The sequence below is a fragment of the Streptomyces sp. NPDC001027 genome, from assembly GCF_040299045.1.
In the GTDB taxonomy this organism is placed as follows: Bacteria; Actinomycetota; Actinomycetes; order Streptomycetales; family Streptomycetaceae; genus Streptomyces.
Genome location: NZ_JBEPBI010000062.1, coordinates 1 through 42,902, shown reverse-complemented (window position 1 = coordinate 42,902; position 42,902 = coordinate 1). Strand labels below are relative to the sequence as shown.

Sequence of the window (42,902 nt, the reverse complement as noted above, 5' to 3'; positions counted from 1 at the left end):
GCCTTCCGCCGAGCCCGCCACGCCGGCTCCCCGTCGGAGCCGGACTCGCGTCACACCGTCAGCGCTGCAGTGTCAGCAGCCCCGGACGATAGGGCAAAAGGCCGTAGTCGCCACCGGAGTTGGGGTTGCGGCCCTGGTAGAGCAACTGGAGGTGGCAGGGGTCGACGGTCATGGTCTGATCGGGGCCGGTGCGGATCAGTTCGCCATGGCTGATGTCGTTGGTCCACGTGGCGCCGCTGTTGGCCTTGCCGGCGAAGGGGCCGCCCTCGGTCGCGGCCTGGGGCGTCCATGAGCCGTTCAGGCTGGTGGCCGTGAACGAGCGGAAGTAACGGCCCTGCGAGCCGATCGCCTCGACGATCATGAGGTAGCGGTTCTGGCCCTGCAGCTTGTAGACCTGCGGGGCTTCGAACAGGTTGTTCGTCGTGTCGCTCATGATCACTGTCGAGTTCGAGCCGAAGCTGCCCGGGAAGTTCCCGATCGGCATGCTGGCCCGGTAGATCTTGCCGTTGTCACCGGCGAAGAACAGGTACATGTTCGTCCCGTCGCCGATGAGCGTCTGGTCGATGGGGCCCGTTCCGGAACCGGGGATGCTTCCGGAGAAGAGCACCTGCTGGGCGGACCAGCCATTCGGATTGGTGGGGTCGCTCGACGTCCGGTAGGAGAAGGCGGTCCCGCCCCACTGGTAGGTGAGCACCCAGATGTTCTTCGGCGCGAAGTAGAAGAGCGTGGGTGCGACCGTGGAGTTCGACATCGCGTTCTGGCCGGCCGAGCCCATCTCCGACCAGTTGGTGAACAGGCCGAAGTTCATCGAGCCCCATTTCGTCCCCGTGTCGTGCGTGGTCGCGTAGACGAGCTGCTTGCCGTTGTAGGGGACGACGGTGAAGTCCTTGAGCGAGACCCAGCCCGACCTGGGCTGCGCCAGGGCGCCCGTGGACGACCAGCGGTATCCCGACGGAAGATCGCACGAGCCGGGGTTCTCGGCGCCGACCTTCACGAGCTGCCACTGCTGGTTGGCGCCGCCCCAGTCGTCGTACTGGACGACGTTCGCGTTGTCGGCGGTGGAGGCGCCCTGCACTTCGAGGGCCTTGTCGCTGTGGCGGGCGATCAACCGCACGTAGCCGTCCGGGCTGTCGGCCAGCCGCCACTGCTGGTTGGCGGCGTTCTGGTCGGCCCACTGGACGATCGCGCCGCCGTTCGCGGTGGACCGGTTCTGGACGTCCAGGACCTTGCCCGAGTGGCGGGACACGATGCGGTAGTAGCCGCCCCCGGACTCGACGAACCGCCACTGCTGCTGGTTCTGATCGTTCCTGGTCCACTGGGTGATGCGGGCGCCGTCGCCGGTCGCCATGTTGTAGACGTCCAGGGCCTTGCCGCTGTTGCGGTTGACCAGCACGTACGAGGCGTTGGGATCCACGGTCGCCGCGCCGGCGGGCTGGGCGCCGAGGAAGGTGACCACGAGCAGCAGGGGTGCGAGGACGGCGAGCAACCGTCTCAGGTGGGCCGGGGACGGGTGGGGGAACCGCACAGGAAGGCCTCCTTCGGGGGGCGGGGGTGAGGTGCCCCCGATGAACCACGGAGCGGGCGTGCCGGGTGAGGGGGTTCCGAAACATTTCGAAGAATTCCCGGAAGCTTCGACGCCACAAGTTAGGAATCCTCGGCTCATTGGTCAAGGTCTATGGCCGACCTGTCCACAAACAGCGCCTCCCTCCGGGCCCGGGAGGTCTCCTCTCTGGTTCCGGGAGGCTGTTGCTCCCGGCTCGAGGGGCCGTCGCTCCGGGCTCGGGAGGCTGTCGCTCCGCCCGAGGCCTGCCGTCGCCCGCGAGGCGGCCCGGCCGTCTGCCGGGATTCCGGAAGTTTCGGACGAGAAACGGAAACTTTCTGCGGGAGGTATTGACGAGTCATCGTCAATACCTCAATCATCCGAGCCTGAGGAGCCGGTCACTGTTCGAGATGTCGAACCAAGTCTGTGCTGCACGGCAGATCCCAGATCCCTGCATGGCCGCACGCCAGATCCGCGCACCAGAACCGCGCACCAGATCCGCGCACCAGATCCGCGCCACCCGTCACGTGCCGCTACCGTCCGTCCGCCGACGACCGGCCGGGCGCCGTACGTGCCGGTCGAGATCGTCCCCGTCGACATCGCCCCGGTCGACGGTCGACATCGTCCCGGTCCCACGACCGCGGTGTCCGGTGACTCCGTGCTGCCCGGGCTTCGGCCCTTCGTCGGCCGAGGGGGAGCGGACGACGCGTCCCCCTGCGTCTCAGTCCTTTTGCGATTCCTACCTTGGAGGCACCGTCATGGGCCCGTACGCCCTTCCCAGACCCGCTGTCCGCCGGAAGATCCGCGGTCTGTTGCCGGCGCTGGTCGCCGGCGTCCTCGCAATGGTCGCCGCACTGGCCGTGCCGCCGACCGCACACGCCGCCGAGACAACGCTCGGCGCCGCCGCGGCCCAGAGCGGCCGCTACTTCGGCACCGCCATCGCCTCGGGCCGGCTGGGCGACTCGGCGTACACGTCGATCGCGGGCCGTGAGTTCAACTCGGTGACGGCCGAGAACGAGATGAAGATCGACGCCACCGAGCCGCAGCGGGGCCAGTTCAACTTCGCCGCCGGTGACCGCGTCTACAACTGGGCGGTGCAGAACGGCAAGAAGGTGCGCGGTCACACCCTGGCCTGGCACTCCCAGCAGCCCGGCTGGATGCAGAGCCTCAGCGGCAGCGCGCTGCGCCAGGCGATGATCGGCCACATCAACGGCGTGCTGGCCCACTACAAGGGCAAGATGGCTCAGTGGGACGTCGTGAACGAGGCCTTCGCCGACGGCAGTTCGGGAGCCCGGCGCGACTCCAACCTGCAGCGCACCGGCAACGACTGGATCGAGGTCGCCTTCCGCACCGCGCGCGCCGCCGACCCGGCCGCCAAGCTCTGCTACAACGACTACAACGTCGAGAACTGGACCTGGGCCAAGACCCAGGCCATGTACTCCATGGTCCGCGACTTCAAGCAGCGCGGCGTGCCGATCGACTGCGTCGGCTTCCAGTCGCACTTCAACAGCGGCAGCCCGTACAACAGCAACTTCCGCACCACCCTGCAGAACTTCGCCGCCCTCGGCGTCGACGTGGCCATCACCGAACTCGACATCCAGGGCGCATCGAGCACGACCTACGCCAACGTGACCAAGGACTGCCTGGCCGTCTCGCGCTGCCTCGGCATCACCGTGTGGGGTGTGCGCGACAGCGACTCCTGGCGATCGCAGGACACCCCGCTGCTGTTCAACGGCAACGGCAGCAAGAAGCCCGCCTACACCGCCGTCCTGGACGCGCTCAACGGCGGTACCTCCACGCCCCCTTCGCAATCCGGAACGATCAAGGGCGTCGGCTCGGGCCGCTGCCTGGACGTGCCCGGCAGCAGCACCGCCGACGGCACCCAGATCGCCCTCTGGGACTGCCACGGCGGCGCCAACCAGCAGTGGGCGTACACCGCCGCCGGTGAGCTCAGGGGCTACGGCGACAAGTGCCTCGACGCCGCCGGCGCCGGCAGCGGCGTCAAGGTGCAGATCTACAGCTGCTGGGGCGGCGACAACCAGAAGTGGCGTCTCAACTCCGACGGAACCATCGTCGGCGTCCAGTCCGGCCTCTGCCTCGACACCGTCGCGGGCGGCACCGCCAACGGCGCCCTGATCCAGCTCTCCTCCTGCTCGAACAGCGGCAACCAACGCTGGACCCGCACCTGATGGGATCCGTCACGGCCGAAAGGGTGAATCGATGAAGACCGACGGCGCGGACACTTCCGCCCCTCCACACAGGCGACGCTGGTGGTCCCGGGTCGCCGGCGGGGTCGCCGCGGCCCTCGCGATCGGCATGCTCACCACGGTGAATCCGACGCCCGCCGAGGCGGCGACGGTGGACACCAACGCCTGGTACGTCCTGGTCAACCGCAACAGCGGCAAGGCGCTGGACGTCACCGGCGCGCCCACCGCCGACGGCGCGCGGGTCAGCCAGTGGACGCGCAACGACGCAGCCGACCAGCAGTGGCAGTTCGTGGACTCCGGCGGCGGCTTCTACCGCCTCAAGGCCCGGCACTCGGGCAAGGTTCTCGACGTGGCCGGGGCCTCCAGCGCCGACGGCGCCGCGATCCAGCAGTGGACCGACCACAACGGGACCAACCAGCAGTTCCGCCTGGCCGACTCCGACGCGGGCCACATACGGCTGATCAGCCGCGCCGGCAGCAAGGCGGTGGAGGTCCAGGGCGCCTCCACCGCCGACGGGGGCAGCGTCGTCCAGTACGCCGACTGGGGCGGCGCCAACCAGCAGTGGCAGATGATCAAGCTGTCGTCCGACGGCGGCGGCGGTGGCGGTGGCAGCGGCGCGTGCGGCAGCGCCCCGACCCTGACGAGCGGCACGTACACCATCCAGAGCGGCGGCAAGGCCCGCAGCTTCATCCTCAGGGTTCCCGCCAACTACGACAACAGCCGCCGCTACCGACTGATCTTCGCGTTCCACTGGCGGGGCGGAACCGCAGGCGACGTCGCCTCGGGCGGCACGAGCGGGAGCGCCTGGTCCTACTACGGCCAGCAGGAGCAGTCGAACAACTCCGCCATCCTCGTCGCCCCGCAGGGCCTCGGCAACGGCTGGGCCAACACGGGCAACGAGGACGTCACCTTCGTCGACGACATGATCCGGCGCATCGAGGGCGGCCTCTGCGTCAACCCGGCACAGCGTTTCGCCACGGGATTCAGCTGGGGCGGCGGCATGAGCTACTCCCTCGCCTGCAGCCGGGCGAACGTCTTCAGGGCCGTCGCGGTCTTCTCCGGCGCCGAGATCAGCGGGTGCGGCGGCGGGACCCAGCCCATCGCCTACTTCGGAATCCACGGCGTGAGCGACTCCGTCCTCAACATCGCGCAAGGACGGTCCCTGCGCGACAGGTTCGTCCGCAACAACGGCTGCACCGCCCAGAGCCCGCGCGAGCCCGCTCCGGGCAGCCGGACGCACATCACCACCGCCTACTCGGGCTGCCGTGCCGGCTACCCGGTCCAGTGGGCCGCGTTCGACGGAGGCCACCTGCCGGGTCCGGTCGACGGCTCATCCGGCGAAAGCGGTGTCACCACCTGGACCAAGGCGGAGATCTGGAGGTTCTTCACCCAGTTCCAGTGACATGTCCGCGTCATGGAGTGGGGTCGGGGTGCACCTCGGCCCCACTCCGGCGACGTCTGCCTCGGCTCGGCCCCTGTCCGGATCCGGAATCCGGATATGAACAGGGGCCGGACAGGGGCCGGACAGGGGCCGGATCGACGGCCCGCCGAAGCTACGGCGAGGCGGGCAGATGAGGGGAACGGAGCACGAGCAGGGTGATCTCGCTGGGGGCGAAGACACGGAACGGCGGGCCCCAGAAGCCGGTGCCGCGGCTGGTGTAGAGGAGGGTGCGGGCGCCGTGGCGGCTGAGACCGGCGAGGGCGGGCTGGTCGAGGCGGACCAGGTGGTGGAAGGGCCAGATCTGGCCGCCGTGGGTGTGGCCGGAGAGCTGGAGGTCGACACCGGCCGCCGCCGCTCGGTCGACGAACGCGGGCTGGTGCGCCAGGAGCAGGACGGGCAGTTCGGGGTCCGTTCCGTGCAGGGCTCCGGCAAGGTGGGCGCGATGGCCTGCCAGGCCGGAGGACTCGGCGGTGACGTCGTCCACGCCGGCGACCACGAGGGTGTCGCCGCCGCGCTCGAGCAGCAGATGGCGGTTGCGCAGCGGCTCCCAGCCCAGCTCGCCCATCAGGTCGACCCAGCCCTGGGCCTCGCTGTAGTACTCGTGGTTGCCGGTGACGTAGACGCGCGCCCGGGTGGCCCGCACGGTACCGAGGGGCAGGGCCTGGGCGCGGCGGCGCTCGGCCGTGCCGTCCGCGATGTCGCCGGTATGACAGACCAGGTCGGCCTCCAGGGAGTTCACCGTCTCGCATACCCGCGCCGACCAGTGGGCGCGATCGAGCGGGCCGTAGTGCGTGTCGGTGACAAGGACGACGCGGAGGCCGTCCAACCCGGCGCCCAGCCGCGGAAGTCGTACGTCGATCCGGCGCACCCGCGGCACGCGGCGGGCCTCCGCGTACCCCCAGGCGAGCAGGGCCGAGGCCACGCCGAGGACGGCCCACGTGACGATCCGGGCCCGGTCCTGGCTCTCGCCGACGCCGGCCACGGTCAGGGCGAGCCGCAGGAAGACGCCGAGCAGAACGGACCAGGTGAACAGGACCCAGCTCGCTCCCAGCAGGGTGTCCCCGAGGATCGCCGCCCGGTCCTGCTGGCGCCGGCCGTGGCCGCGCACCATCGCGAGCGGCATGCCGACGAGGCCGAGGACGAACAGCGCGGTGCCGGCCAGCGTGACGGTAAGCGGCCAGTGCTGGCCGGCGTGGAGGAGGACCCAGCAGGGCACGGCCCACAGCAGGACGGGGGCGATCAGGGGGAGGAGGCGCATCAGGCGGTGCAGCCGGCTTCGCCGGGCAGCCTGCGCGTCGCCGTCGGCGGGTCGGATGTCGCTGGTGTCCGTCACGCTTCCCCCACTTGACCGGGCTGCTGTCTCGCGCAGGGTATCCGGTCGTCCTCGGGCCCGCGGCGTCACTCCCCGGCGCGCTGCTTCCGAGCGAGGGCCACGAGATCGGCGTGGCGGACGATCGAGCCTCCCGCGCCCCACGTTCCGTCGGGCTGCTCGTGCACGAGCACCCAGACCCGTGGCGCGTCGGACTCGACGAGTCCGGCGGCGGACAACACGATCCCGGTGGCCTCGGCCACGAGGCGTTCCCTGCCCTCCTCGGAGAGCACGGCCTGCGGGACCGTGACGTCGATCAGGAAGCGCGCGGCGTCGTCCTCGGCGGTGGTCTGCGCCCCCTCGGGGAGTTCGACGAGGTAGCTCCACAACTGCGCCCTGAAGAACGCCGCGTCGGGCGCCCCCTCGCAGCGCAGCAGCGCATCGGCCAGGTCGCGCTGAACCGTCTTGCGGCCCTCCGGGGTGAGGGAGCCCGACGGCACTGTGAGCCGGATCATCGACATGAGGAGATCTCCTTGTCCGCCGTACGCGTCATCGTGGCGAGCACATGAGGCACGTGAGGCACGTGAGGCAGGGCCTGCCACGGTCATTCTGACCCGGTCGGCGCGGTCCGCAGAGCCGGCCGACTCATTCCGGCGCCCGTGAACCGCCCGACCGGCAGGGCCGATTACCCGCTGTCACGGCTGCCACAGCGCTCGCCCACCGCGCCGGGTGCCGCGATCGGTTGGTCAGGTGTGGTCGAGGGCCCAGGCGAGGGCGTGGTCGGCGATCTCCTCCCAACCCTTCTGGGCGGGCATCAGATGGCATCGTCCCGGGTACTCGACGATGTCGGTGACGGTGTCCGACTTGTAGTGCCTGGCGTTGGACCGCTGGATCTTCGGAGGCATCAGGTGGTCGTTCTCGCCCGAGACGAACAGCAGCGGAGCCCGGTCGTCGTTGCGGTAGTTCACATACGAGTCGGCGTGGCCGGGGTGGATGTTGGCCAGCGCGCTGCCCCAGAACACATGGCCGGAGGCGGGGATGTGATAGCGCTCGTACAGGGCGCGGGACTCGTCCTCGGGGAAGGTGTTGGTGAAGGCGTAGCGCCACTGGTCGTAGGTGAATCCGACGGACTTGTGCCGGTTGGCGGGGTTCTTCAGCACCGGGAACGTCGCTTTCAGCTGCGACAGCGGAACGGTCGCGACCCCTTCGGTGGGCGCGGAGTTGATGGCCACTCCGGCGCTGCCGTATCCGTGGTCCAGCAGGATCTGGGTGAACACCCCGCCGGCGGAGTGGCCCATGATGATCGGCTGTGTGCCGAGGCCGTCGATCAGCTTCTCCAGCGACGCGATGATCGAGGCGACGGTGAGTTCCTCGATCGGGGTGGGGTCGGCCCTGAGCGCCTCCACCTCCACCTCGAAACCGGGGTAGGCCGGGGCCAGTACCCGAAAGCCCTGGGACCGGTAGCGGGTGATCCAGTGTTCCCAGCTGCGGGGCGTCACCCAGAAGCCGTGGACGAGGACGATGGTGTCCGGTTTCATGAGCGCTCGCTCCTTCAACGGGTCGCGACGTAGGCGGCATTGATGATCTTGGCGGCGGCTTCCGGATGGGAGATCATGACCACGTGCGAGGACCGGATCTCGGTCACCTTGCTGCCTGCGCGTTCGGCCATGAACCGCTGGGCGGCGGGCGGGATGACCTTGTCCTGGGTCGGGATCAGGTACCACGACGGGATGGTCTTCCAGGCGGGCGCGCCGCTGGCGCTGCTGAGGCCCTGGACGCTGCCGGGGCGCTGGGTGGCCGCCATCAGCCGGGTCTGGGAGGCGGGCAGATCGGCGGCGAACACGGCCCGGAACTTCGCGGCGTCGATGTAGCCGTCGGTGCCCGGTTCGCCGCCGGGCACCGGGTAGCTGCGGGGTATCAGGGCGGCGCCCAGTTCACTGCCGGGGAACTGGCCCGCCAGTTGCAGCGCGCTCTCGCCCTCGTCGGGTGCGAAGGCCCCCATGTACACCAGGGCCTTGACGTTGGCGTGGCCGCGGGCGGCGTTGGTGATGACGACGCCGCCGTAGGAGTGGGCCGCCAGGATGACCGGGCCGGGGACGGTGTCCACCACGCTGGAGACGTAGGCCGCGTCGCCCACCGTGTCCCGCAGCGGGTTGGCGGGCGCGATGACCGGGAAGCCGGCCTTCTGCAACAGAGCGATGGCGTCGTTGAAGCCGGAGGCGTCGGCGAACGCCCCGTGTACGAGCACAACGGTCGGCTTGGGCCCCTTCTCGGACTGCACGGCTTTGGGTGAGGTCGCCTGGGCGGAGACTGCGCCGGTGGCGACGAGAACGGCGGCGGCCAGCGCCGTCAACAGACGGCGTACTGCGGGAACACGCATGACGAACCCTTTCGGACAGGAGGGTTGGACCGTGCGGAGGTGCTGGCGGGCGGCGCTGCCGGGACCCATGCCCGGGCGCCGGCGACGACGAGGACTGGTGGGGATCAGGAGGCGAGGAACGCGAGCAGATCAGCGTTGAACTCCTTCTTGAACGCGCCCACGAGACCGTGCGGAGCACCCGGATAGACCTTCAGCGTCGCGTCCTTGACGAGCTTGGCCGACTCCAGAGCGGCGGCCGTGATCGGTACGATCTGGTCGTCGTCGCCGTGGGCGATGAAGGTCGGGACGTCGAAGCGCCCCAGGTCCTCGGTGAAGTCGGTCTCGGAGAACGCGCGGATGCAGTCCAGCGCGCCCTTGAGCCCGACCTGCATGCTCTGCAGCCAGAACGCGTCCGACACACCCTGCGAGACCTTCGCGCCGGGCCGGTTGAAGCCGTAGAAGGGCAGGCTCAGCTCGGCGTAGAACTGCGACCGGTCGGCCGACACACCTGAACGGATGGCGTCGAACGCCTCGATCGGCAGGCCCTGCGGATTGGTGTCGGTCTTGAGCATGAGGGGCGGCACTGCGCCCAGCAGGACGGCCTTGGCGATCCGGGACGTACCGTGTCGGCCGATGTAGCGGGTCACCTCACCGCCGCCCGTCGAGTGCCCGACCAGTACGACGTCGTGCAGGTCGAGGGCTTCGATCAGCTGGGCGAGGTCGTCGGCGTAGGTGTCCATCTCGTTGCCGTTCCACGGCTGGCCGGAGCGGCCGTGCCCGCGCCGGTCGTGCGCGATGGCACGGTAGCCGTGCGAGGCGACCAGGTGCAGTTGGTCGTCCCAGGCGTCGGCGTTCAACGGCCAGCCGTGGCTGAACACCACCGGTCGGCCGCTGCCCCAGTCCTTGTAGAAGATCTCCGTGCCGTCGTGCGTCGTGATGAAGTTGCCCATGGGAGCGCTCCCGTCAGCTGCCGGTGTCGATTGCGAAGCCCGAGTCACGTCACGGGATCGTGTCAGTGCCGTCGGCGAGGTTCTTTACCGTGCGCGCCAAGAACTGTTCCCTGGGCGTCAAGGCGCCGTCCCACCGGATGACTGCTGGGACGCGGGATGAAGGATCACGCGAAGGCGGCCAGGGAGTAAGCGAACTCAACTGTCCCTGAAGCCAACGGTGTTGAAGAATCCGGAGAGCGGTGCGACGACGGACGGCCCGTTGTCGCCGCCCTGGGGGGAACGTGCTCGTTTTGGACACGCAGGACCTACCTGCCGCCGACCGGATCGAGGCATTTCACGCCGTGGCTGTCGGAGAGAGCGGCAGCTGCTCGGTCGAGCAGGAACAACCCGAGGCCGGCATCCGGAAGAAACTGGAGGTCTGGAACTTCGGCCCGCTGACCCTGTTCGCCACGGGCGGCACGGGCATGCGCATCTGGCGCACCCCGCGGCACGCCCGGTTCGACTCGATGAACACCGTCTCGATCATCACCCAGAGCCAGGGGACGGGCGCATTCACCTGGAATGGCCATCAGCAGCGCGTGGGGCCCGACGCCCTGGCTCTGGCACACAAGACCGCCGGCTACGAGTACGCGTGGTCCGGGGCCGGTCTGTCCGTGGCGTTCATGGTGGACACCGAACGTCTCGGTCTGCCAGAACACCTGGTCAGGACCGCGATACCGCTCCTGAAGCAGAGCAATGTCGCGCCGTTGTTACTGGATCACTTACGCAGCCTGCACCGCCGCGCCGACCAGCTCAGCGCCGACCCGGGCGCCGAGGCGCTCGGCTCCGCCACCCTGGAACTCACCCGCGCCCTCATACTCTCCGTGGCCGCCGACGAACGCACCCGGCGGTCGGTCGCCGAAGACACCCTCCTCACCCGGGTCCTCGCCTACGTCCGCGCCCATCTGACCGACCCCAGACTCACCCCTCACAGCATTGCCGCGGCCCACAACATCTCCGTACGAACCCTTTACCGGCTGTGTGAGCAAGGCGGCCTGAGCCTGGAGAAATGGATCGTTCGCCGACGCCTGGAAGGCGCCCGCCGCGACCTGACCACGCCCGAGAACACCCACCGCACGATCGAGGCCATCGCCCGATCCTGGGGCTTTGCCAACCCGGCCCACTTCTCCCGCCGCTTCCACCAGACCTACGGCGTCACGCCCCGCCAGTGGCGCCGTCTCCACTACGACGCGGCGGCCTTCTCGCCCCCGGACCACCATTGACGATCACGGCGAAGCCCGGATCTGTCGCCTGCGAGATCAGGTGATCCACCATGCTCCACTGGTCGATCGGAGTCCTCGACGGCCTACGAGAGCAGGCGCGAACCGCCTCATCGAGCAGTCCATGAACGAGTGCAAGCCGGGCGCGGCCGAGAGCGTGTTGAGCGAAGGGCGCCTGACCGGAGAAATCCCAGGTCAGGCACCTTTGCGTACGCGTCTAGAAGGAGTTCACCGCCTTCGTGCTGCGCGAACCGCACACCGCGCTGCGGCAACCCGGCGTTGGATGAGGGCGTGGGCTTCCATCAGTTCGACGAAGGTGTTCTTCGCCGACCCGCACTCTCCCTAGCAGCGGCCGACGAACGAGAACACCAACGGGCTGCTGCGCCAGTACTTCCCCAAGGGAACCGATCTGTCGCGATGGTCCGCCGAGGACCTCGAAGCCGTCGCGCTGGCGGTCAACAACCGGCCCCGCAAAATCCTCGGCTGGAAGACCCCCGCCGAAGTCTTCGAGGAGCAGCTACGCTCGCTCCAACAGCCCGGTGTTGCAACGACTGATTGAACTCACCCAATACGTATCCATTCGGTATACCGACCGGCTCGCCGAGATCGGCGCCGCGGCGTCGGTCGGCTCCGTCGCGGACAGCTATGACAACGCGATGGCAGAGGCGCTGAACGGCACCTTCAAGGCCGAGCTGATCGAGATGCAAGGGCCGTGGCGGGACTTCGACCAGGTCGAGCGGGCGATCTTCCAGTGGGTCACGTGGTACAACGAGGAACGGCTCCACTCCGCCCTCGACTACGTACCGCCCGCCGAGTACGAACGCGATTGGTGGCGACAACAGGAAGCCACCCCGCAGTCCGCCTGAAACAAGATCACCGGACTCTACGAAACTCGGGGCAGCTCATCCCCCCATACCGCACGGTACTCAGGGTCGGTCCCGGCGCACGTCCTTTCGCCGTCGTTCGAGTTGAGGGAGCCAGTGCTCGGGTGGCTGGGGATCCGTGGCTGCTACTGCCCAGCCGTCCTCTTCTTGAGGGTTCCGGGGAGCCCAGGTGCGCGGTGGGCGCAGTGCGAGGACATCCTTGACGAGTGCCCCCATAGCATCAGGAAGGTCCCGGTCAGGATCGTTCAGCAGGAGAGGTATACCCAGCGGGCCCCGTCGGGGGGCTGATGTCCGGTAGGTGACCTGGCAGGAGGCGTTCGCTTCAAAGACGACGCCGCGGGCGTCGGTCGGCCCCTCCTCGTCCGAGAACCAGATCAGCCGGTCGCCAGCTACCAGGCGCTCCCTGCCATAGAGCATGCCGTTCCGCACGGTTCCGTCTCTGTCGAGGAAGGGAACGGGGTCCTCGTAAGCGCCGGGATCGTTGTCGCTGATTCCGGCCACGTGCCCGGGGTCATGCGTGGAGTGGATCTCCAGGAGGTCGCCGTCCGCGTGGGCCGTCCAGATGTCGAGAACCTCAGCGGACGAGCTGAGCAGATGGGGGTACGCGGTGAGCGCGAACAACTGCCCTGCCCTCAGGGGGAGGACGACTCGGTCATTCGCGGGCAGGCGATGAAGCGCAGGGATCGGCTCCCAGCTGTTGATACCGGTTACCTCCCTCTGGCACCGGCGGATCGCCTCGATGGCCGTGTCCAGGGAGACGCGGAAAAACTCCTTGCTTGCGTTAACGCGTTGGGCGGTGAGGAGGCGGTGGACAGCCTGTTCGACGTCCTTGGGCCGGGACGTGTGGGCCCTGAAGAGCACGTCGAAGGGGAAGGGGACCGATGTGCCCGACAGGTCCTTAGCTCGGTCCTCCGCGAGCAGGTCTGTGTAGCCGATCTTGAGCATGTCCGGGAAGGCAGGGTTCCGCTGGACGTACACGAACCCAGTGGTCCGAGGAGGAGGCAGAGGAGTCCCGATGCCCGTCTTCCGTGAGCTGCCGGATTTCTGATGCCTCTTGGTGCCCCTGGAGAATCCGGAGAGCGTGACTGGCGGGCCGGACGACAGTACTTCGATCCCACCTTCGAGGTTGTGATGGGATGAGACGGCGATGCGGCGTCCCGAGGAGAAGTGCTCCACCTCAGCGCGGGACAGACAGCGCAACGCTTCTTCGAGCGGTTCGATCCCCTCATGTTCGTCGTAGTCGCGGTCACGGAAGTCTGGCAGGGATCGGGCCAGTGCATTGGTGGCGGCTTCCGTGATCAGACTGGCGAGCTCCGGGCCGATGTGTGCGTACACAGTGCCTAGGTGGGTGGACTCGATTTCGTCGTACTCGTTGTGTGCTTGGCCGTAGAGGTCGATAGGGACGCCGGCACGCTTCGCGATGAGGAGCAGCTCGCAGGCGTGACCTGGGTTGTCCAGGTCGAAGACGAAGTGGGCGTGCATGCCCGGGGACTCCGTCCTGGGCTTACGGCAGATGAGTAGAAGGCGGTTCCGATGTTCGGGATCCCGCTCGAAACCGAGGGGCAATACCCCCTCTGCGACTGCGGCGAGGGCAGCCTCCGCCTCTGCTGCGGTTCGGACGATGATGTTCCACCAGGGCAGAGGGCCGAAGGTGCCGTGTACCGCTTCAGCATCGGGAACACAGGAACTGCCGGGGTACGACTGCCGGAAGTCGAGGGAGTGGTTCAGGAAGGTCTGAATGCAGGCGTCCTGGAAGCGCTCCTGATGGGTGCGCGCCCGCAGCATGTCGCGCTCTGTGTCGCTCAGGCAGCCGATCGCCTCGCCGAGCATCTCTAGCTGCTCGTTGACCAGTTTCAAGGCTCGGGCGATCACTGGCCGCAGAGCGTGATTCTTCCGGAGCTGTCGGCTTACCTCTCGAAGGTGCTCCTTGGCCGCGGTGCAGTAGGCCACATCTGCGCCCAACTTCCATAGGTGCCTGGCCTCGTCGGCGGGAAACTGCGCCAGCCACAGGCGATGAGCGTCGTTGCCCTTCCTGATCAAGGCAACTGAGGCGGCATGCCGCACATGAGCGTCGCGTTCCGCTTCCAGCCTGGACCAGATGGTGTCGGAGTACGCATCAAGAGATATGACTGAGAGAGGCACCAGAGCCTCTCCGGTGCGAACCTCCACGCCCCAGTGCCGGGCCAGTTCCCTGGCCACCTGGGCGGCGGTCGCCGCGCGGGACGACCGACGTGACCAGTGGTCCAGGAGGAGGGCATACGTGCTCTCTGGATCCGCAGCGCGCAGTCCGAGGCCGAACAGCAGGACGGAACCGACAAGGCCGTCGCGCTCCACGTGCCGGCGGACATGCTCGACCAGGCTGGTGAGTTGATCCGTGTCAGGCTTGGGATCGGCGAAGACCGGGTGCTTTGCCAGCAGTCCCGTGATGTGCGCGGTGGACCGGCCACGCGCGTCCAAGACGGCGATCCGCAGAATCAGGAGGGCACGCAATAGATCCAGATCACTCGGGTTACCGACGATCCGCGCCGGATCCAGCAACGGGTGGTGGCGACCGACAGAGGTGGCAATCCCCGCGCAGATCTTCTGGATCCACTGCTCGCGCAGGTCGGTCAAGCCAGTAGCGGAAGGCACAGCTCTAATCCCCCTGTTAGACAAGGACGGTAATGGAACCCTCTCCGACATCCGCACTGGAGACCGTCCTCGTGAAAGCTCTGCCGGCGCGTGCTGTCGGCGACCTGTGGGACATGCAGGCGCCTGGCAGACGCCATGCCCATCAGCCCTGAGGGCCTGGAGGGCCACGGCCAGGCAGCTCATCATCCTGGCCTGTCACATCTGCGGAGTGTAGGAGGTGCCGCTGACAAGAGACCCGCATCGCGACGTTCCCGCTGACTTCCTCGGGCCCGTGGCGGTGTGGGAAGCCCCCACGACTCGGTTCGCTGTCAAGCGCCTGGATCAGATGCCAGGGCGACTGGCTTCACTGGTCTAGGTTCTCAACTTCAGTGTCAGGCGCCGACCCTGTGACCCGGATGTTTTCCTTGAGTCTCACGATGTGTCGGCAGGCGGCTGTCTCAGATCGGTGTCATTTCCCCAGGCTGTCCAGCAGGCTGCAACGCGGCCCGGGGCGTCACGAACCTGCATCGGCAACCATCAGCTCCTGGTGACGTGCAGCGCAGGTTGCGCGGACACTCCGTTGCACTTTGCGTGATTTTGGCTGTGTCGCTGCGGTCGCGAAAAGCAGGTTGCACACGAACGCCCCGAGCGTCGTCGCCGACAAGCGTCTGCGGGACTACGGACGGGTTGATCAGCCCATAATTGGAGTCAGTGCCGAGCGACCCGGCGCATCGCACCCGCCCCGGGTGCACTCACCGCGATCGGAGAGCATCGTGAAGAACAGCCCGTTGCGGCGAGTGGTTGACAACGAGAGTGGTAGCCAGTCCATCGTCAGCACGCCCTCCGAGGCGGTCGCGTTCGTCAACAGCCGGTTCGACACCGATGACGACGACGAGCCGTTCAGCATCACCGAGGTCGGCCCTCTCCTTCCGAAGCCGCTCGGGGTCATCACCGCATGGGCCGCCGAGAAGGACGGCGAGCGAACCGACGGGCGTACTGCCCCGATCACCATCAGGCCGGTTGTGACGGACAACGCCGGCGAGTGCGATGACGTAGTGCTCTGGCGCGACGTGTACGTCTCCTGGGACCACGACATGTACACCGTCGAGGGGCCGGACAGCTCCGAGTACAGCGAGGCCTACAGCGCTGCCGAGTTGAGCGCGATCCTCGACGAGTACGCCGACGACTACGAGTACGCGCCTGAAGGGCCCGACAGCCACAGGTGGCCGAAACCGGAAGAGTTGATCACCTACGGCGCCCAGGAGTGCGCCAAGCGGTTCGGGCACCTCGACGACGACGCCCTGCTGTGGCTCGCTGCCACCCGCATCACGCTCGCGGTGTGGCGCAACACACCCGTCGAGAACTGGCATGCCGGGAAGAGTCCGCTCCACGACGGCACAATGATGCGGATCAACACGGCAACCACCCGACTCGTGCGCTCGATGCTGTCGTTCGACCATGTCGACTGGATCGGTCTCGGTCTCGCGATCGTCAACCCGTCCCGGGTTCTACCGACCGGGCAGTCTGTTCTCGAGCTCGGGCTGGCCTGCCACAATCCTGACGACCCGGCGCACGAGGTTGATCCGCGAGAAGAACTCGCGGAGATGGCACAGACCGCGATCTCATGGGGGCGAAGGTACTGCATTCGCGAGAAGGAGTTCGGCCTGCGAACCCTGATCGAATCCTTCTGTGCGTCCGACAACGGCTGGTTCGGAGCACCAAGTTGGGGGCGCATCGTCGATCGGTTCCTTGCGGCTGCCAACGACCGGGAGAATGCGCACTGGCGCATACGCCGGGACAAGCCTTGGTTCGACGAGTGGTTCACCAACCGCCCGGCCGACATTGCGGACACCACGGAATTTCGTCGGCTGCTCCATGCCGGGCCCGACCTGCTGTCCGAGGAGGCCGCCGAATGGTGCGTGGAAGGTGCCATCGGCTACATCTGCCAGGACGACCATGCGAACGGCTGCCTGCGGTGCGGTATCCCGCTGGCAACGGAGTCCCCAAACGAGTGAACGTGGGCAGCCTCCTCCGCGAGCGCTACGTTCGCATCCGCGTGAGGCGCCCACGCCGGACCTGAGGCAAGGCCACCCGAACGAATGACGGCAGTGGCCAGCGATTCTCAATCCCGTGTCAGTTCGGCCAGTCGCATGACATCGCGACTGAGAAAATGACACGGGATCTGAGAACCTACAACTGTCCAAGGACGACAGTTCGCCGGGGGCAGACAGGAAAGATCACGGAAAGACTGGCCAACCTGCGCGGGAGCATGTCAACGTAGACGACCTTGCAAGAAACCCCAGGTCAGAGGGGTGATTGTCTGTGACCGTGGCTTCCGTCGGCCCCGGTTTCTCCACCACCGTCGAAGCCCTGCGGCTGCGCGAGTGGCAGCTGGGCCCTGGCCAGCCCACGCTCGTTATGGACAACCAGTTCTGCGCCGAGGACTTCAACCTCATCGTGGACGACCGTGCGGACGTGCACGTCAGCTCCAAGGACGGCCGGTTCTACCTCGGCTGGTTCCCGCTCGGTCGTCCCGGCACCGACGGCGAGGGATGGAAGATCGCCGTCACCGGAACAGCCAAGGTACCCGGCTACCAGCTGTTGTGCGACACCGAGACGCCGGCCGACATCGTCGCTGCCGCCGTGGCGGGCGTGCTGGAAACCTCATGTCGCGTATGACAGCTCAGGCGCCCACGCGTAGTCCTCGCCGGGAGGGTGGTCGGCTGACGCCGGCTGATTCCATCGCTCACCGTTTTCCTCACCCAAGGAGGCCGTTCATGACGTCCACGGAGATGACCGTCGGCGATCTCATCGACCTGCTGTCCGGTTGCGACCGCAGTGCTCCGGTCCGCCAGGCCATGAATCCGTTCTTTCCGATGGCACACCGCTTGGCGCAGGTCGTGCAGTCCGTGGACGAGACCGGCCAGACCGTCGTCTACCTCGCCGAAGGCCGGGACGAGGGCTCACAACTCGGCCATCTGCCGCCCGAGGTCGCCGTCGCCCTGACCTGGCAGGGCGACGTCCAGGCATCCCCGCGCCGCCCCCGCCGCCGTGCCGGCGGCAACTAGACCCACACCGAGCCCCTTGGAGGCGCCCCTGTACCCCGAATGTCCGCCCGACCCGTCCACTCCACGTAGCGGCCAGCCCGCGTTCTGGGTCGGCCCCCGGCATCTGGCCGGTGACGATGGGCGCCTCTACGACGCTGTCGCCGACACGCTCGCCGGCCTGGGCTGGACGAGCCTGACGATCGTCCGCGGACGGCACGAGCCGGACGAGGCACCCGAGGACCGCCAGGTCCTGCGCAGCACCGTCCTGCGCATCAGCCCCAACGCCCTGCGCTGGGCCCAGTGGAGCCTGGCGGACGAACCGTTCCACCTGGGGGACCTGCCGATCGCCTGGCAGATCTCCGCCCGCGCGGACACGAGCAGCCCGCTCGCCCAGTGGTCGGCCTACTTCACCCCCGACGTCCCCGGTGAGGCCGTAGCCGACTTCCTCGTCGCGCTCGACGCTCGCGACGAGCCCGCCCTGCCGCTTGCCGGACCCGAGCTGGTCCTGGACGCCGTCGCCGCACACGGATGGCTCCGCGACATCGACCAGCCCCAGGCGGCAGCGACAGACCCGACGTTCACCTCGCACCTCAGCCTCGGCGAGGTGCCGCCTCTAATCCAGGACGGAGACCCGCGCGCCCTGATCACCGAGGACGACGAGGCGAGGCTGGCCGGGTGGCAAGCGTGGGCCGAGCCCGCGCTCGGCGCACCGTGCCTGTGGGCGGCCTCCTTCTCCGCCAGCGTCCCGCACGACCTTGTGGCCGCCTTCGCAGCCTCCCTCAGCTCGACGGCACCGGTCCTGCGGCGGGTGCTGCCCGAGGCCACCCGGGAGCGTCTCCTGCGCGCGCCGGCCATCTAACGCCCCGCCGTTGCCATTTCCCCCAAACACACAGACCGGCCTTTTCCGAAATGGAGGGCCGGGCTTCTTGTTTCTCGGGCCGGTAGTTACGTGCGCACAACGCGCTAGCCTCGATCTTTCGCGAGGGTCCGCCGACGGAGTCGGTGGGCCTTTTCGCTTTCAGGAGCTGATGGTGGGCAGGTCGATGGTCCGGCTGTCGCGTCGGTGGGCGCCGGGTTCCACTGCCCGGGGCGGGTGCTGTTGTCGTCGGGACGGTGGGAGGTTGCTGGTCAGCCGGGGTTGGGTAGGAGCGCGATCCGTTCGAGGGCGGCGGTGATCTCGCCCGTCCAGGGCCAGTGCTGGGCGAGGCGGAGAATCCTGCGCCGGCCGGTGGTGACGAGCTGGGCGGCTGCGGAGAACAGGCGGAATCGCAGGCGGCGGGGTTCCCAGAGTCGGGCCTTGCCGGTGAGGGCGAGCATGGGCATCCAGGCCAGCAGGTCGAGGGCGATCTGGACGATCTCGAGCCAGACCTTGTTCTGGGCTGCCCGGTGGAGGGGCAGGTTGCGCAGGCCGGTGGATCGGGCGGCCCTGATCCGGTCCTCGGCCCGGGCTCGCAGCCGGTGACGCAGCTCGAGTTCGGCGATCGGCCGGTCAGGGGTGTTGGTCGCGAAGCATGTGATCCGCATGCCGTCCGCGTCCGTGATCCTCAACTGGGCGCCTGGATGGGGCCGTTCCTTCCGGACGATCAGTCGCATGCCCTTGGGCCAGCCGTTAAGGACCTTGCCGGTGAACTCGGCGACCCAGGCCCCGTCACGGGCCTCACCGTCGGTCTCGACGGCCGGCGTCCAGGCCGAGGCGGGGACCTTCAGCACGTGTTCGTGGATCGCTTCGGTGATCACCATGCCGACCGAGTAGGACAGCCATCGTCCTCGCCTGGCGAGCCAGGACACGAAGTCGTGGGTGCCGCCTGCGGAGTCGGTGCGGATCAGGGTCTGCCGTCCTCGCCGGTAGTGCTTCGGCAGTTGGGCCAGGGCGAGTTGGGCGGTGGTGATGTGGTCGGCTGCCGTGTTCGAGCCCGCGTTTCCCGGTCGGAGGAGGGCGGCGACGGGCTCACCGGTTCCGCCCGTTCCGTGGTCGACGAAGGCCGTCAGGGGGTGATGGCCGTAGGTCTTCTTCCAGGTCGCGGCCGCGTCCTCCTTGTCGGAGTGGGCGATCACCAGGACGCCGTCGAGATCGACCGTGACCTGGCCGTCGGCGTCCGGGGCTCTCTCGCCGGCCAACGACCAGGCACGCTGCCGGACTTCGGACCGTGCGGACCGGATGGCCTGCAAAGCTTTCTCGCCGGAGGCGGCGAGGATATCGATCAGGCGGGAGATGGTCGGGTCAGAGGCGACCGGGCCGAAGACGGCCGGCTCACACCGCAGCATCGCGACGTCTGCGAGGCAGTCCCCGCCGAGCGCGACCGCCAGGGCGACGTCCAGGAGAGCCTTGCCGGGATCGTGGACGGCTCGCGGCTTCCGCCATGGAGCCAATGCCTGGGATATGGCCTGGTCGAGACCGGTCTTGCGGACCGTTTCGACAAGCCGGACCGACCCGGCCTGGGAGACGACCTGACGGCCGTCGTCCTGGACACGGACACAGAGGTAGGACCCGATAGAGTGCTTCACCTGGGAAGTGCCTCCGGCGGTGGCAGGAACAAGGACCTCGACAATCCTCATTCTGGCTGGTCAGAGCAATGCCGGTGATTTAGTGCATCAGTGCAGGTAGAGCGCTCGCGGATGGTCGTTTTGCGCGAGTTGGGCCCCGGGATGCATAGGGCGATCCGCCACGTTCTGATGATGCGCCAGATGATCTCAAGACAGGGCAACGGGGCTCCCGGTAGGACAGAAGATCGACCAAGATCCGACTGTCTGTGAGGGAGCCCCGTTGGGCGCTCAGTCTGCCATCGCTGCTGCCTCAACCGTCACCAGGGCGGTTCGGCCGGTGTCTCCTCGAAGCCTGCGAAGGGGGAGGGAGCCGCAGTTCGGGGACCAGATCCGGCTCGGCGTACTCACTGAGGAGATCACCCCCGAAGTGGTCGACGAGGTGCTGGAGTTGACCGGGAGGACCGAGCGCCGCCGACGGCTTCTGCCGGCCCGCGCGGTGGTCTACTTCGTTCTGGCTCTGTGCTTGTTCAGCAGCTCGGACAGCACCGGGCCGCCGGGATACCGGGTGGTACTGCGGACCCTGACCGACAAGCTGCGGCACCTGCCGTGCGGCCTCGTCCAGCGTCTGCCCACCAGTTCGGCCCTCACCAGAGCCCGCCAGCGCCTGGGCGACAAGCCGTTCCAGGCGCTCTTCGAACGCCGGTGCGGTGCCCAGGCGACACCCACGACACCCGGAGCGTTCGCCTTCGGCCTGCGGCTGGTCGCCTGGGACGGCACCGCGCTGGACGTGCCGGACACCCCCGAGAACGCCGCCACGTTCGGATTCACCGGCCGCGAGGGCACCAACAAGAGCGGAAACCCCCAGGTCAGGCTGATGGCCCTGATCGAGTGCGGCACCCACGCCATCATCGACGCGGCCTTCGACTCCATCGCCAGATTCAGCGAGCACAAGCTCGCCCGCCGCCTGCTCGCCTCCCTGCGGCCCGGCATGCTGCTGCTGGCCGACCGCAACTTCGCCGGCCATGAACTGTGGGGCCTGGCCGAGGCGACCGGCTGCCACCTCGCCTGGCGGATCAAGAAGAACCTCGTCCTGCCGCCGCTGTGGGTGCTGCCCGACGGCTCATACGTGTCCGTCATGCCCACCCCCGCCGAAAGCCAGCGCCTGGGCGACGCACGCTTCCACGGCCGCACTCCGACAGGGCTGCCCCAAGGACACCTCGTGCGCATCATCGACTACACCGTCACCGTCCGGCCCCAGCACGGGCCGGTGCAGGTGGAGAAGTTCCGCCTGGCGACCAGCCTGCTCGACCACCGGCACGCGCCCGCACGGCAGTTGGCCCAGCTCTACCACCAGCGCCGGGAGATCGAGAACGGCTTCGCCGAACTCAAAAACCGCCTGCGGGGCGCCGGCTTCATCCTGCGGTCCACGCGCTCCTCACCGTCTACCAGGCGCTGTCCGCGCTCAAAGTCCACGCAGCCGAGCAGGGCGAGGTCGATCCCGACCAGATCTCCTTCACCACAACAGTGCAGCTCGCACGGCTCACGACCGTCAGACAGACCGCAGCGAGCCCGCACGTCTTGCGCGCGGCCCGACTCGAAGTCGTCCAGGAACTCCTCAACGACCTCCTGCCGCCTCGCCGCGACCGCCGCTGCCAACGGCTCAAGAAGCCACCGAGGAACACCTTCGAAGCCAAACGCCGGGATGAGCCCCGCCCTCCCAGCCACGTCAGCTACTCACTCAAAGTAACGCGGAACCCGAGACACCCGCTCTCACCTGCGGAAACACCCTAAATCACCGGCATTGCTGGTCAGAGGCACTTTCTGCTTTCCTGACCGCCTGCCGGACAGCCCACGTCATGAAAGCGCGAGGTCAGTCAAGGTGACGTACCCGAGGGCTGAACCGGGGGCTTGGTCCGTGACTGGTCCGGAAGCACTGGTCAGGAGGGGTGCAGTCGTGGGAGGAATTGGGAGTTAGCACGCAAGTCGGGCCCGGTCGAGAGCGGGTCGCACGAAGGGCGCCTGACGGGTGAAAACCCAGGTCAGGTGCCTTTCCAAGTGCCTCTAGAAGAAGCCGAGCTTCTTCGGCGAGTATGACACCAGCAGATTCTTGGTCTGCTGGTAGTGCTCCAGCATCATCTTGTGCGTCTCACGTCCGATGCCGGACTGCTTGTAGCCCCCGAACGCGGCGTGCGCCGGGTACGCGTGGTAGCAGTTGGTCCACACGCGCCCGGCCTGGATCGCCCGGCCGGCGCGGTACGCCGTGTTGATGTCCCGTGTCCACACCCCCGCGCCGAGGCCGTACGAGGTGTCGTTGGCGATCTTGATGGCGTCGTCGAAGTCGTCGAACGACGCCACCGAGACGATCGGACCGAAGATCTCCTCCTGGAAGATCCGCATGCGGTTGTCGCCCTCGAAGATCGTCGGCTGGACGTAGTAACCGCCCTTCAACTCCCCGTCGTACTCCGTGCGTTCACCGCCGGTGAGGATCCTGGCGCCCTCGTTCCGGCCGATGTCGATGTAGGAGAGGATCTTCGCCAACTGATCGCCGGAGGCCTGCGCGCCGATCATCGTCTCCGTGTCGAGGGGGTGTCCGGGCTTGATGAGCTCGGTGCGGGCGACGGCCGCCTGGAGGAAGTCGCCGTAGTTGCCGCGCTGGATGAGGCCGCGCGAGGGGCAGGTGCAGACCTCGCCCTGGTTCAGCGCGAACATGGTGAACCCCTCCAGCGCCTTGTCCCGGAGGTCGTCGTCCTTCTCCCAGACGTCGTCGAAGAAGATGTTCGGCGATTTGCCGCCCAGTTCCAGGGTGACCGGCTTGAGGTGCTCCGCCGCGTACTGCATGATCAGCCGACCCGTGGACGTCTCGCCGGTGAAGGCGACCTTCGCCACCCGCGGACTGGACGCGAGCGGTTTGCCCGCCTCCGGTCCGAACCCGTTGACGATGTTGACCACGCCGGGCGGCAGCAGGTCCGCGATGAGACTCATCCAGTAGTGCAGCGACACCGGGGTCTGCTCGGCGGGCTTGATGACCACCGCGTTGCCCGCGGCGAGGGCGGGCGCGAGCTTCCAGGTGGCCATCAGAATGGGGAAGTTCCACGGGATGATCTGCGCGACGACGCCGAGCGGCTCGTGGAAGTGGTACGCCACGGTGTCGTCGTCGACCTCGCTGAGTGCGCCCTCCTGGGCGCGGATCGCACCGGCGAAGTACCGGAAGTGGTCGATCGCCAGGGGGATGTCCGCCGCCAGCGTCTCCCGGACCGGCTTGCCGTTCTCCCAGCTCTCCGCGACGGCGAGCGGCTCCAGATGGGCCTCCATCCGGTCGGCGATCTTCAGCAGGATGTCGGAGCGCTCGGTCGCCGAGGTGCGCCCCCAGCCCGGCGCGGCGGCGTGCGCCGCGTCCAGCGCCCGCTCCACGTCCTCCGCCGTACCGCGGGCCACCTCCGTGAAGGTCTGTCCGTTGACCGGCGACGGGTTCTCGAAGTAGCGCCCGAGGGCCGGGGGGACGTACTCGCCGCCGATGAAGTGGTCGTAGCGCGTCTGGTAGGAGACGATCGCGCCTTCGGTGCCGGGCGCCGCGTAACGGGTCATTCTGCTCTGCCTCCTTCAGCAGCGCTGCCCGCCGTTGGACAGCTCTTCGGGCGAGGCTAGGGAAACGGACGTTGCAACCACGTTGCGCGGGGCGGAGACCGCGACAGGGCGGTGCAGCAGCTCCCCTGCCCCGCAGGGCAGGGCACCGGCGCCCCGGCAACACCGGCGGCGCCGACGCGCAGCACTCGGCACCAGCGCTCGGCACCAGCGCTCGGCACTCCGTGCTCGGCGATTCGAGTCCCGGCGTCCTGGTCTCGTGCTCGGCGGCGCTTCAGCGGTGCGGCCACCCCGGCGGGGTCGTCAGCTCCGCCTCCATCGAGGCGAGGCGCGTCCGTGTCGCCGCCGTCGGACGGGCCGCCGCAAGGGCCCGCCACACGTCGACGTCGTCCTCGCCCCAGGGCGCGTGGGCCCAGTCCGCCAGCAGATCGGGGTCGCCGCAGGCGATCAGCGCGGCCCGCAGTCCCTCGGTGAGCCGGCGTCTGAGCCGCACGACCGCCGGCGCCTGGGAGCCCGGCAGCGGCGGTCCCGCATACGCCGTCACCGCCGCCGTCACCGCGCCGGTCGCCAGTCGCCTCTCGACGACGGTCAGGTCCGAGTCGCAGGCGGCCGTGAGCCGGTACGGGCGCGATGCCAGCAGACCGGGGCCGAGGATTCCACGCAGCCGGGCGAGTTCGGCCCGCAGGGTCACCGGGGTCACCGACTCGTCCTCGTACAGCGCGCACATGAGCTCGTCGCCGGTCAGGCCTTCGGGATGCCGGGCCAGAAGCAGCAGGATCTCGCTGTGCCGGCGGCTCAGCCGCAACTCCCGGTCGCCGGTGACCAGTCGCGCCTCGTCGCGGCCCAGCACGCTCAGCCGCGGAGCGCCGGCGCCGGGCTGCGCCGGGGCGAGCAGGGCCAGGTGGGCCTCGGCGGCCCGGGCGACGGCCTGCACGAAACCGAGGCTGTGCGGATGCGCGAGCCCGTTGCCGCCCGTGATGTCCACGGCGCCCAGCACCCGACCGGTTCGGGGGTCGTGCACCGGCGCGGCCGCGCACGTCCACGGCTGCACCCGTCGCGTGAAGTGCTCGGCCGCGAACACCTGCACCGGCCGGTCCAGGGCGACCGCCGTGCCCGGGGCGTTCGTCCCGACCGCGGTCTCAGCCCACCGCGCGCCGGGCACGAAGTTCATCCGCCCCGCCTGTCGCCGTGCCGCCGCGTGGCCCTCGACCCACAACAGTCTGCCGTGGGCGTCGCACACCGCCAGGAGATGCTCGCCGTCCGAGGCGAACGTGCCCATCAGCTCGCGGAACAGGGGCATCACCCGCGCCAGCGGATGCTCCGACCGATAGGTTCCGAGATCGCCGTCGGTCAGCTCCACGTCCGCCGTGCCGTCGGGGATGACGCCGGCCCGTGCCGAACGCCGCCACGAGTCGGCCACCACGGCCCGCACCGGCCGCGGCACGGTGCCCGCCTCGGTGAACGTCTCGTGGGCCCGGCGCAGAACCCGCACCCGCTCGGCGGGGTCGGCCCCCGGTTCGAGGGCCACCCAGGGATCGGTCAACTCGTCCTCCTGGTGGGCGATACGGATGGAGACATCGTCACTCCGGGTGTGCGGGCCGACAACCGTCCGGACGATCCTCACCGAAACCGATTCCTCCGGTCCCGGGATCGGGCGATCGGCGCCCGACGCCTCATGGTGTCCCATGACCCGCAGCCGTGCGCCCCGCGCCCGGAATCCGTGGACGGCCCGGTGTCTGTGGACAACTCCCTCACCCGAACGGGCAGTTCCGCACAGGCAGTTCCGCATGGAACGCGTGAATCGCAGGCATCGCGTGGCCACCCGCTCGCCGATCTCGGCGTCCCGCAGGGTGTTCCGGGCTCTCGGTGTCGATCGGTTCGCGAGGACGACCAGCGGCGGGCGTCGGCCGCGGTCCGAGCCGCTCGGAAGCGTCGCAACCGCTCGCAGGCCTCGCGACCGCTGGGAAGCGCTCGCCGTCAGTCCGACCGGACCCGCTCCGCGACCGCCGCCGGGTCGTCGAGCACCGCCCGCACCACCGAGTGCGCGGCGCCGAGCAGCGGTCCTTCGGGGCCCAGCCGCGAGACGGAGACAGGGCGGGCGGGGCCCGCGGTGCGCCGGGAGAGTTCCGTCTCGAGCGACGGGAGGAGCCAGGGCGCGAGGCCGGCGAGGGCGCCGCCCAGCACGATGCTTTCGGGGTCCAGCAGGTTGAGCGCCCCGGTCAGGGCGATTCCGAGCGATGTTCCGGCGTCCCGCAGCGCGCGCCGTACGTTCGGGTCGCCGTCCGCGGCCCGTCCGGCGAGGAGACCGACGCGATCCTCGCCCGGTTCCAGCCCGGCTGCCCGCAGCACCGCCTCCTCACCGGCGTACTGCTCCAGACACCCGCGCCCGCCGCACACGCACGCCGGCCCGTCGGGATGCACCGGCACATGGCCGAGCTCGCCCGCGAAACCGCGGGTGCCGCGCAGCAGGGCGCCGTCCACGACGAGCGCGGCGCCGATGCCGATCTCGGCCGACACGTGCAGAAAGTCCCTCGGGGTGTCCGTGCCGAGCCAGAGTTCGGCCAGGCCGCCGAAATTGGCCTCGTTGTCCACGGTCAACGGGTACTCCCCGGGCAACAGAGCGCCGAGATCGACGTCGTGCCAGTCGAGGTTCGGCGCGCGCACGACCGTACGGGCGTCCCGTGCCACGAGGCCCGGAACGGCGACGGACAGCCCGGCCGGCCACAATCCCTCGCGTTCCGCGGCCGCCACGACGTGCTGCAGGAGCTCGGTCAGCTCCTCGACGACCGGCTCGGGGGAGCGGCCGCGGTTCGTGCCGTGTCGCACGACCCGCGCCCGTACCTCGCCGCGCAGGTCGACGGCGCAGACCGCGAGATGGTCGACCCCGATCTCGGCGCCCATGCCCGCCGGCCCGCGTCCGCTGACCGCGAGGGCCGAGCCGGGCCGGCCCACCCGGCCGGGGCGTTCGGGGCCGAGTTCCTCCAGCAGCCCGGTGCGTATGAGCTCGTCGACGAGGGTCGACACCGCTGCCCGCGTCAGACCGATCCGTGAGGCGACCGCGGCGCGGGAGAGCGAGCCCTCGGCGCGGACGGCGTGCATCACCCGGGCCAGGTTGCGGCGGCGCATGCCCTGCTGGGTGTCAGGAGTCGCGCGCCCCCGGCCGGCGGGCCGGGCCTCGTGCAGCGGTGCGGTCATGCCTCCGTCGATTCGTCGATTCGTGGATGGGCTGATGGGGCGGGAGGGCGATGGGCCGATGCCGGGTCGCCGGTCGGGGCGGCTTCTTCGATCGGTCGGCCTCTTCGATGGTCAGTGGGCGTTCGTGCTCCGCTCCAGCAGTGGGGACGCGTCGGAGAGTACCCCGGCGATTCTCGTCAGTGTCGCCTCGTCCCGCTCGACGGCGTCGAGGACCGGGCCCCGGGCGGTGTTCCAGCGACGGGCGACGGCGGCCGGGTCCTCGCCGGTCAGCAGCCCCGCCGCCTGCGCGGCGGCCCCCAGCGCGACGAGTTCCTTCGCTTCGGGGACCTGGACCGGACGTCCCGACAGCCGGCGCACGGTCTGCTGCCAGGCCGTGCCCCGGGCGCCGCCGCCGATCAGCAGCAGGGGGGACGAGCGGTCCGCTTCCGCGTCGAGGACGAGGTCGAGCGCGCCGAGCAGGGAGTGCACGGCCCCGTCGTAGGCGGCCTGGAGCAGCTGGCCGGCGGTCGTGTCGTGACGCAGACCGTGCAGCACGCCGGACGCGTTCGGCAGGTTCGGGGTGCGCTCCCCGTCGAGGTAGGGCAGGAGCGTGAGGTGCGCGGTGGGCTCCACGGCTTCGCGGTCCAGCCCCAGCAGAGCGGCGACCCGGTCGACGGCGAGCGTGCAGTTCAGGGTGCAGGCCAGGGGCAGCCAGTCGCCGTGGGCGTCGGCGAAGCCGGCCACGGTGCCGGTGGGGTCGGTGGGGCGGCGTTTGGCCACCGCGTAGACCGTGCCCGAGGTCCCGAGGCTCAGCACGGGCGTGCCGGGACGCAGCCCGAGGCCGAGCGCCGCCGCGGCGTTGTCGCCGGTGCCCGGGGCGACCAGCGTCCCCTTGGCGAACGGCAGGTCGTGGCTGTCGCGCACGGTGCCCGCCACCTCGCCAGGCCGCACCACGCGGGGCAGCAGGGCCGGGTCGAGCCCCACATGGGCGAGGATCTCCTCGTCGTACGACTCGGTCCCCGAGGCCCACCAGCCGGTGCCCGAGACGTCACCCCGGTCGGTGGTCCCCTCGCCCGTGAGACGTTCGGTGAGGTAGTCGTGGGGGAGGCGCACGGCCTTGGTCGCGCGCAGGGCCTCCGGCTCGTTCTCCGCCAGCCACGCCCACTTGGTCACCGTGAAGCTGGCCGCCGGCACGGATCCGGTGCGCTCCGCCCAGAACTTCGCTCCGCCCAGCTCCTCGGTCAGCCGGCGCGCCTGCGGAGCCGAGCGGACGTCGTTCCACAGCAGTGCCGGGCGCACCGGCTCGCCACGCTCGTCCAGGGTGACGAGTCCGTGCTGCTGGCCGCCGATCGACACGGCGGCGGCTTCACGGGCCGCGTCGCCGCACTGGTGCAACGCCTCGCGCAGGGCGTCCCACCACTGACGCGGGTCGCTCTCACGGCCGGCCCCTGCGGACACGGTGTGCGGCGCCTGGCCGCTCGCGACGACGGCGCCGGTGGCGGCGTCGACGACCAGGACCTTCGTGGACTGGGTGGACGTGTCCACGCCGACGACGAGCGGACCCTCGGCTGCTGACATCGGGCTCTCCCTCAAGTTTTTCCGCGGCTCTGCGGGATCTGTCTTCCCAGAGATGCGTCCGCATACTAATTTGTAAACGGCCATGACGAAATAGTTCGCCACCGCCCCCGCACCACAGACTTCGAGCAAGGAGCCCGGCATGAGCTACCAGCCCACCCCCGACGACAGGTTCACCTTCGGCCTGTGGACCGTCGGCTGGCAGGGAAGGGACCCGTTCGGCGACGCCACGCGGCGTGCCCTCGACCCGGTCGAGACGGTGACGCGCCTGGCCGAGCTGGGCGCCTACGGCGTGACGTTCCACGACGACGACCTCATCCCGTTCGGATCCTCCGACAGCGAGCGCGAGGAGCACGTCAAGCGCTTCCGGCAGGCCCTGGACACCACCGGCATGACCGTGCCGATGGCCACCACCAACCTCTTCACGCATCCCGTCTTCAAGGACGGCGCGTTCACCGCGAACGACCGCGACGTGCGCCGGTACGCCCTGCGCAAGACGATCCGCAACATCGACCTCGCCGTCGAGCTCGGCGCCAAGACGTACGTGGCCTGGGGCGGCCGTGAGGGCGCGGAGTCCGGCGCCGCCAAGGACGTCCGCGTGGCGCTCGACCGCATGAAGGAGGCCTTCGACCTCCTCGGCGAGTACGTGACCTCCCAGGGTTACGACCTGAAGTTCGCCATCGAGCCCAAGCCGAACGAGCCGCGCGGCGACATCCTGCTGCCCACCGTCGGCCACGCCCTGGCGTTCATCGAGCGCCTGGAGCGTCCGGAGCTGTACGGCGTCAACCCGGAGGTCGGCCATGAGCAGATGGCCGGGCTGAACTTCCCGCACGGCATCGCGCAGGCGCTGTGGGCGGGCAAGCTCTTCCACATCGACCTCAACGGCCAGTCCGGCATCAAGTACGACCAGGACCTGCGGTTCGGCGCCGGTGACCTGCGTTCCGCGTTCTGGCTGGTCGACCTGCTCGAGAGCGCCGGTTACGCGGGCCCGAAGCACTTCGACTTCAAGCCGCCGCGCACCGAGGACCTCGACGGCGTGTGGGCGTCGGCGGCAGGCTGCATGCGCAACTACCTGATCCTCAAGGAGCGGGCGACCGCCTTCCGCGCCGACCCCGAGGTCCAGGAGGCCCTGCGCGCCTCCCGCCTCGACGAGCTGGCGCAGGCCACCGCCGCCGACGGCCTGGAGAGCCTGCTCGCCGACCGCACCGCCTTCGAGGACTTCGACCCCGAGGCGGCCGCCGCCCGCGGCATGGCCTTCGAGCAGCTCGACCAGCTCGCGATGGACCACCTGCTGGGCGCCCGGAGCTGAGCCGCGCACACGCGCGTGGGTGCGTCGAGCTGCCACACGCGCGTGCCGCAGACATGTTCCACCTCCGGTCGGCCTCCGCACGCAATATGCCGGAATCATGCCCTCCGTGCCATGAACCGGTATCAAGCCGCGTGCGGGGGTCGCTCGCGGGCGGGCCCACGGTCACGCTGGACGGCATGGCCATGCCGCCCGTACCGCCTCAGCCGCCCGGACCGCCGGGGGACATGCCGCCTCCCGGCGGCTTCGGACCGCCCACCGCCCCCTACGGAACCGGTGCGGTCGGTGATCCCGGCGGCCCCGGCCGGCGGCGCAGAAACCCGCTCTTCGTGGTGTTCGCCCTGCTGGTCCTGGCCGCAGCGGTCATCGCCGTCGTGCTGATGAGGTCGGGAAGCGGCGACTCGCCGGACGACGGCCCCACGACCGGGGGCGGCGCCACGAGCTCGCCCCCGCCGTCCGCCGGTCTTCCGACGACCCTGCCCAGCGGTTTCCCCAGCCGCCTTCCCACCGCGCTGCCGAGCACGCTCCCGACGGAACTGCCCACGGCGCTGCCGACCGCGTTGCCGAGCACGCTGCCTACCGAGCTGCCCAGCGGGCTGCCCAGCGGGCTGGAATCGCTGCTCCCCTCGCTGGGCGACCTCGCCCCGTAGGCTGCCCTGCGTCGTCGCCCGCCCCGCGGCCGACGCACGTGAGGCACGCCGTTCCGCCTGCCGACGGTGTCCCCGGCGGAGGTCGCCTCCGCCGGGACCAGCGCTTTCGTCAAGGAAGGAACGGCGTTTCAGTCAGGGAACCGAGGGAGCCTCCGTCAGGGCGGGACGGCGTCTCCTCGCCGTCGGGGCGGGTTGTCGCCAAGGCGGTCGCCGGGTCGTCGGCGGCCTCCCCGGCCGGCGTCCAGCGACCGCCCTCCTTGCGGTACGGCCACCAGCGACCGTCCCGTCCCAGCCGGAGCTGGCAGGGCTCACCGACGACCGTCCAGCGGTTCGCCCGCACGCGCAGGGCCGGCCGCTCGTCGTCCTCCCAGGCGGCATCAAGCGCAGCACACGCGCGGGCGAGCGCATCGCCTTCGACGGCCCACTCCTCCTCCCACACCGACAGGGCAGCCGCCCCGCCTCGTCGCCAGGCCCGTACGGCCGACGCCAACTGCTCACGGCTGCGCCCCGAGCCGACGGCCAGCCGTCCGGTCACGGCCGCGAGCCGATGCGCGCCCGGACCGCCGCCCACGGCGCCGGCCGCCAGTCGCACGGCGTCCTGACCGACCGACAACGGCTCCTCTTCCGCACGCCGTCCCGGGCGCTCGCGCAGCGCCTCCGCGAGCAACAGGTGCGCCGCGGCGGCTGTCCGGGCGGCCAGGAACTCCAGAGCGGCGGGCTCCACCGCGGGCGGCGGCGGGGTGTCCGTGTCCAAGGCGGGCGGGACGCCCGGCTGCGGCGGGAGAGCGGGCGCGGCCGGCAGCGCGGGCAGGATGTCACCGGCCGCGTACGCCTCCGCCGCGTCCACCCCTTCGGCTCGGGCCGGCGCCGGAGCGGCGTCGGCCGCAGCGCCGGAGCCGCGCGCCTGGAGGCCGTCCAGCAGGACCCTCTCGGCGCGGCCTCGAAGCAGCAGCAGGACGAACGGATCCTGGTCGAGCAGCCTTGCCACCTGGTAGCAGACGGCCGCCGTGTGACCGCAATGGTCCCAGGCGTCGCAGTCGCACTCCGCCTCCAGGTCGCCGAGCCCCGGCAGCAGATGGACGCCCGCGGCGGCGGCGTCCTCGACGAGATGGGGCGGCATCTCCCGGTCGAGCAGTGCCGCCATGTGACCGGACCGTTCGACCGTCAGGTCCAGGAAGCGGTCCCACTGCGCGTCAGAAAGCGGGTCCAGCAGCACGTCGGCCCGGTGCGGTGTGCGGTCACGGCCGCGGACGACGGCCGTGACGCGGCCCGGTCGCACGGTCACCGCGCCCACGGCGCCCGCGCGCGCGAGCCGTCGGCCCTCCTTCACCTGCTTCCCGTCCACGGCGCCGTCCTCCAGCGCGGTGAGCCACGCCCTGCCCCACCAGGTCTGCGCGAATCCCCTCCCGTGGGCGGGAGGCAGCGCCGCGAACGTGCGTGCCTCGGTTCCCTCGACGCGTTCCTCGCCGCTCCGGCCGGCGTCGGCGTGCCCGTTCATCGCGTGCCCTCTCGCAGTTCCACCAGATCGGCCAGCTCGGCGTCCGTCAGCTCCGTGAACGCCGCCGCTCCGGCATCGAGGACGGCGTCCGCGACCGCCCGCTTGCGCCGCAGCATGTCGGCGATGCGGTCCTCGACGGTCCCTTCGGCGATCAGCCGGTGCACCTGGACGGGACGGGTCTGGCCGATGCGGTGGGCGCGGTCGGTGGCCTGCGCCTCTACGGCCGGATTCCACCAGCGGTCGTAGTGCACGACGTGCTCCGCGCGCGTGAGGTTGAGGCCGGTTCCCGCGGCCCGCAGGGACAGCAGGAACACCGGGACCTCGCCGTCCTGGAAGCGCCGGACCATGGCCTCGCGTTCCGCGACCGGCGTTCCGCCGTGCAGGAACAGCGTCGGGACGCCCCGCGCGGCAAGGTGCTGCTCCAGCAGCCGCGCCATGCGCACGTACTGCGTGAAGACCAGCACGCTCGCCCCCTCGGCGAGGAGAACGTCGAGGAGTTCGTCCAGGAGCTCCAGCTTCCCGGAGCGTCCCGCGGTCCTCGGCCGGTCCTCCTTGAGGTACTGCGCGGGATGGTTGCAGATCTGCTTGAGACCGGTCAGCAGTTTCACGATCAGGCCGCGCCGCGCCATGTCGTCGGCCTCGGCGATCGCCGCCAGGGTCTCGCGCACCACGGCCTCGTACAGGCCCGCCTGCTCGTCGGTGAGGGCGACGGGCCGGTCGGTCTCGGTCTTGGGCGGCAGCTCGGGCGCGATGCCCGGGTCCGACTTGCGCCGACGCAGCAGGAACGGTCCGATCAGCCGGGCGAGCCGCTCCGCCGCCGCCGGATCCCCGCCGCCCTCGACGGCTCGCGCATGGCGCGCGCGGAAGTGGCCGAGCCGGCCCAGCAGGCCCGGCGTCGTCCAGTCCAGGATCGCCCACAGCTCCGACAGGTCGTTCTCCACCGGAGTGCCCGTGAGGGCCACCCGCGCGCGTGCGCCGACGGTGCGCAGCGCCCTCGCGGTCGCCGAGTACGGGTTCTTCACGTGCTGTGCCTCGTCCGCCACGACCAAGCCCCACGTGACGGAGCCGAGCCGCTCCGCGTCCAGCCTCAGCGTGCCGTACGTCGTCAGCACGAAGTCCCTGTCGGCCGGCGCCGCGAGGTCGCGACGCGGGCCGTGGAAGCGGCGTACGTCGGTGCCCGGGGCGAATTTCTCGATCTCCCGCTGCCAGTTGCCCATCAGGGACGTCGGGCAGACCACGAGGGTGGGGCCCGCGGTCGAGGCGTCCGCCTGGCGGTGCAGGTGCAGGGCGATCAGCGTGACGGTCTTGCCCAGCCCCATGTCGTCCGCAAGACAGCAGCCCAGGCCGAGGGCCGTGTTGCGGGCCAGCCAGTCCAGCCCGCGGCGCTGGTAGTCGCGCAGGGTGGCGTCGAGCGCGGCGGGCTGTGCCACCGGCTCGTCGCGCTCGGGGTGCGTCAGCCGCTCCCGCAGGGCCGCCAGCCACCCGGTGGGCTCCACGTCGACCCTGAGGCCGTCCACCTCCGAGGAGCCCGTCAGAGCCGCGCTCAGGGCGTCCACGGGAGTCAGCCTGAGGTCCTGCCGGTCGGCGGCGCGACGCAGCTCCCCCGGGTCGATCAGAACCCACCGGTCACGCAGCCGCACCAGCGGCCGCTTCGACTCGGCCAGTCGGTCCAGCTCCTCACGCGTGAGCTGCTGGCCTCCGAGCCCGAAACGCCACGTGAACGTCAGGAGGGCGTCCGTGGACAGCGACGGCGGTGTGTCCGACCCCGCGCGCGGTGAGGTCGAACCCTCCTCCGGCGGACCTATGACCGCGCGGGCGGTCAGCGTCCGGACCAGCTCGCGGGGCCAGTGGACCTCGACGCCTGCCGTCGCCAGCGCTCGTGAACCGTCCCCCAGGAGTTCGACGATCTCCTCGTCGACGAGATCGACCGCCTCGGGGACCGTGGCCGACAGCAGGGGAGTGAGCGGGGGCCAGGCCCGCGCGGCACGGCGCAGGGCGAGCACGGCGTCGGCACGCGCACGGGGGCCGAACCCCTCGCGCGTCGCCTCGGGGCCGCCCCAGATCGTGGCGGCGTCGGCGACGAGCGCGGGATCGCTGACGCTGTGCACCTGCGGCACGGCCCGGTATCGGGGCGTGGCTCCCTCAAGATCGAGGTCGAGATCGACGCCCGGGCCTGTGCCGAGACGGGCGGAGGAGAGCGCGGTCGCACCGGTTCCGCCGATCCCGCCGGCTCCGCGGACGCCGGACCGGGACTCGGCGGCGTCGCCCTCGCCCACGGGCGGCGCGCCGACCGGAGGTTCGTGCCCCGCGTACTCCGGGGCTCCGACGCCCGACACGTCGATCCGCAGCGAGATCCGTACGCCGGCGTCATGGCCCGCGGCGACGTCGGCCGCCCAGCCGCGCAGCTCCGGCGCCGTCTGCGGCTCTCGCGCCGCGTACGCAGGTCCGCCGGTCACGAGCGACGCCGCGGGTGTGCGGGGCAGCGCGTCCGCGAGGGCGTCCAGAAAGGCGCGCAGCAGCCGTTCGGGGTCGGGGAGCCGCAGTGGCGGGGCGTCGTCCAGTGGCACGGCGTGTGCCTCGGGCGGCATGGAGGCGGCAAGTCGGCGCACCTGCTCGGCGTCGTCCGGGCCCAGCGGGCCGGCCCGCCAGGCGTCGTGGTCCTGCGCGGACAGGCCGGGAAGCAGCAGGCCGCGTGCCGTGAACCGCAGGGACAGCAGGGCGGCCGCACCCCAGAAAGCGGCGGATCGGTGGGCGTCCGGCGCGGTACGCGCGTGGACGAGGACGGGAAGGGCGTCCAGCACCGGCAGCAGCAGGACGGGCACGCGGGTGACCGTCACACCGGCACCGGCACCGGCACCGGCAGGGGCGTCGGCGCCGGCGTCGGTCGGCCGGACGACGGACAGACTCGCGGACGGATCCCGTGCGCCTCGCGGCCAGGTGACGGGAGGGGCCTCGCCGTCGGGTCGCCAGAAGGCGACGCTGCCGGTGCGGGCGGGGACGCCGGGCGCGAACAGGGCGCAGCAGCCGACCAGTTCGGAGATCTCGGGTGACGCTTCCGTGGGAACCCTCTGCACGGTGATGAGCCTGCTCCTCAAGTTTGACTACCGGGGCGGAGTCGCCGAGGGTACAGCACTCGCGAGGAAAGGGCGCACTGCGTTTCGGCGGGCCGGTTTGGGGTGATCCCCTCGGTGCGCCATGTCCGGCGTCCGGTGTCGCCGGGCTCCCCGAGGGCGTCTCGGGGGACTCTCGGGGGCGGGTTTCAGGGACGTCTCAGGGTCGCTGCCGGAACCGCGGGCGGCGTGGACCCGTTTTCATGGCAGAGAGCGGCAACGGCCGCGAAGGAGGCGACGCACACATGTCGAAGAACGCGAAGATCGCCGCAGGGGGCGTGGCGGTAGGGCTCCTCCTGCTGATCTGGCTGCCCTGGTGGGCCGCCCTGCTGATCGTGGTGGGGGTCCCCGCGGCGGCCTACCTCACGCTGGATCCGTCGCAACGGCGCAGGCTGCGCCGTGTCACGCGCAAGGAGCTCGGCCGCTGAGCGACGGGGACCGCATGGCGGCCCCCGTCACCCGCACGGGGAGATCCGGTCGGTCTCACAGAGGTCGTACGGCCATCTTGTCGAGCGCCTCCAGCAGCCCGGGCAGTTCGGGGCCGCGGCCGACGGGCAGCACCTCGCCGGGCTCCTCGTCGAGCAGCACGAACGCGATGTCGTCGGTCCTGGCGACGAGCGACCAGCCGGGGCCGTCGGCGCGCAGCGTTCGCGCGTCACCGGGAGCGAACGAGGAGCGCACCCGTCCGAGCGGAGGCGGGCTGTCCACGTAGGCGCGCACCTCGGCCAGCACTCGTCGGATCCCGCTGTGCCCGCCCGGCGAGGGCTTGTCGCCCGCGCAGGCCTCGCTCTCGGACCCCGTGGCCTCACCTTCGGCCTCCGTGGCGTCGTCCCCGGTCCCTGTGGCGTCGCCCGCGGTCCCTGCGGCCGCCTCCGCGCGCTCCCGTGACGACGCGAACTCCGCGTCGTCGATCTGCTCCCGCCACAGGGCCCACTGCAGCGCGATCTCGTCGGCGCCCAGCCGACGCTGCGCCGGACCCCAGACGCTGGTGTCCGGAGGCGTCAGCGCGGGACCGTCCGCGATGTCCGGGGCGGGGTCGTGCGGAGCGGGCACGCCGGGTGCCGCGACGGCGACCGCAAGCGGCCAGCCGGGCAGCGCGGCGACGACCGTCCGCTCGTCGGGCGACAGGTCGTACTCCATGCCGCAGTCCCACGACGCGATGGCGACGGCCACCAAGGACACGTCGTCGATGACGACGGTCCACCGTGCTCCTCCGCCGTCCTGGCCCAGCACCAGGCCGTACCCGTCGGCGAGCGGCGGCATGCCGAGCGCCGCGCAGGCCTCCGGATAGTCGTCGCCCAGCGCGCTCGGGAACTTCGCCGGCGTCAACAGCACCGCCGTGAGCACATAGAGCGCGTCGTCCGCGGCGGCGACGGTGTCCTCGTCCGTCCCGGCCATCCCAGCCTCCCCATCGGTTCGTCCAACCGCGCGCACCCTAGTGCGGCGAGAAGGCGCTTGTCACGACCGGCCGACTACCCGGAGCTGCAGGTTTCCGGCCGGACGGGGCGAATCGACCACGGGGAGGGGTCGGATGCGTCACGCTGCCGGCAGTCCGAGGAGTTCGCGAGCCACGGTCTGCGGCGATTCGTCGCGCTGCCGCGCCAGGGCGATGACGGCGCGGCAGGCCAGTTCGTTGACGCCGAAGGACAACGCCTCCGGCGACACCCAGTCCGCTGCCTCGTCGATTTTGTCCTGATCGTCCTCGGCGCAGGCCGAGACGTACACGGCGGCCGCCTCGAACAGATTGTGCGTGCGCTTTCCGCCCTTGCGCGCCGCAGCGTCCGGACTCCCCGCGCTGTCCGGGCCGGGCCGCGCGCGCCCCGCGTCGAGGAGTCTTCCGCAGGCCTTGCGTATCGCACCGATCATGCCGTCCGCCTTCCCAGTGCCTCAATGCGTCGACGGGCCGTCCATCTCCCGCTGCTCACCCTGGAGTTGCCCGCCCGGGGGCGGAAGGGAACGGGGTTGCGGTCACTGATCGGGCGTCGAGCGACCCGAGGGTGTCGCTCAGCCAGGCGAGCTCGGCCCGCGAGGTGGCCCGGGCGATGGTCAGAACGCCGCGCCGGAACGGGTCCGTCAGCTCCTCGGCCCGCAGCGGACGGTCGCCGTCGTAGAAGAAGCTGGCCGGTTCCTCGAGGAAGGCCAGCCGGCGGCGCAGCACCGCGGCCTGGGCGGCGGGGTCGTCCAGGTGCCGCAGGAAGGCGAGCACGGTGAACCAGCGGTTCTCGTCGGTGATGTCCCGCCGGTCGGGTTCGGCGAGCCGCCTGCGCAGTTCGTCCCGGCCGTCGGCGGTGAGGCTCAGGACGTGCCGCGGAGCGGCTGCGGCGCCGGGCTCCGTGGCGCGCACCAGGAGGCCCGCCTTCTCCAGGCGCTTGATCGCCGGATACAGCGTGCTCTCGGCCACGGGGCGCACGTGCCCGGTGAGCGCGGTGATGCGCTTGCGCAGCTCATAGCCGTGCAGCGGGGCGTCGAACAGGAAACCGAGGACGGCGAGCTCCAGCATGCCTGCATTCTGCCGCAGAACAGGTGTACCTCGCAGTCTCGGTATCACGTCATTGGAGTACTACGTGAAAGTAATACATCGGTGACGTAGTACTCCGTCGGAGATGTATGGTCATGCCGGGCCCGACGCCGATGGCCATGCTGATGGCGATCGACCGGACCGGGCGACGACCGTGATCCGAGGGGGAGCGATGCAGCAGACCGAGTTCGACGGCAGGGGCAGCCGGGTGCGCTGGACGGAGACCCGGGGCGGCGGGCCCGCGCGGGTGTACGTGCACGGGCTGGGAGCGGCCTCGACCGTGTATCACGCGCACGTGGCGGCCCGGCCGGAACTGGCCGGACGGCGGAGCTTGTTCGTGGACCTGCCGGGTCACGGCATCAGCGACCGCCCGGCGGACTTCGGCTACACGCTCGAGGAACACGCCGACGCCCTGGCGGCAGCGCTGGACGCGGCCGGGGCGACCGGCGCCGAACTGGTCGCCCACAGCATGGGCGGCTCCGTGGCCGTCGTCCTGGCGCACCGCCGGCCCGACCTGGTCGCCCGGCTGGTGCTGACGGAAGCCAACCTCGACGCGTTCCCACCGCCCGCCGCGGGCAGCAGCGGCATCGCCTCCTACGGTGAGGACGAGTTCGTCGCCGGCGGGTACGCGCGCGTGCTCGACGCGGTCGGGCCCCTGTGGGCAGCGACGATGCGGCTCGCCGACCCGCGCGCACTGCACCGCAGCGCCGTCGGTCTGCGACGCGGATCCGATCCGGTCATGCGCGAGATCCTGACCGGGCTGCACGCGGTGGAACGCGTCTACCTGCAGGGTGAGCTCACCGGCCCGCTCGACGGCGCGGACGCGCTGACGGCCGCGGGGGTGCGGGTGGTCACGGTGCCGGGCGCCGGCCACAACGTCATGTTCGACAACCCCGACGCGTTCGTGCGGGCGGTCGCCGGAGGCGAGTGACCCCTCAGCCCTCGCGCACGGCCACGGCCAGGAAGCGCGCGTCCTCGTCGACGTATGACGTCATGCGCCACCCCGACCCCGCCAGCAGAGGGCGGAGGTTGGGTTGCGCCCGCAGATCCTCCGACGTGATCCGGCGCCCCTGGCGTGCCGCGAGCGCCGCCCGGCCGATGGGATGGAACAGCGCCAGCAGGCCGCCGGGGCGCACCACGCGCGCCAACTCGCCCAGGTTCTCGGCCGGCCGGGGCAGGTGGGAGACGAGCCCGGCGCCGAAGACGGCGTCCAGGGCCCCGGAGCGCAGGGGGAGCGCGGTGACGTCCGCGAGCACCAGCCGCCCGTCGCGGTCCCGTCCGGCCCGTACGGCGGCCTCCAGCATGGCCGGGGTCAGATCGACCCCGACGACCACTCCCGAACGCCCCACGGCGGCACGCAGCGGCGTCAGGGCGCGCCCGGTGCCGCAGCCCGCGTCCAGCACGCGGTCCCCCTCGCGCAGTCCGAGGTCGCCGACCGCAGCCGCGTAGGCGGGACCGTCGTCGGGGAACCGGTCGTCCCAGCCGGCGGCACGGGCGCCGAAGAACTCCTGGACATGTGTGTGACGGTCGCTCATTCTCTGCATGATCCCTCACCGGCCCGGAGGACGCCTCGGCGCACACGTTCGAGCGTGACCCGATCGTTCAGGCGCACCTCTGAGTCATATTCCAACAGCTTTCGAAATGCGCCGCCCTTGTGCTCCCGTGCCCCGGCTAGCGTCCCGGGGCCATGGGACACCTGGACCACGCCGCCTTCGGCTGGCTGACCCCCGTGCTGTCGTACGCGATGGCCTGCATCGGCGCCGCCCTCGGACTGCGCTGCACCATGCGCGCGCTCGGCGCCTCCGGGCGCTCCCGCCGCAACTGGCTGATCACCGCCGCGTCGGCGATCGGCACCGGAATCTGGACCATGCACTTCGTGGCGATGCTCGGATTCGGCGTCACCGGCACCGACATCCGTTACGACGTCCCCCTGACCGTGCTCAGTCTCCTCGTGGCCATGGTCGTGGTCTGCGCCGGCGTCTTCGCCGTCGGCTACAGCGGCGACCGCACGCGCGCGCTGCTGATCGGCGGACTCACCACCGGCCTGGGCGTGGCGAGCATGCACTACCTGGGCATGGCGGCGGTCCGGCTGCACGGCGACGTCACCTACGACGCGGTGCGGGTGGGACTCTCCGTCCTGATCGCCGTCGTCGCGGCGACCGCGGCGCTCTGGGCGGCGCTCAACATCAAGTCGCCGGTTGCCGTCACCCTCGCCTCCCTCGTCATGGGCGTGGCGGTGAGCAGCATGCACTACACCGGCATGTTCGCGGTGCGGGTGCACGTCACGCCCTCGGGCGAGGCGCTGCCCGGGGCCACGGCGATGCAGTTCATCTTCCCCCTCGCCGTCGGCCTCGGGTCCTACCTCTTCCTGACCTCGGCCTTCGTCGCCCTGTCACCCACCACCGGGGAGCGCGCGGCCTCCGCCTCCGCGCAGCAGGCGGTGGAGGCCGCCCAGAGCGGTCCGGGGCGACAACAGGCCCGGACCGTCTGAGCGGCCGACACACCCGTCCCAGCCCCCCTTCCGAGCGAGGAGGCCATGCGCACACCCCGCAGGACCCCGACGGCCGGCGCCGACGCGCCGCCCCCCGCGCGCGGGCGGCGCGCCCACGCCGGACCCCCGGCCGACGAAGGGCCGGACGAACGGACGGACCCGTCGACGCCCCCCGCCCCGGACGCGTCGACCCCCCGCGCGCAAGGCTGGCGTCTTCGGCCGCGCACCGTACGAGCCAAGATCGTCTGCCTGCTGATGGTGCCGGTCGTCTCCCTGCTCGCCCTGTGGGCCTTCGCCACGGTCGGCACGGCACAGGACGTCTCCCGGCTGCGCCAGTTGCAGCGAGTCGACTCCCAGGTCCGCGCCCCCGTCGCGGCCGCCGTGGCCGCCCTCCAGGCCGAACGGACAGCCGCCGTACGGTACGCGACCCGTCCCGCACCCGGGCAGGACGCCGACCTGAGGACGCTCGCCGAACGCACCGACCGGGCGGTGTCGGGCCTGCGGCTCGGCGACGACAGCACCGTCGCCGACGGCCAGGACCTGCCCGCGGGCGTGGCCCGGCGTCTCGAGACGTTCGTCTCCGCCGCCGGACGACTGTCCGAGCTGCGGACCGCCGTCCTAGACGGCAGCGCCGGCTGGGAGACGGCCTACAGCCGCTACACCGGCGCCATCTCGTCGGCCTTCGCGGTCGGCGGCGCCCTCTCGGGCATCCAGGACGCCGAACTCGGCTCCGACGCGCGCGTGCTGCTCGAGTTCTCCCGCGCGGGAGAGGCGCTGGCCCAGGAGGACGCCGTGCTCGCCGGCGCGCGGCTGACGGGGCGTCTCGAGGGAACCCGCCTGCGACTGTTCACCGGCGCGGTCGACACGCGTCGCGTCCTCACCGGATCGGCCACCGCGGACCTGCGCGGACCCGAGCACACCGCCTGGCGCCGTCTCGCCGCCGGCAGCGCCTACGCCTCCCTGGGGGCCGTCGAGGACAGGGTGCTCGCCGGGCGGCCGGGAGTGAAGGCGATCGCCGCCGCTCCCGAGGGCGCCTGGGCGTCGGCGCACGCCCGCGTGCAGGACGGCATGCGGACCATCGAGGCGGACGCCGGCAGCGACGTCGCCGGCCGCGCCGACCCGCTCACCCGCGGTCTGCTCACCGCACCCGGAGCCGCGGTGCTGCTGGGCCTCGCCGCCGTCGTCGCCTCGCTCGTCATCTCCGTGCGCATCGGTCGCGGGCTCGTCGTCGAACTGGTCGGCCTGCGCAACAGCGCCCTGGAGATCGCCCGGCGCAAACTCCCGGAGGCGATGGGGAAACTGCGCGCCGGCGAGCAGATCGACGTCCGCGCGGAAGCTCCGCCGGGTCCTCCCTCCGAGGACGAGACCGGCCAGGTCGCCGAGGCCCTCAACACCGTGCACAGGGCCGCACTGCGCGCCGCCGTGGAGCGCGCCGAGCTCGCCAGCGGCATCTCCGGGGTGTTCGTCAACCTGGCCCGCCGCAGCCAGGTCCTGGTCCACCGCCAGCTGAGCCTCCTGGACAGCATGGAGCGCCGCTCCGACGACCCGAACGAACTCAGCGACCTCTTCCGGCTCGACCACCTCACCACTCGTATGCGGCGCCACGCGGAAAGCCTGATCATCCTTTCCGGCGCGGCGCCCGGTCGGGCATGGCGGATGCCGGTCTCCCTCACCAACGTCGTCCGCGCCGCCGTCTCCGAGGTCGAGGACTACGCGCGCGTAGAGGTGCGGCAACTCCCCGAGGCCGCCGTCATCGGCACGGCCGTGGCCGACCTCACCCACCTGCTCGCGGAGCTCGTCGAGAACGCGGCGCAGTTCTCGCCCCCGCACACCCGGGTGCGCGTCACCGGCGAACCCGTCGGCAACGGCTACGCCGTGGAGGTCGAGGACCGGGGCCTGGGCATGGGCAGGGAGACCCTCGACGAGGCGAACAGGCGCATCGCCCAGTCCGAGGCCCTCGACCTCTTCGACAGCGACCGGCTCGGCCTGTTCGTCGTGAGCAGGCTCGCCGCCCGGCACGGCGTCAAGGTGCATCTGCGAACGTCGCCTTACGGCGGGACCACGGCCGTCGTCCTGCTGCCGACGGCTCTGCTGCACAGCGGCACGCCGGAGGTCTCCGCCCGCGAGGCGGCGGAGCAGCCGACGGAACGTGCCTACGCGCGCGTGGCCGGAGGAGACGGCCACGCGTCCGGCGGCCACGCGTCCGACGGCCGCCGCGCCGACGAGCACGCCTTCGGGCCGCACGAGATGTCCGAGCGCCCGCTCGACCACCGGCAGGCGGTCGGCCCCGGGCCTGCCGGCCGACGCCGCGAGTCCGTCTCCCCGCCCCTCGAACGACCCGCGCTCGCTTCCTCCGCGCAGGCCGCCGCCGAGCCGGCCGCGGCCTCTCCGCCGTCCACCGGAGTGACCGCCTTGCGCCTGCACCGTCCCCCGGACGACGACCAGGACGCCGGAGCCGGCGAAGCCACCGGACACGGAGAGGACACGGACGACCTTCCACGCCGGGTCCGGCAGGCCAGTCTCGCTCCGCAACTGCGCCGCTCGGGCCCCGGCGAGCCGGCCCGGACGCCTGCCCCGCGCGGCGACGAAGGACGCACCCCCGAGCTCGCACGCAACCGTATGGCCGCGTACCGGGAGGGCTGGGCCCGAGGCGGCGGAAGGCAACCCGGCCGCGGCGCGGCCCCGGATTCCGCACCGGGCAGTGAAAGCACTGAAGGAGAATCTCAATGATCGTGTCAAGCCGCCTGCGTGACCGGCGGGGTGGAGGTGAAGAGCCTCTTGTCGCGCAGCATCGCCCACAGAACATCCACTCGGCGTCGCGCGAGCGAGAGCAGGGCCTGGGTGTGCAGCAGGCCCTCGGATCGCTTCTTGAGGTAGTAGTCCCGGGAGGGGCCGGGCCGCATCATGG

The 42,902-nt window shown here is 70.7% G+C and carries 33 protein-coding genes and 2 pseudogenes; 16 read left to right on the top strand and 19 right to left on the bottom strand.

Annotation, left to right across the window (positions count from 1 at the left end):
• Nucleotides 1-58 precede the first annotated feature (58 nt).
• Nucleotides 59-1,525: a non-reducing end alpha-L-arabinofuranosidase family hydrolase gene (locus tag ABT300_RS19270; RefSeq protein ID WP_351677001.1), complete on the bottom strand. Its 1,467-nt coding sequence runs from the start codon at nt 1,523-1,525 to the stop codon at nt 59-61.
• Between the two features lie 773 nt (nt 1,526-2,298).
• On the opposite strand from ABT300_RS19270, the gene ABT300_RS19265 reads away from it, so the two are divergent.
• Together ABT300_RS19265 and ABT300_RS19260 are read left to right on the top strand one after the other, a co-directional pair.
• Nucleotides 2,299-3,729: an endo-1,4-beta-xylanase gene (locus tag ABT300_RS19265; protein ID WP_351676999.1), complete on the top strand. Its 1,431-nt coding sequence runs from the start codon at nt 2,299-2,301 to the stop codon at nt 3,727-3,729.
• Between the two features lie 31 nt (nt 3,730-3,760).
• Entirely contained in the window at nt 3,761-5,149 is a 1,389-nt protein-coding gene (locus tag ABT300_RS19260; RefSeq protein ID WP_502977960.1) for an RICIN domain-containing protein, read from the top strand.
• Between the two features lie 151 nt (nt 5,150-5,300).
• Here the strand turns inward: ABT300_RS19260 and ABT300_RS19255 are convergent, their stop codons facing one another.
• From ABT300_RS19255 to ABT300_RS19235, 5 genes are all read right to left on the bottom strand, one after another.
• Nucleotides 5,301-6,521 carry a metallophosphoesterase gene (locus tag ABT300_RS19255; RefSeq protein ID WP_351676996.1) on the bottom strand — a complete coding sequence of 407 codons (1,221 nt, stop codon included), beginning with the start codon at nt 6,519-6,521 and terminating at the stop codon, nt 5,301-5,303.
• Between the two features lie 65 nt (nt 6,522-6,586).
• Nucleotides 6,587-7,018 (bottom strand): tautomerase family protein, encoded by a 432-nt coding sequence (locus ABT300_RS19250; protein ID WP_351676994.1) that lies wholly within the window; start codon nt 7,016-7,018, stop codon nt 6,587-6,589.
• Between the two features lie 225 nt (nt 7,019-7,243).
• Entirely contained in the window at nt 7,244-8,035 is a 792-nt protein-coding gene (locus tag ABT300_RS19245; protein ID WP_351676991.1) for an alpha/beta hydrolase, read from the bottom strand.
• Between the two features lie 14 nt (nt 8,036-8,049).
• A complete protein-coding gene (locus ABT300_RS19240; RefSeq protein WP_351676989.1) occupies nt 8,050-8,877 on the bottom strand; it encodes an alpha/beta fold hydrolase in 828 nt (275 codons plus the stop codon).
• Nucleotides 8,878-8,981: 104 nt separating this feature from the next.
• Nucleotides 8,982-9,806, bottom strand: a complete 825-nt coding sequence (locus ABT300_RS19235) for an alpha/beta fold hydrolase (protein WP_351676986.1) — start codon at nt 9,804-9,806, stop codon at nt 8,982-8,984.
• 281 nt (nt 9,807-10,087) lie between these two features.
• Between ABT300_RS19235 and ABT300_RS19230 the strand changes: the two genes are divergently transcribed.
• The 3 genes and pseudogenes from ABT300_RS19230 (at nt 10,088) to ABT300_RS19220 (ending at nt 11,931) form a co-directional block, all read left to right on the top strand.
• Nucleotides 10,088-11,068, top strand: coding sequence for a helix-turn-helix domain-containing protein (locus ABT300_RS19230; RefSeq protein WP_351676983.1), 981 nt, complete (start codon nt 10,088-10,090; stop codon nt 11,066-11,068).
• 301 nt (nt 11,069-11,369) lie between these two features.
• Nucleotides 11,370-11,624, top strand: a pseudogene (locus tag ABT300_RS19225) (IS30 family transposase); the annotation flags it as partial.
• Nucleotides 11,605-11,931, top strand: a complete 327-nt coding sequence (locus ABT300_RS19220; protein WP_351676980.1) for an integrase core domain-containing protein — start codon at nt 11,605-11,607, stop codon at nt 11,929-11,931. The pseudogene ABT300_RS19225 and the gene ABT300_RS19220, both read left to right, overlap by 20 nt.
• A 60-nt stretch (nt 11,932-11,991) precedes the next feature.
• On the opposite strand, the gene ABT300_RS19215 is transcribed toward ABT300_RS19220, so the two are convergent.
• Nucleotides 11,992-14,562 (bottom strand): GIY-YIG nuclease family protein, encoded by a 2,571-nt coding sequence (locus tag ABT300_RS19215; RefSeq protein WP_351676978.1) that lies wholly within the window; start codon nt 14,560-14,562, stop codon nt 11,992-11,994.
• Between the two features lie 770 nt (nt 14,563-15,332).
• Here ABT300_RS19215 and ABT300_RS19210 point away from each other — a divergent pair.
• From ABT300_RS19210 to ABT300_RS19195, 4 genes are all read left to right on the top strand, one after another.
• On the top strand, nt 15,333-16,574 hold the full coding sequence (locus ABT300_RS19210) for a hypothetical protein (protein ID WP_351676976.1): 1,242 nt from the start codon (nt 15,333-15,335) through the stop codon (nt 16,572-16,574).
• A gap of 307 nt (nt 16,575-16,881) precedes the next feature.
• Nucleotides 16,882-17,238 (top strand): SPDY domain-containing protein, encoded by a 357-nt coding sequence (locus ABT300_RS19205; protein WP_351676974.1) that lies wholly within the window; start codon nt 16,882-16,884, stop codon nt 17,236-17,238.
• 98 nt (nt 17,239-17,336) lie between these two features.
• The gene (locus ABT300_RS19200) at nt 17,337-17,627 is read left to right on the top strand and encodes a hypothetical protein (RefSeq protein WP_351676972.1); all 291 of its coding nucleotides are present in this window, start codon (nt 17,337-17,339) and stop codon (nt 17,625-17,627) included.
• Between the two features lie 16 nt (nt 17,628-17,643).
• Nucleotides 17,644-18,465 (top strand): SPDY domain-containing protein, encoded by an 822-nt coding sequence (locus ABT300_RS19195; RefSeq protein WP_351676970.1) that lies wholly within the window; start codon nt 17,644-17,646, stop codon nt 18,463-18,465.
• A 269-nt stretch (nt 18,466-18,734) separates the two neighbouring features.
• Here ABT300_RS19195 and ABT300_RS19190 read toward each other — a convergent pair whose 3' ends face one another.
• Nucleotides 18,735-20,111, bottom strand: coding sequence for an IS1380 family transposase (locus ABT300_RS19190; protein ID WP_351676968.1), 1,377 nt, complete (start codon nt 20,109-20,111; stop codon nt 18,735-18,737).
• Between the two features lie 316 nt (nt 20,112-20,427).
• Here ABT300_RS19190 and ABT300_RS19185 point away from each other — a divergent pair, with 316 nt between their 5' ends.
• On the top strand, nt 20,428-21,837 hold the full coding sequence (locus ABT300_RS19185; protein ID WP_351676965.1) for an IS4 family transposase: 1,410 nt from the start codon (nt 20,428-20,430) through the stop codon (nt 21,835-21,837).
• A 314-nt stretch (nt 21,838-22,151) separates the two neighbouring features.
• Here the strand turns inward: ABT300_RS19185 and exaC are convergent, their stop codons facing one another.
• From exaC to xylB, 4 genes are all read right to left on the bottom strand, one after another.
• On the bottom strand, nt 22,152-23,675 hold the full coding sequence (gene exaC, locus ABT300_RS19180) for an acetaldehyde dehydrogenase ExaC (RefSeq protein WP_351676963.1): 1,524 nt from the start codon (nt 23,673-23,675) through the stop codon (nt 22,152-22,154).
• A 271-nt stretch (nt 23,676-23,946) separates the two neighbouring features.
• Nucleotides 23,947-25,215, bottom strand: a complete 1,269-nt coding sequence (locus ABT300_RS19175) for a GAF domain-containing protein (RefSeq protein ID WP_351677004.1) — start codon at nt 25,213-25,215, stop codon at nt 23,947-23,949.
• 434 nt (nt 25,216-25,649) lie between these two features.
• Nucleotides 25,650-26,867, bottom strand: a complete 1,218-nt coding sequence (locus tag ABT300_RS19170) for an ROK family protein (protein ID WP_351676961.1) — start codon at nt 26,865-26,867, stop codon at nt 25,650-25,652.
• 111 nt (nt 26,868-26,978) lie between these two features.
• On the bottom strand, nt 26,979-28,424 hold the full coding sequence (gene xylB / locus ABT300_RS19165; RefSeq protein ID WP_351676958.1) for a xylulokinase: 1,446 nt from the start codon (nt 28,422-28,424) through the stop codon (nt 26,979-26,981).
• Nucleotides 28,425-28,563: 139 nt separating this feature from the next.
• Here xylB and xylA point away from each other — a divergent pair, with 139 nt between their 5' ends.
• Nucleotides 28,564-29,730: a xylose isomerase gene (gene xylA / locus ABT300_RS19160; protein WP_107447442.1), complete on the top strand. Its 1,167-nt coding sequence runs from the start codon at nt 28,564-28,566 to the stop codon at nt 29,728-29,730.
• Nucleotides 29,731-29,906: 176 nt separating this feature from the next.
• Nucleotides 29,907-30,377, top strand: coding sequence for a hypothetical protein (locus tag ABT300_RS19155; RefSeq protein WP_351676955.1), 471 nt, complete (start codon nt 29,907-29,909; stop codon nt 30,375-30,377).
• Between the two features lie 109 nt (nt 30,378-30,486).
• On the opposite strand, the gene ABT300_RS19150 is transcribed toward ABT300_RS19155, so the two are convergent.
• Nucleotides 30,487-31,875 (bottom strand): SWIM zinc finger family protein, encoded by a 1,389-nt coding sequence (locus tag ABT300_RS19150; protein ID WP_351676952.1) that lies wholly within the window; start codon nt 31,873-31,875, stop codon nt 30,487-30,489.
• Nucleotides 31,872-34,949 carry an SCO1167/SCO6262 family helicase gene (locus ABT300_RS19145; RefSeq protein ID WP_351676950.1) on the bottom strand — a complete coding sequence of 1,026 codons (3,078 nt, stop codon included), beginning with the start codon at nt 34,947-34,949 and terminating at the stop codon, nt 31,872-31,874. Before ABT300_RS19145 ends, ABT300_RS19150 begins: the two co-directional genes overlap by 4 nt.
• A 281-nt stretch (nt 34,950-35,230) precedes the next feature.
• Here ABT300_RS19145 and ABT300_RS19140 point away from each other — a divergent pair, with 281 nt between their 5' ends.
• Complete coding sequence (locus ABT300_RS19140; protein WP_053851965.1) at nt 35,231-35,413, top strand: tail-anchor membrane protein; 183 nt, start codon at nt 35,231-35,233, stop codon at nt 35,411-35,413.
• A 55-nt stretch (nt 35,414-35,468) separates the two neighbouring features.
• Here the strand turns inward: ABT300_RS19140 and ABT300_RS19135 are convergent, their stop codons facing one another.
• The 3 genes from ABT300_RS19135 to ABT300_RS19125 all read right to left on the bottom strand — a co-directional run bounded on the left by ABT300_RS19135 (nt 35,469) and on the right by ABT300_RS19125 (nt 37,485).
• The gene (locus ABT300_RS19135; RefSeq protein WP_351676948.1) at nt 35,469-36,383 is read right to left on the bottom strand and encodes a hypothetical protein; all 915 of its coding nucleotides are present in this window, start codon (nt 36,381-36,383) and stop codon (nt 35,469-35,471) included.
• Between the two features lie 138 nt (nt 36,384-36,521).
• Complete coding sequence (locus tag ABT300_RS19130) at nt 36,522-36,851, bottom strand: hypothetical protein (protein ID WP_351676945.1); 330 nt, start codon at nt 36,849-36,851, stop codon at nt 36,522-36,524.
• Between the two features lie 55 nt (nt 36,852-36,906).
• On the bottom strand, nt 36,907-37,485 hold the full coding sequence (locus ABT300_RS19125; protein WP_351676942.1) for a PadR family transcriptional regulator: 579 nt from the start codon (nt 37,483-37,485) through the stop codon (nt 36,907-36,909).
• 190 nt (nt 37,486-37,675) lie between these two features.
• Here ABT300_RS19125 and ABT300_RS19120 point away from each other — a divergent pair, with 190 nt between their 5' ends.
• Nucleotides 37,676-38,434: an alpha/beta fold hydrolase gene (locus tag ABT300_RS19120; RefSeq protein ID WP_351676940.1), complete on the top strand. Its 759-nt coding sequence runs from the start codon at nt 37,676-37,678 to the stop codon at nt 38,432-38,434.
• 4 nt (nt 38,435-38,438) lie between these two features.
• Here ABT300_RS19120 and ABT300_RS19115 read toward each other — a convergent pair whose 3' ends face one another.
• Nucleotides 38,439-39,038, bottom strand: coding sequence for a class I SAM-dependent methyltransferase (locus tag ABT300_RS19115; protein ID WP_351676937.1), 600 nt, complete (start codon nt 39,036-39,038; stop codon nt 38,439-38,441).
• Between the two features lie 152 nt (nt 39,039-39,190).
• On the opposite strand from ABT300_RS19115, the gene ABT300_RS19110 reads away from it, so the two are divergent.
• Nucleotides 39,191-39,994, top strand: a complete 804-nt coding sequence (locus tag ABT300_RS19110; RefSeq protein WP_351676935.1) for an MHYT domain-containing protein — start codon at nt 39,191-39,193, stop codon at nt 39,992-39,994.
• A gap of 45 nt (nt 39,995-40,039) precedes the next feature.
• On the top strand, nt 40,040-42,724 hold the full coding sequence (locus ABT300_RS19105) for a sensor histidine kinase (RefSeq protein WP_351676932.1): 2,685 nt from the start codon (nt 40,040-40,042) through the stop codon (nt 42,722-42,724).
• A 5-nt stretch (nt 42,725-42,729) separates the two neighbouring features.
• Here ABT300_RS19105 and ABT300_RS19100 read toward each other — a convergent pair.
• Nucleotides 42,730-42,902, bottom strand: a pseudogene (locus tag ABT300_RS19100) (IS110 family transposase); the annotation flags it as partial.

Excerpts from the sequence above, each read along its gene's own strand:
- ABT300_RS19265 (WP_351676999.1), top strand. The coding sequence starts at position 2,299 with ATGGGCCCGTACGCCCTTCCCAGACCCGCTGTCCGCCGGAAGATCCGC.
- ABT300_RS19260 (WP_502977960.1), top strand. The coding sequence starts at position 3,761 with ATGAAGACCGACGGCGCGGACACTTCCGCCCCTCCACACAGGCGACGC.
- ABT300_RS19250 (WP_351676994.1), bottom strand. The coding sequence starts at position 7,018 with ATGTCGATGATCCGGCTCACAGTGCCGTCGGGCTCCCTCACCCCGGAG.
- ABT300_RS19245 (WP_351676991.1), bottom strand. The coding sequence starts at position 8,035 with ATGAAACCGGACACCATCGTCCTCGTCCACGGCTTCTGGGTGACGCCC.
- ABT300_RS19240 (WP_351676989.1), bottom strand. The coding sequence starts at position 8,877 with ATGCGTGTTCCCGCAGTACGCCGTCTGTTGACGGCGCTGGCCGCCGCC.
- ABT300_RS19235 (WP_351676986.1), bottom strand. The coding sequence starts at position 9,806 with ATGGGCAACTTCATCACGACGCACGACGGCACGGAGATCTTCTACAAG.
- ABT300_RS19200 (WP_351676972.1), top strand. The coding sequence starts at position 17,337 with ATGACGTCCACGGAGATGACCGTCGGCGATCTCATCGACCTGCTGTCC.
- exaC (WP_351676963.1), bottom strand. The coding sequence starts at position 23,675 with ATGACCCGTTACGCGGCGCCCGGCACCGAAGGCGCGATCGTCTCCTAC.
- ABT300_RS19170 (WP_351676961.1), bottom strand. The coding sequence starts at position 26,867 with ATGACCGCACCGCTGCACGAGGCCCGGCCCGCCGGCCGGGGGCGCGCG.
- xylB (WP_351676958.1), bottom strand. The coding sequence starts at position 28,424 with ATGTCAGCAGCCGAGGGTCCGCTCGTCGTCGGCGTGGACACGTCCACC.
- xylA (WP_107447442.1), top strand. The coding sequence starts at position 28,564 with ATGAGCTACCAGCCCACCCCCGACGACAGGTTCACCTTCGGCCTGTGG.
- ABT300_RS19155 (WP_351676955.1), top strand. The coding sequence starts at position 29,907 with ATGGCCATGCCGCCCGTACCGCCTCAGCCGCCCGGACCGCCGGGGGAC.
- ABT300_RS19150 (WP_351676952.1), bottom strand. The coding sequence starts at position 31,875 with ATGAACGGGCACGCCGACGCCGGCCGGAGCGGCGAGGAACGCGTCGAG.
- ABT300_RS19140 (WP_053851965.1), top strand. The coding sequence starts at position 35,231 with ATGTCGAAGAACGCGAAGATCGCCGCAGGGGGCGTGGCGGTAGGGCTC.
- ABT300_RS19135 (WP_351676948.1), bottom strand. The coding sequence starts at position 36,383 with ATGGCCGGGACGGACGAGGACACCGTCGCCGCCGCGGACGACGCGCTC.
- ABT300_RS19130 (WP_351676945.1), bottom strand. The coding sequence starts at position 36,851 with ATGATCGGTGCGATACGCAAGGCCTGCGGAAGACTCCTCGACGCGGGG.
- ABT300_RS19125 (WP_351676942.1), bottom strand. The coding sequence starts at position 37,485 with ATGCTGGAGCTCGCCGTCCTCGGTTTCCTGTTCGACGCCCCGCTGCAC.
- ABT300_RS19120 (WP_351676940.1), top strand. The coding sequence starts at position 37,676 with ATGCAGCAGACCGAGTTCGACGGCAGGGGCAGCCGGGTGCGCTGGACG.
- ABT300_RS19115 (WP_351676937.1), bottom strand. The coding sequence starts at position 39,038 with ATGAGCGACCGTCACACACATGTCCAGGAGTTCTTCGGCGCCCGTGCC.
- ABT300_RS19110 (WP_351676935.1), top strand. The coding sequence starts at position 39,191 with ATGGGACACCTGGACCACGCCGCCTTCGGCTGGCTGACCCCCGTGCTG.
- ABT300_RS19105 (WP_351676932.1), top strand. The coding sequence starts at position 40,040 with ATGCGCACACCCCGCAGGACCCCGACGGCCGGCGCCGACGCGCCGCCC.